The organism is Methanosarcina sp. 2.H.T.1A.6 (assembly GCF_000979455.1).
Taxonomy (GTDB): Archaea; Halobacteriota; Methanosarcinia; order Methanosarcinales; family Methanosarcinaceae; genus Methanosarcina.
This window is the reverse complement of the sequence record NZ_JJOY01000036.1, coordinates 1-56,883: the sequence shown is the minus strand read 5'-3', so window position 1 is coordinate 56,883 and position 56,883 is coordinate 1. Positions and strand designations below refer to the sequence as shown.

Genomic DNA, 56,883 nt, shown 5'->3' with positions numbered 1-56,883 from the left:
ATCGAATAATTATGGCAAAAATAAGAAATTGATGTACAAAATTTAGATATTAGTGGAGCGATTTTTCCAAAATGAGGAAAAATGTTAAGAGATTTGGGTGAAATTCCATTGTTTTTTTAAAATTGGAGAAGAACCAGAAAAAATTAAAAAGACTCATATTTTTAGACCACATTTGATCTTTTTATCGAATTTAATGTACAATTAAAGCGAAAACAACGATATATTTTCAAAATATCATTTATATTATATAGCAGTACAGTATAATTGTCATTCAGGAAGTATATACAATGAGTAATATATCATCTGATTTCATTGTGTGGCTAAGTCAACCATTTTACTTAATCTTTAAACTTTTATCAGTTCTTTTCTTCATTATAGTCTTAGCTGCAATTCCTCCCTGTTTAGATGGTGAGGGTGGTATGGGCTTTTTGATAGTATTTATGGGGCTTTTAAGCTTTATATGCTTTCGAATTTCAAAACTTTTTCATAGAAGTGCGTCAATACAGACCGATTAATAAAATGCTTATAAATATCTTGTAAAAAATTCAAAATGAACATAATTCCGGAAAAAAGTACACTAGATATTTGGGTTCCGTTGCAAAAAATCTTTTCTAATGATACAATAGAATAAAAAGAAAATCAAAGATAGTAATATGCTATCTAATTCCTTTTAATTCCCCTTTAGCAGGAGAGTTTTTTCTAACATAAGCTGTTAGAATTTCAATATGATGATGGCATAATTACTCAAGAAGAATTTGAAGCAAAGAAAAAAGAGTTATTAGATCTATAAATCTCTGCTTCGGTAGATCCTTCCTTTACTTCCAGAGTAATCAGTGGAGGTGGAGGTATAATTCTTCTGTCCTTTCCATGCAGGGGTTTCCAGTTCATAATATAATCTTTCTCGTAAATTACTGCATTTTTACAATTTTATTTTTATATCTATTTTGGGAAAAATAGAACTTAGAGGATTTCTACAGAGCCGGTTAAAGGACAAATTAAGAGGATTTTGTAAGAGTATGTTTCCTTTGTAGCCTGTGGAACTCTTGAAAACAGGTTTTGAATCTTTGATATTTTTACCTGAAGTATTCGTTTCTCTGGATTGAAGTCTATAATGTAAATACAGGCTTTGTATTAGGCTCATGGCTGCATATATCTAGGGCAGCAGGTAATTTTTCAGGTGCTCTAAAAATAGCTCTAAAAAGCCGAGAGTAAGAGCTCAATAATTTCGATATATGAGTCTTTTTAATTTTTTCTGGTCTTCATATTTTCTCCATAACTCATGCAAAACAGTAATATTTTAATTATATTGAGATAAATTTTCTATTTATGGGAAAAGGAAATGTCGCAATAGATAAGTCAATGATAAAAACGGTAGTTGACGGTAAAATAATGATTCCTTTGCCAAAAGTTTTGGTTGGAAATCGATACTATCCTATGTTTTCCGTATTATCTCCTACTCATTGTGCTGATTGTGGCAATAAGTTACATGTGAACTCTCACTACACTCGTTTTATTTTATCAAGTCACGGCACTATAGCTCGCAATGTTACATACTGGTTTTGTCCTGTTTGTAAGAAACCTTTTCATGATCAGATTATTGGTGTTCCTGGTTCTGCAAATTACAGTTCTGAATATTATGATAAACAAATGAATGTTAGATGTGATGGACGATGCAGTCTACACAATTCTCGGCAAATTGGGGAAACATATACATAAGGCTTGACAGCCTTCTGTGGAAGAGCTCCTTGTGCAACTTCATTATGGTTATATGAACAGAAACATGCAGAACTTTCAAAGCAAGAACTTTTAGATCAAAAGGTTGGCTTTGATGAAACATTGTATGTTGATGGGGATTGGATCAAAAAAGGATGGAAAAAGAGACTTGAAGAATTGATTGGAAGAAAGCTTACAGAAAAAGAATGGAAAAAAATGCGATATCAATCTGTTTACGTTATTGCTACTAAAGAAAAGGTAGTTTTGGATTTTGAGGTAACTGACAGATTACCAACAATTGAAGCTCTGATTCCTCTTTTCAGACGAATAAAAAACCGATTTCCTGAAGGCAAAATACAAAAGATTGTTTCTGATGAAGATAAAGCAATCATTGGAGCTGTAAAGAGTGTCTTCCCTGAAGTAGCTCACTCCTTTTGTGTGTTTCATCAATTAAAAAACGTTAGCAAGAGGTATTATGAAGAATTCAACTCTATTGAAGATATTCCAGATAATGATAAGGTTGTGTCCAATGAAATATGTCAGTTGATACGTTCTGATACGGTCATCAGTGCTGTTGTATGTATTCAAAAGATACGAGAATTCGACTCTAATCTGGAACTTTCAAAAGCGTCTCAGAAAGCGATTTCTTATGCAGAAGAGATTTTCAAGAAAAATGTAAGCTTCTTGAAAAAAGGGTTTACACCTGAGACAGATAATACAATGGAACAGATATTTTCTTTGATAGGTGATATCGTAGACAAAGCAAGATCATTTAAAACCAATAGTGGTCTAACTAATTTTTGTTACAATTTATTTACTTATTTCAACAAACGGTGTTTCAGTACTGGTAAATGGAAAGGATTCTCACCCTTAATGAGGGCAAGATTCCAGTATGGATAAAAGTAAAGAGTAAATGGAAACTTTCAGTTTTAATCTGCAGCTTTACAGCGGTAGCTATCGAATAATTATGGCAAAAATAAGAAATTGATGTACAAAATTTAGATATTAGTGGAGCGATTTTTCCAAAATGAGGAAAAATGTTAAGGGATTTGGGTGAAATTCCATTGTTTTTTTAAAATTGGAGAAGAACCAGAAAAAATTAAAAAGACTCTTACTTTAAGAGTATAATTTGATGATTTAAGTGAAAAATCACTGCAAACCATCTAACCCACTTTCCGCAGGTGCGACAAGAAGCTATACTATGAATCGCGCCATTACGCTACCTCTTCTATTTGAGGTAATCCTACTGTGACATGCATAAATGGTAACGTTTGTGTGTGGAGCTCACATGACAATATCAAGAAATCAAGGAGCCTGACTTTGATAATTGGTTAGGATAAGAATACTATGAAGAACGTAAAGTGAACCATCGTAAGAATCGTGAAGTGGAATAAGCGAAAGCAGGTTGACGCGCTTAACCAAAAGGTACAGAATCGGGCTATAATGGGTCTGCGGACATTATGGCAAATGGACAAATGATTCTCGGTTTATAGATGGCTTCTAAGGTATTCACATTATTTGTAGTATAGAACTTGGTAAGCCCTAAATGCTCCCATAATGGGTAGGACTCCCGCGAGGGATGACGAAGGCATTGAGGGTAGAGGATTCAGTAAAAAGCGAATGTCAATCTGTAATGGATTGGATAGAGGTTCAAACTTTGCCTTGATCCGAAAGGATGCAGACTTACTGATGGTGTTTTCTTGTGTGAATGGAAACAAACTCACGAATGTAAGATACTCAAAGACACCGATAGGTGAGAGGCTTACAGACAGTCATGTCAGTGAGCTGTTATCCAGAATCACAAAATCAGTTATGCAAAATAACTGATGCCTGATACAGAAAAGGTTTGAAAACACTCGAGCCGTATGAAGGGAAACTTTCAAGTACGGTTCCTAGGGGAGAAAGGAGGAGTAATCCTCCCTACTTACCCGACATGTCCGTTCATTTTTCATAATTTTTCCTGCTATCGTTTTTCTGAAAACCGCTCTAGTTACTCAAATACCTATTTTTGAAATTCTCCAAAATTTTCGACCTTTTGCCTTCATTCAAAGATTTCAGCAGCCATTTCCCGAAGTTTCAGTTGAGATAATAACTGCAGATTTTTGAATAATTCTCCAAAAACGATATCAAGAAAAATGTTATTTTTTTGAAAACATCTGCGGAAGGTCGGATCTAAATAGTGAAGTTAAAATAAACTGTGCTTTAATCACACACAAAAGGAAAATTCGATAACTTCTTCTTTGATAGCTTCTTACTTCAATATATTCTTTATATATAACCAATTAATCTTAAGTTTTGAAGTTTCAGGAGTATATTTTCACGTGATCGGTATGGCAAAAAGAAATAGAAATTTAAAAAAGATAGGAAGAAACGATTCCTGTCCTTGTGGAAGTGGTAGGAAATATAAACATTGTTGTTTGTCTAAAAATCTGAACCTTTCTTCAAAAAAACCATTACCTGAACTTGATCTATTAAAAGAAGAGTTCAGAAAGTATAGTCCATCTGAGCTAATACCAATGCTCTCTGGTCTTCAGATCCTTCCTGAAAACCAATCTCACACTATCCGTTTAGAAATGGCCATACAAATTGCGTGCTCTCTACAAAGTGAAGGTGAGTTATCCATAGATCCAATTCATTTAAGAGATATTCTTAATAAATATCTACCTACAGATGGAGATATTGGGATTTTAGAAGATCCTCCTGAAAGCCTTTTTACTGAAAATATCGTTGTCTATGGTGGAAACTATGTTATATATCCTGGTGTTACTGAGGAAACATACATCCTCTCTGCTCTTTTAGAATCCATCCACCTAAGTGAAAGTGACTTTCCTATTGATTTTATTCTGGCTGTTTGGCCGAGTGCATTATCCCTACTAATATTAAGTAATGAGATTGCAAAACGCGCAGGCCACTTCCGAAATATGACAAGTCCCGACACATGGAGAACTGATATTGTATCAACTGATGAAAGTCAAATCCAGAAACTTACTTCTTCTGTGGTGTTTACTAAAAAAGAAGTAGATGAATTACTTATTAAGCATGGCTTGACAAACGAATCTTTGACTCCTTTTAAAATTCCAGCTGGAGATTATGTCTTTGCCAATCCTTCAGTAACAAATAATCCTCTTATTTTACGCCCTTTAGTTGAGATCGAAGATAAGATAGTTGTAACTCATCCAGGTTCAATTGTTTCTTGTTTGCGCCATTTTATATGGGTCGCAGCTTATAGATACAACGCAGTTAAAGTTCTTGCAGAAAAATACAAAAATGTTTTGTGGAAAAATGCTCAAGAATATTTCAGATTAATGCATTTCAAACCTCTAAATATTGATTTACCTTCTCTGAAAGATAATTTACCAATCAAAGAGCAAGTCTTTAGGATAGATTCTGATAAGCTTGTTTACGTTCAATTAACTGTAGACAACGGCGATGGATATTCAGCAGAAGATCCTTATGAGGAATGGAAACCTGCAGTCCTCTCTCAAGATATCTTTTCTCGTGATAAATTAATCAATCAATATTTAAAAAAGATAAATAATTTTTTAAATAATGATATTTTTGTGATTAAGATTTTTGGAAGAATTGGAAGACCGGCCCAAATTGCTATTCACTCACAAGGGAATCAAACTTTACCTATCTCTATTGAAGATTTGGAAGTTGTTAGTAAACTTGGTGATCTTGATAGTTTGGCACTTTGGAAGTATGCAAGAGCAGAAAAAAAATATAACTTTTCACCCTTTTCAACTTTCCTGGATAAATTTTCTCTTTACTATGAACATAATCATTCATTTTACCTAGATGATAGGAAAAAACCTACTCATCTGTATTTACTCCCAGGTTATGGTCTGAATTTAAAAATAAAAGTTAAACATATGTGGGACAAACATGCCTCTTTGACAAGTAGCTCAGATAACTTTATTGTTGTAGTAAGAAGATATCTAGAATCAAATATTCCTATTTATGTTCCTGAGTATTCTTTTGGAAGGTTTTCTTATCAACTGATAGAAGGTTATCTGCAACCAATATGGGTTGGGCCTACATTGGAAATTACAAAATGTTTCCCTAAACTTAATAAAACTAATTTAGAGTTTACTGAAACATTTTCATATTGGTTATGGCAATTAACTCCAGGCCTTAAAGAGCATCTTTCACCTTTAGGACGCACTCCTATCACTATAATTTTCTCTTTTGGAGAGCCTGAAAAATGGGTAAATATAAAGAAATCTAAAATAAATACAGATTCATCTTCCTTATCTTTTAATTGGAAGGTTAGTGATTCTTCTATAAAATTTACAATTCCAATAGAGATCGAACCTTTTTTACAACGCCATGATAATCTTGGTGAGCGGTTAATGCTTGAATCATTAATGCAAACATTTGGGAAATTGTTGGAAAGTAAAAATTTACATAATACTTTAGATATAGCAGAAATTAAGCGTTTTCTTGATATTCATGCACCGTTTGGGAACAAGAAAAAAATATTCACGGTAGACACTTCTTATAGTGTGCGTTTAGACGATCGTTATGTTCCTATGGTTCGTAAGCTTCAAAAACATGACGTTCAAGAGCAGATGGATGAGTTGGTAAATGAACTAGATAAGCAAAAATATCCTGTGGGTAAAGTGATTGAATCTAAAATTGAAAAGGAAAAGCTATGCGAAAAAATCGTTGACATTTATTATGCAAGGTTAAAATCAATCATTCATATGTATTCTTGGGAATCTCTTATTAAGCGATTTATTACTTATAATGAAGCGCTTTCACATTATAAAGCTTTAAAAGATCTTACTACTGCTACAACTATTGAATGCTTTACAGGAGTTCCATTAAAAGTAGCTGAGGAACTAGAAGAAACACAAGTAATTACTTCTACTGCATTGTCTCTAAGGACTCTCATAGAAATTGTTTCTGCCGAACCTCCAAAAGGTAATAAGGAGCTAAGTGTAGCAGATTTTGATATGCTGCTTGCAATCACCGACCGTCTTATCAACTGGTCAATGATTAGCGATCACATTCATACCAAAATAATTGACCATGAGCTTTCAATTCTTGAATCAGGTCGGATAGGTGTTGATAAAGAAGCATTTGATAAGGTTTACAATCCTTTCATGAAAAACAAGATTTTAGAACACTTAGAGCACTCAATCTCTAGTTTCAAAAGTAATTTCATTTTAAACCAAGAGGAAAAAACTGATATTGATCCTATATATGAGGCGGCTTTTAAGGCAGAGTTTGGATTATCCCTATCTCAAATAATAGATTTCTACCATTTTCTTATGGATATTGGATTTGAACAGGAAGTTGCAGCTCCTTCTCTCCATCTATCTGATATGAAATTAAAACTGAAGGAGATCCTAATGTGGGATGATGAAACTATTGAGCAAGCAATAGAATTATTTTCTCAGTTCCCAAGAAAAAAATGGGAAAAACCACCAGCAGGATTTGAATATAATGATATATGGCCTTGGAAATATAACCGAAGACTTTCATATATACGACGTCCTCTTGTTATTGGACCAAAAGTCGAAGAGAATCCGTTAGTATTCTGGGGACCTTGTCATGTAGAAGAAGCATGTATTAATTTAATAGGACTTGTAAGGACAGGTCGATATCACATCAACGAGAATACTCCTGAGGGAATGAAATCATTAATTGGAACCATTATAAATGAGAAAGGTAAGAGATTCAGACAAAAGGTAGAACAATGGTTCATAGATAATACGAGTTGCAAAGTAGATCATGAGGTTCCGATCAAACCTGGGAAAAAGTTAAATGCGGAGATTGATCTGGGAGATATTGATGTGCTTGTAATTGACGAAAAGAGTAAGAGGATATTATTAGTTGAATGTAAAGACCTAAATTACGGGAGAAATCCACAAGAAATTGCAAATGAGATTGAAAGATTAATTGGGGATAATGAAGAAGATAACTCCTGGACTAAAAAACACATTAAGAGACATGAATGGGTTAAAGCTAATGTTGATGTTTTAATTAGAGCTTATGGATTAAAAAATGAATTATTTTTAGTTGATTCTTTGTTTATTGTATCGAATGAAATTCCGGCTCCTTATATTCGAGCCATGCCTCTACCTTTTATCGCATACAGCCAGTTGGTAAGAAATGGATTGAGTTCATTGGATGAAATTTTGTCTATGCAGGAGTCCTAAGCTATTCTGAAACCTCTGTTGGCAACAGCGTATAATGTGCAAAAGGGTGACTTTTGAATTAAAAGAGGTTAGCACTTTCCTATCTTTTTTCAAACTTTGATCGTGTTTTTGAATGCTAAAAAATCCAGTAGTTTTCATATAAAACTACTGCATTTTGCTCTTTATCTCAACGGATGATCCTTGAAGAGAATCATATTCAATCAATAATAAAGTACTTTTAGGAAAACAACTGTATAGTATGTTGTGAAAGAAAAGTATCCAGTTTCAGGATTTACCAGGGACAAGGAAGCCATTTATGTAAATGGAATTCGTGTCTTTGTCCCTTCAGAATATGATAGATTTAAGGCATCGATCCCAAAAAAGAAACACAAAGCCATTTTTGAATTATCCACAATAACCGGGATGAGGTATGCCGAAATTCAAAGACTACATGACCATCCTGAGTGGTATTCTGAGAATCGAAACCAGATCCGACTTAATGAAGAGGCACAGAAGAAGGCAAAGAGGAAAGCAAAGGAAAGGACAGTAGATTTGCTACCTTCTACTCTTCCCTATATCCTTGATCAGTTTTTCAATGGGCCTGCTCCTCCAGATATTGACACTTGGAACCAGAACCTTAAAAGATGGGCCGTTAAAACTGATTTTAATCCGTTTGGAATCTCAGCTAAAACCACAAGAAAAAGCATCGAATCGTGGATGCTGAGCTCAGGAGTGCCGCCTTTTAAAGTTTATCAGAGACAAGGTCATGATCCGGAGACATCTCTTTATCATTATCAAGGACTAAGTTTTACGGATCTGGAGATGGATCAAATCAAAAAAAGGTTAATGGAATGGGGGATTCTAAGAAATGACAAGACTTGAGGGAGGGCATCAGGATATACGAAGCAGAGGGCGCAGAGGTTGAACTGATCACATAGGGCTTAGTTAAAAATATCTGGCCTGGAAAACCTGCAATCTTCAGGACAGTGGAGTAGGACTTTAAGCAAAAGTCAACAAAGAATACCTCTATAAATTCCTTTAATTACTTCTTTTTCGAAAGTGGGATCTGTTGCACTATACTTTAGAACAGAGAAGAGGCTAATCTATGGAAACCCGTAAGAGACAAGAACCTTTAATTTACTCCATTGGGTTCGGGGAAGCAGTAAAACATGTCTTTCCAAACTCCGAAATAGTAAATCGATTACTTGAGGAAAACTCTTTCACTCTGGGGCACTACCTGAATGAAGGTGGATTCCCTTCTATTCCAGCTTTTCTTGTGGTCTCCATGCTTGAGGCAGGGAAGACAGAGGAATTATTGAAGCTTGCAAAGGAAGCGGAAGAGAAAAGACGATTATATGAGATGTGGAAAAAAGAAGTTTACGAGACTACAGAATGAGTTCAAGATCTTCAAGCAGGCCAAGTGTAACTGAGCCCTGGCCGAAACAGCGCGGAAGACTTACCGTGCATCTGAAAGGGCTTAGAATGCAGTTATCGAAGGAATCAATGAGAATAGTTAAACGGCTCTTGCATGTATCTTAACTACGAAAATAAAGGTATATTCGTTTCCTTATTCATTTATCACCATGGCTCAGAGAGTTTTTCTATGACGTCACGCCGCCCGAAAACTTTTGCACACGACTCCCAGCGGTTCTGATCAGGATCAATGGCTCCCTCATACCGGAGTTCAAAGACATTTCGCGTTTTTTGCCGGAGATGGATGTACAGGTTTATCATCTCCTCAAGTTTCTCCTCGCTATCAATCCAACTATCGTCGATAGTGTCAGGAAGTCCTCCAAAAATGTCATATTTATCCTTCATTCGGCGAGATATAACCTGGTAGACCCTTTCATCGCGTGTGTCGTGGTAGACGAGATTCAGCATATCAACACTGCGTCTTGATTGGCCAAAGCGTTTGATGCGTCCAAGCCGTTGTTCAAGGCGCGACGGATTCCATGGCAAGTCGATATTAATGAGAGTACCGAGGGTCTGTAAATTAAGACCCTCGCAAGCAGCATCTGTTGCGACTAAGAGTCGAATCTCGCGGTTTTTCACCGCCCTTTTGATTTCCTCTCGTTCTACAGATACGAACTCTCCACCTCTAAAGAGTCCGCTTTTACCCGCACCTGCGTACACTGCAACGACTTCCCCACTTAAGTCTCTTGCCAGCTCTTCGCCAACCCAGCGTGAGGTGTCATAGTATTGACTGAATATAATACATCCATGTTCGAGCCATGTCTTTTGTTCAATCTTATGAGTAGTAAGGAAGTACCTGATAGCTTTTAATTTTGGGTCGTGGGCTTCAGGTCGTGAAAGTTCCTCCACTATAGTCCTTAGACATTTAGCCTCTTCTGGGGTCAATCCATCCAGAGCTTTGTCGAGTTGAGTAACATCTTCTTCATCATCCAGAAGTTCTCGCTCAAGCATCCTTTTGGCAGTACTACGACCAGATGCAAAGCTTGAGCAGATGCGTTGTAGCAATAGTGATCTCATAAAACCAGCAGATTTAGTACGGCTACCCAAAAGCTCGGTGAATCGCTCAACTGCCTCATAAGCTAGGTTGAATGGATGATTAGTCAGCAAACCTAAACCAACAAAGCTCTGCCCTCTATAGAAGTCAGATGAGACGTTGGGATCAGGGTGTACATCGACACGTACCTTTTCAATCAAACCGCGTTCTTCGAGTGTTTGACGCTTGCGGAGGACTGTATGACGGACAATGGGATTGTAACTCTTGAAGAATTCACCGTCAAGAATGCTCTCGAGACGCAACTGGGGAGTATATCCGAGAGAGCCAAAACCCCTATCGCTAAAGAAACTTTTGTCTGCAATGTCAAGTAGCATTCGCAGGTCTGCAAAGATTTCATGTTCATACCCAGGAGGCAAAGGATTGCGAACAAGCTCCCAAACCTCCTTTACATCGACCGGGTTGGTTTCACCCTTTACGTAAGGAAGTGAGCGTTCGAAGTTACTCCAAATGCTAAGGTTTCCGCGCCCAAGAACAAAATCTGCTCCAGAGTTCAGAATATGCATTAAGTCCCATAACTCACGAACATCTATCTGGATAGGAGTGGCAGTGCCAAGTAGCAGGTGCTTCGTACGTGATCCAATCTTCAGCATGAAATCAAGCAGATTATTGGGTTCACCCTTCCTCTCGCCTAATCCACCACGACGGCGTGCCTTGTGAGCTTCATCGAGGATGACGGTTCCATAATTTCGACCGAGCAGAATTTCGCACTCTGGAGAAGCATGGAAGATGAGACCAGTTGAGACCAGCGCCACACGATATGGGCAGTGTCCGATATCCTCGGTACCGCGGGTACGAATCATGTGACCATCCGGATCAATCCATACTTTTTTGCCTGAATGCCAGACAGCGCTCGGGATGCCAAGGTGGTCTTTTAGCTCAGTTTGCCACTGAAAAGTAAGGGTTGAGGGGCATAGGATTAGCACCGCTCCATCATCTAGTACAACAGACACTAGAGCGCTGGCAGCAAGGGATAAAGTCTTGCCAAGACCTACCTCATCCGCAAGGAGAAGGCGTACCTTTCCATAGATCTCGCGATGTTCGAGAAACTTTGTCACGAAGGACCGCTGCCAGGGCTGAAGCTGCTCCCCTCCCCGGTAAATAGGCGATTCTACAAGCACCGCCGCAGGCACATCGGCTGCATCGACTTCACTAAAACTTACTTCGATCCTGTCAGCCCGTCGTTTGATCTCAGTGACAATAGCATCTGGCAAAAGGTACGCTTCCTTCCATAGAGCCTCAAATTCCTCGTCGACCCATTTCACGCCCTCGGGCGATGGGTCTTCCCAGAGAATCTCATAATTGGCTGTAAATGCGCTTTTTGTCTCGTTGATGGAACCGAGAAAAGCAGTCTTGCCCCATGGTCCTTCGATCACACCTGCCTTGCCGTGCAGGAATACTTTATCCTTGGGTACAACTCTTATCTGAACAGTTGGTTCACCGCGTTCGTTTCTCCGGGAGAGTAATTCGTAGAGCTTGCGGTAGCGATCGCGTTGCAGAAGTGCGTCTACTTCCACTGGTACATCGTTCCATCGTTCCTTAAGTGCAGCCTCCCTCGCTGCTTGGGATATACTAATATCAGCAGCATCCAGCTCGCTATTGCAGACTATGCGCACGTCGGGGATTGCGGCTATCTCCTCTCCCACGAGCTCAAAGATCGAGCTACGGAAGTAGCCAGCTATACGACGGTAAGAGGTAGCATCACGCAATTTTTCAGCCAAAAATACTTTGTCAAGACGGTGGAGTCTGGAGGAGAAACGGCGGATCTCACTCATGTGGGTAACCTCACATCTTCTGGTTCTTAATCAGCTCACGCAGTACACGGGCTGCACTTGCTTCTTCGGGGCGCATTTCTGTGAGTTTGCCAGCAATGTATTCGGCCAGATCGACTATCAACTCTCGAACAGTGGGATCATAGAAACCTTCGACGTTGAAGCCAAGATGTGCCAATACATCTGAGCCATCCATTCCTTTGGTAAGTTCCATTATAGCATAAAGTACTGCCCTAAGCGGTGTATTCCCCATTTGGGATGTATCATTCATTTCGGTACGTCCCAGCTCGACCGCGCTCTTGAGACATGATGAGTTGGCTTTCTGGCTGGCCATTAGCGGCTTAAAATCAACAACTTTGAATGCCTTGGCAAAGTTCTGGTAATTGTCAAGAGTCTTAACACCCTGGCTTTCTAGTTCCAAGAGTTTCAAGTAGAACCTCTCCGCAGGTTTGAGCTTTTCCCAGTGCGCTTTATTGATGCCTTGAGGTACAAGTGATTGGTTGGCAAGGTCGACTGCGAATCCGATGAGCTCATCAATGAATGTCTGTTGTCCTTTCACCCTTGGGCGGATGGCCTCAATTGCCATTTCCTTACCGTCTATGACCGAGTACTGAGTGAGTACACGCAAAGCAGCGGCGTAGCCTGCCATCTGAATGTCAGCGTCACCGAAAAGGTTCTCTTCACGGTAACGATGCTTGACCTGCTGGTTCAGGCCGGTCAGAGTTGCAACCTGACTCTCAACCTCGTCCTTGATATCCCATGCAAGGTCGTCACGAGTAGTACGCAGTGACCCCATTCGCTTACGTACCACGAGCAATACGGTGCCCTTGACGTATCTTCCGTCGCGCAAGGCACTTTCGGTTTCAGTCGCAACGTACCAAGCAGCTGTTACCTGTAGACCCGACGCCCAGACAATGTTCGCCATGTCAGCCCAGATAGAATTAGACTGGTGGGTGAACATGATAACTTGGATGCCGTTATCGGGCATGCACTCGGCCATTCGTTTGTACGCAGACACCATGCTACGGCGGAAGTCTTCATCTTCCCCTTTAATGGCGAGAGCACGGCGACTATCCCATACCCAGTTGGCAAACTCCGATGGCGGGTTTTTACGTAGCCAAGCGATGAAGAATTCGAGGATTTCCTCATACTTCACAGCGTCACCATATGGTGGGTCCGTGATGAACATATCAGCACGAAATTGGATATTTGCAGCAGACACAGCTTCGATGTTTGTCTCAATATCCTCATCCAGATGAAACAGCTTCAGATTCGGTTGAAGAACTGAATAACAATTTGATAGACCTCTGTTTCCATAGGTAAACAGGGTGTTTAGTGCTTGATTATCGAATGTATTTGAGGTGTTCCCTCCAGCACCTTTTGTTCCGCTTCCATTCCATCTACAAAGGCGGCTTGATAGATCTGCTAAAGAGGCGGCAAGAAACTTGTCTGCTGCTCTATTGCTCTTGTTTATCAATCCAATGACTAACAACTGTCGCGGATTAAACAAGTGGTGCCAGTAAGTCCAGCCACGCTCACGTATGGGCTGGTCAGTGTTGTATCCTGGCTCAATACGCATATCGGGCACCAATCCCTTCTCCTGCCATTCAGAGAAGTGCTTAGCCACATACTCTTGCACAGTGTGCTCGCGGTGAATATCGTCGGTGGTCACTGACCGAAATTCGTACTCTTCGCCACTACCCTTAGCCTTTGGTCGCATCCACTGAACTGCGTAGAGTCTTTCCTGATAGAGGTCTCCCTCATGAGGCATAAAATCGGTTTTCTCCCATAGCCGCAGACGGTTGCCATTGCTACCACCATCCTTGCAATAATCCCCTCGCAGAGTACTGATCTTGGTCCGATATTCAATGCCATTCACAGTATGTACCAAATATGGATCTTGGCCGCGCCCATCTGTACGGACAGTACCTTCACCTGCTGTGGTCAACTTAGCATCGCTCACATTGGAATGGATTTCAATATCATAGCGCCTCCGTTCCACATCAGGTATTAGCTCGACAATCACTTTGTAGCCCTTACTAACCACGAAACTAGGCAACAGAGGAACTGTCCAGCCAGTCTGAGGACACTTCACTTCTACACAATAGAGGAACGTTTTGGCGCGCCAGCCAGTGCCATCTGATTCTATCCCCAATTGGTCAATTTCACTTTTCACTCGTTCTATTAATTCCTTTTGTGTTTCTTTGAGTTTCTTCCTCTCAGCGGAAGAACCTCCAACAATGTGAAACGCACCCCAGGTAAGCATACATGCGATTGGATTCAAGTCAGATGCGTAAACATCACAGCCCAGCCGTGCCGCCTCGAAAGGAATCTGTCCTGAACCACAGAAGGTATCTGCAACCTTGGGACGATGACTAAAACGCATAATGCCTAGCTGCTCAACCAGTTCCGGAAACGAGTTCGCGCTGGTGCCTAGGTGAGCGTTAACTTTTGGCCAGATATGAGTATGGACCGCATCGTAGATCTCTTCTGGACGCTTGGCAGCACCTACTAACGAGCGGTAAGGTTGAGCTGGCACATGCTCGCCTTTCTTGAGCTTAAGACGTTTCTCAAAAGATTCTTCGTCCATCCCCATTAGCATCTCGAAAATTTCGAGGTCCTTTACAAGGTCGTCGGTAGCAGGCAATAGACAGCCAAGAACACACGCTTTACTAAGAATTAGTGGCTTTCGTCCTTTCCAGTAGCTTCCAAGGGCAGTAAGCGTTTTGCCGCTGCCTGCCATCTGCTCCTTATAAGACTCGGCTGATAAACGCTGCGCTGGCAGTACTTGCTCTATTAGCGCTGGGGCATCCTTGAGTGAAAACGGAACAATAGGTTTAGAGGGATTCATAGTTACTCCGAGAAAAATGAATGAATGTCTTGTTGTTCGGTCTTGGGACGGGCTCGACGGCGGCTTCGATCAGTTGTTCGGTCGCCATCGGAAAGTGCAAAGTAAAGAGCCTTACGCCATCCGCGATCGCTATCTTCAGGGAGACCTGCCTCTGCTACGGTCATGGAAAAAAGCCACCAGCGTTCCTCAGGCCGAAGTGCAGCCCATCGGGCACAGATTATTGGAAGCTGTTCTGGTGTCGCCTTTTCTGAAGCCCACGCAAGCACGCATAGTTCCTTACCAAGTAGTCGATCTACCAGTGTTTTGTCGACTTTCCAGCGTCCTGTTGCCTGCTTTTGCGCTTTGAGCCTCTCATTGAAGTCACTGCGCGCAGTGGCACTAATGACGGTCCAGGTGGCACGAGGCACGATGGCACGAGGCTCTTCGTAGGGCAAACCGTTCTCTCCTCCCTGATAGCCATAGTCCTCGATAATGCGAACAGGCTCGTTTTTCCCGGCAGCAATCTCTACGCGAAAAACATGAGCTCCAAAGGCATCAGGTGCGCCAAAATCGATAGTTGAGATCTTTCCGCTCATTGCTGAACAACCTCACCTGCCTGCAGCTCGATACCAAGAGCTTCGGTGAAGAGTTTGAGGTCATGGCCTGAAGTAAAGTATGCTTTCTTGAAGGTCATAGTCACTGCAGTGTCGGTGGTGAACTTAGTCAGTGCCATCTTGAGCAGCTTATCGATATACTCGCCGTCTACCCGCACCTCACCCACGGTCATAGTCATGCTCTTGGCCCCTTCGCCAATGGTGATCGTCACCCCTTCGAATTCAATAGATTTATCTTTTGCCTCTTTGATACCTTCGAAAGCCTTCGACCGTGAGTCAAGCTTCTTCTGACTTCTGGTCGTGATGAGATTGGCAGGTTTTGTCTCATTTATCTGCACACCCTTCTTGCCTTTTGCAGCGAAACTGAAGTTAGCCCGTGCTTCAATGCCATCCTCTTCAGCGAAAACCCATATGTGGACTTCACCATCGCCAATAACAATCGGTTCGGTATATTCCGTACCATTACGTGGCTCACTACCGTCGAGAGTATAACGTATTTTTCCTTTTGGTGCAACAAGTAAGCGCACTTTGCGCTTTGAACCCTCTTCAAAAAGTTCGTTGCGGATAACAAGCTTATTTTCCCACAACGTTGGCTCACCCGTTTCGAACTGACCAGAAGGATCGAAGACGAGGAACGAGACTCTCAACGCTGAAGTCTCAAGCTGATTGTCAGTGAGCAGTTTACTTTGAGTAGTCGCTATGGAATCCTCGGCATAGTAAATAAGTGGGGCTGGACCAGTGTTCTGTGTGTTCACGCGCAGACGTACCTTACCCATGTCGTCGGGATCAGTATCCAAAATAGGCTGAACTGAAGTTTTCTTCTTCTTAGGCGACTTTGTGACATATCCATTTCCAATGTCTTCCCATAATCCTTGGCTAAAAGCGAATTGCTTGAATCTGTCGATTTCCTTTGGTGATATCCATGGAAATCCAGCCTGTTCAGTCATACGATCAAGGATATCGCTCCAGCGTGCCTCAGTCTGGTTCTCAGGCCACAGTAAATTTTCAGCTTTACTGCGTAGAATATCGAAATCCTTCTCAACATCTAGAAAAAGCTTCTTCGGGTCACTAATGAGCGTCTTTTCGACTTGTTCTTCCCCGTTGAAAGGTTTGGAAACATCACGGGTCACGTCGAGAGGCTTAACCGCTAACTCAGGAATCCTACCTGGTCGGTGTATCGGAAACATTACTTTGTCAAAGACACTGAGCACGGTGGAATTGAAGTCTTGACTATACTGCTGCTGTTTCTTTTCCAATTCCTCTCGTTGAGGGTGTCCCTTAGAGATACGAATGTCAGCTTTCTCTACTGCAAAGACATGTCTTGCAGTCTTCTCAACGCTTGCCATTTGCGTTTTGTCACCCGTAAGTACGCAGAGATTGTTTTTCTGTGATAGTGTCTCGAAAAACTTCTGCACCTCTTCAGGCGGCAGTTTTGAGTCTGGGCTCACAACTAAGATCACTCTTGATCTTCGGACCTTGTCAATAACATCTTCAAGGTGTGGCAGTGGCAGAACCTCATCATAAGCGGCTTTACGGGATGGTTTGAACATCTCTGATATCCGATGGCGTATGAGCTCGTCCACCTTGTTTTCTGGTGCACCGGTGGCCAATGACTGCAGGAGTTTGGTTAGATTTTCCTGTCGATCAAAGTAGAAACGGCCTTCGGGTGTGTGATGAAGGTACCAAGCTTCAGCCTCAAGCTGATCGAAAGCCTCCAGAAATTCAGATGGCTTGCGGTTAGGCATTGAGAGTGACTCAACCATCTCTTCACGTGTCAGACCTTTCACGGCATTGACCGCCGTCGAGAGACTGGAAGTGAGAAGTAACGCACCTACTTGCTTGGTGGCGTCCGATTTGCATTTCAGGTCAATCACCTGGGCATGAGCAGATTGGTTGGCGTCCCACAGATCTTTAGCAATGACGTCGCGCATTTCCGAAATCTCTGCCAGCTTCTCTCGGACATCGGCAATGGAAAGGTCAAAATGTTGCGGACCAATTAAAAAGACATCGTTTGTCGGACGCTCCCATACCGACTTCAAGAGCCTTGAAACAAGTTCCATCAAGCCTCGTGTCTGCTTGAAACGCTCGTTCTCTTTGAAGAGTGCAACAAGGTTCTTGAGACATGGGTGGAAAGGATATGTTTCGGCGATCTCGTCGGCAATGGACTCCGCTCCACGGTTTACAATTTTGGCCTTGCCGGCTTCGGTAAGCTCTTGCCCAAAGTGTTCTGCTACGCTGTCAATTAAGTCGCCATCGGGCATTGAGACGAAAAGGCGCTTGCGTAATATTTCATATACCTCATTTCCTGCGAGATCAACTGGTGTGATGGTTAGCTCTTGTCTTCCAAGCTCCTGTCTTGCATCATTTAGAGCTCTGTTGATGAGATTAGTACCAGTCTCATACGAAGCCGCCAGGTCCGAGACGACGATGCAAACGTTTGATTTCTTGCCTGCTGCAGTCAGCATATTAGCGAAGGCACGTGTGGCTATGTCGGCTACTGTGCCATTCCCAACTTTCTGAGTGTCCAAGTAATGGAAATATGGTGGCAATTCATCGAGCAAGATCAGTATTGGCTCACTGCCTTCAAAGAGTCGCAACCAATCCTTTTCGTCAGGTGCTTTTGGACCTCCCACCCAGAAGTCTTGAAAAGAGTCTGCTCGACCTAACTGAGTTGCTATTTCCCCCCAAAAGAAATATGGGGGGTTGTTTCGACCATTGAAAGCGGCGACCTTTGCGATGTCAAAATCTCCCACATGTGGAACTGTATGTGGGAGCGTGCTACAGATTTCGCTACGTAACGATGGGTTCTTTGCGAGTAAACCAAACCCTACGAGTAGGTGTGTCTTACCACCACCCATTGCCTGTTTTAGGTGGAAGATGGCATTACTTGACTTGCCGGCAAGTCGTTTGATGCCTTCACGTATGAGCGTGTCCATACCATGGGTAATGTGCGTTTTGGCGAAAAACGCCATACCGTCGCCTTCAGTGTTGATCAGTTCGTCTAGTTGCTCGATCTGATCACTTATGCGGATATCCAGTGCATTGGGTTGGAGGATACAGGCATCGCGGACAGTTATCAGCATGTTTTATCTCCTTTAGGGTGATTCAATCTCTTGAATGATTTGTTTATTTCGTGAGTCCATCAATAAATAAGTAGTAAAATTTAAGTATTGAATTTTATTCATTATGTCAAGACCATCCAGTTTAATCAGTTCTATGACTGAGCTCAGGAACCACAAAGAAATATTGGCAAAAGATAATATCAAAGCCACAAAAGTAAAGGTCGTGAAAGTCTGATATTCATGCTAAATGAACAAATTGTAAATATTTCCTATCGAAGCTATTAATTGACTGTGACCTTATTCATTGACATAGACTGTATATAATATTTTTTGATATTTATATGGAAAAAGAGTAAATTTGACTCCTTCTTCAGCTCTCGTTGATATTCCATTATGAATTCTTTTTATTACAAAGAGAGATAATACTCCTTTATTTTCTTTGCCATTAAGACTCTTCTTTGTTCTAAAAATTCATCGTAATTTTTAATATTCTTTGAAAAAACGCTTTCAGGAATGCAGTTTTGCTTAAAGTTCTCTGTAAGTACCTCAAAGTCATTGATTCCACCGTACTTTAAAATTCTACAATCGCATTGCTCTTTCAATTCGTGGAAATAGATGCCAGGAGCCTTATTACCTACTTTAATGTTAATTTCGGACTGCGTGTAAGCATAATTGGCAACCTGGTTGTATTGTCCTCTAGACAAACCATAATTTTTTAAGTAATCCTTCGGGAAAACATGGTGGATATCACCTTTATGAGAGATTAAGTCCTTTACCGTTATATCTCTTGAAAGGGGACCCTTATCGTTTAATTTCACCTGAGCAGCCAGATATACATTGAAATATGGACTTGTTGATACTGAAGTATCCAGGTTTTGTACCAGTGCAATATCAAAGAAGGTATCAGAAAGTTCCGCACTTTCCACACTCTTGAGATATTCTCCAAAGTCCATTTTTGAAATATTCTTTATGTCATAATCAAACATGGATTCTGGAGAGCTTGAATACCTTCCCGTTAAAATAGATAAGGTAAACCACCTGCGTACATACGATTCAATCTCAGCGGGGTTATAGTTCTTTGCTTTCAATGCCAGATATATGTATGAAAAATTGAGTGTGTTCTGTGAGCGGACCAGACTGGAAGAAATAAAACCGGCAGATTTGATTATCATCAGAAAGCGTTTGAAATTGGTCTCGTTTATAAATTCATATATACCTTCTTCAAGCTTCTTGAAAGATTCGCGAGCAATTTCCTCTTCGTAAGTCCTCGTTTCAAAATTCCTTCCCGAAATCAGACTGACAAGATCCTATAGTTTCCCCCTATGGAATTCAGATGTAAAGACGACCCTCAGCAAATCCGTATAGTTCGGATCATAGAGATCATCATTCTCATTCTTTAACCAGGCCATTTTCCGAAAATACTCTGTGGAGACAAATCCGCTATCAACTTCAACAATCTGGCTGTAAAACTCTGGAGCCACCGCCAGACGACAGAAATAGTCAATCGCTTTCCTGATTGTAGATCCATTATAAGTTTCATTTGCAGCAATCTTAGACATTGCAAAATCCGCCTGGCTCAGCACAACTCCCTTGGAATTTATGCGCACGAATATCTCAGTCACAGTTTCAATGTCCAGATCAGAATCCAGCTCAATCAGACCAAGCTGTTTCTGAGTGATTTTCTTCAGATTCTCAATTTTTTCGTAGACGTGATCCTCTTCAGTTTCAGGATTATTCTCACAGAAATTTTTTACAGTTTTAAAGATGCTTTCCTCTCCTGAAATGATTGGAGATATGTCTGGTATCCAGGCATTATCTTTCTGTATAGCAGAGTTCAACACTTCAAACTTCTCTTCTTTTGGCTGAAATGCAATTTTGATCTTGTCTCGCCTGTAATCCTTGTTTATTACATACTCTCCAAGAATAGCTGCCCTTAAAGCAGTTACTCGTTGCTGCCCATCAATGAGAATCTTCTTTCCTTCAGAGAATGAGCCATCTTTTAGTTTGACATTAGGGTTCCGCCACGCGATCAGGTATCCTATGGGATATCCCTGATAAAGAGAATCCATGAGATCTCTGACTTTTGTTGAATCCCAGACAAAAGGTCTCTGGATTTCAGGAATTGCTACCTCTCCAGATTTTACCCAGGAAAGAATCGTTTCTATTAGGTGTTGATTAACAGCATACTTTTGCGTTTTCATAATTCAGTCTCCTTACGATTCTGAGGCGTACTTAAGAAACTCACGCCCAGGAAGACTTGTCAGCAGGCGGCGGTTTCGGCCTTTATAACCCTCGTACGTGTTCAAATTAATATCATAATGATTAGTTCGACTACCTTTGATTTTATTTTTTTGAGAATTTTCTATTCAGGTATATCAGATAATCTTTTTAACTTTTACTTTTTTATTTTAAGCCTAAGGACGTGTTCTAACTTTATAGACATTTTTTTAAAACATCTTATGAGCTTAAGAAAGAGAAAAATAAATAATTTTGAGGGGACGAACAGAGAAGCTGATCAGATTTATACACGTTGGAAGTTTTAGTAATATCCGTTTGTTCATCGGATACTTCAAATATCTGACGAGATTTGGCTTCCTAAAGAGAGCATAAATTTATATTTGTGATTTTATAAGTGCACAAAAAGTTTTTAGCCACGAATGCGCCTATATATGAAACGATGAATAAAAACATAGATAAGTTTATTAATTTTATCTCAAATCCATTCTACTTTTTTGTTTTAACATTGTTTTTTCTAATTATAACTATAACGTTTTCTTTTATTATACTGAATCAAATAACCTTTTTTACGAATCATTTGCCTCTTTTTAATTTTGAATTTCTAAAAAATAACGATTCTTTTTTAAAGGGACTCCCAGACAAAATTGGACTCATTCTGAGTTCTTCAAGCACAATTTTGGCAATAGTTTTCGCAATATCTCAGATAAGCATAACTAGTATTTCTGAAAAGTATACACCTTATGTTCTAAATAAATACATTGAAGATATCGACACAAAAATCAGCTTTTTCGGCCTTATTATTACTGTTATAGCTTCAACTTTATTTCTTTATATAAACGAATTACTTTCTTCTACAGGAAATTATATTTGGTCTATATTTTTAATTTCAATTTTTTTGATTTCTTTAGCACATCTTGTAAAATACTTTTATTTTGTTTTTAGCCTGATAAATCCTCTTAGTTTTTCTTCTATAATGTCCGACACTATATTGACAAATGTTGGATTTATCAAAAATAAAAACTTGGGGGAAAAAGCAGAAGTGGTTCTTTACTCAATGGATTACATCTCCGAAAGTAGTCTAATAGTTTATTCCGCCATTTATGGAATAAAATCCTACGAAAAAGAAGAAATTATCGAGGTATTGCCTTATTTTGAAGAAATAGAGAATTGGACAATCTCAATGGGTGATGTTTCAATAAAATCTATTCAATCATGTGAGTTGAACACTGCAAGAGATTACATTGATAAATTGCAAAATGTGTTTAGGCATGAACTCACCACCTATAATAGTATGTGGACTCTTCAATATATACTAAATTCATTCGGAAATATACTCAAATTTGCGTTTCGGTCTACTGATGATATCAGGTTCATGGTCATGAGCAAGTATCTCGAGATCCCTAGCATTTTCATCGCAAGTTCTCAAACATTTCCGAGCAAAAAAATTTTTTATTCGTATGATCTTTTTCTAAAAAAATTGTTTGATCTAAATAAATTCATTATCGATAAAAACGATTATGATTTATTTAAAGATGAAGTTAATGGAATAAGTCTCGCAATCTACCTACAAGAGATAGAAGGGCTCAAAGAGTCAATAGAATCTAATCTTGATGAATTATTCGTTGGTTTTGATAGTGACATTGAATCAAAAGTGAATGATGTAAAGTTATTAATCAAACATGATTTAATGACTAATTTTTCAAATATTATTACTTATGAATCAATTTTTCAAAAAATACACGATGTATTTTTGAGTAACCCGAGTAATCCAGAATGTAGTACCTATGAATCAAAATTTAAAGAGTTGGAAAAAGAAATATTTGACTTTTATATTTGTTCAAAAATTAATTTACTATTCCTTGTAATTGGTTCATATTGTATTTTTGTTGGGAGAGAAAACAATAAAGATTCTCTGAAATATTTGAAGTTATTATGGTTTTATACCGTGCCAGAAGATTCGGATACCAGTTGGGGAAACACTGTACCTGTCCCTTCGGATCTTGAATTTTTATTTAATATGCTTTTTTTTGGAGGGACAAGAAATAATAATTATTGGTATGAGTCATATCATTTTGAAGGATATCATGGATCTAAGCCGTATATAATTAAATATGTGCTTTTGAGAGTTACTTATCTGCTTCACCGTGGAAAAAACTTCACTATTAATATCTCAAGGAGCATATCTAAAAGTGAATTAGTATACAAACGCCTTTTCATAACGACATTTATTTCCCAAACAGAAGAATTATTAGGTTGTTGTGATAGACTGATATCTGAATCAAAAGAATGGGACTCATTTTTTCCAAAAATTGAGCAATCAACTCAACTTTTTCAGCACACTAAAGAATGGATTTCGGCCAAAGAAAAAGAATTCGAAAGTATATTAGAAGAAATTAAAAAAATATAGATTATAAACTCTATACTCGAGTCAAAAAAATATTTTCCATGTTGGCGTTTTTTAAATTACAAACTCTAAAGTGGACAATTTATCAATGATGCTATTGATAATATATTAAGGGACTTCTTGCCTAAAGGCTATAGGCTTTGTAGCAAATGTTTTGACCTTAAATTTTGCATTATTTGCCTAAAATCGATGCAATTTTCCATCTATATACATGTTATTCGAAGAACACTTTCATGAAAAATCGTTTATTTAGGGTCCTCCTAAATTAGTGTGTAAACTAAGAATCTAGAATGCTTATTTTAGGTGATAAGCGTATACGTAGAGCTTCCTCAACAGAATTACACTCAAATTTTCTCTCGATCTAACCCAAAATGAAAACGAAGATAAATAGGGCTTCTGAAAAAACAACTTTGCAGGAAATTCCCTTCAACCTTTTCAACCCTTTATTGATCTTAACCTGAGCCTCTCCAATAATCCTAATTATCTCATCAGGCTTTGGAACCTTTTTCTCCTCAATATTCGGGTTTACTTCATGGTTTGTTTAATCCTATGTGTTTTATCTTGCCGCGATTAGGCGCAATGACTCTCAAGGTAAAATAAATCAGAACCTCTATTGAATATAATTGTAAAAATAGTCAAATAGTTTTGAGACTTATACTGTTATGATGTACGGCGCTTCTGCAGGCGTCATGTCCCTTCATATAGGGTGGGTACTTTTCATCCCCGCCCCTACCCTCGTCACTCTTCTTAACCTCTCGACAGCGCTCATGCAGAAGTCACTAGGTGAGCGGCTGAGAGGCTTACTATAAGGATTTGGTATCTCCCTTGATGGAATCCCTCAGACGCTTCCTGAAAACTCAACCCATAGCTTTTCAAGAGGTCTGTTTTTCTAAATATTTCCTTATTTTTCTCTGAAGTTACAAAATTTTCTGAAAAATGTATTACCCATAAGGGAAAATATATTAAAATGAGTTATATCTTTTCCGCAATGACAAATGGACGTTTTCCTAAAGAAACAGTTTTCAAAAGTTTAATGTTCTGAAAAAGAGATATTGATTCGAAGCTTCAGGAATGGAGAATCCTGCACTACAGAGAGAAACATTAATGTAATTTCTTTTATTCAGTATATGGTAATCTTACCAAATACCAAAAGAATAAAGTGTATAATATTTTCAACTCTCAGCAAATTCTAAAAAACTAGGCACACTGCCAAATTCTATCTATCTTTGCTTTTCATATACTTTAATAGCCGTATTTATTTTTTGTTTGTACGAGTCGTTTTTAGTATATATCCGCTTAATGCTTAACTTTAATTCGCTAAGCACTCCTATGATTGAACTGGGGTCTTCAACTAAATATTTAACCTCTTTATTCCAATTTTCTATAATCTTGATACTTTCGTACTGCTTGTCTTCTGATATAATGTTGTCACTTAGAGACCTGTAAGGACCAATTGAAGTAATAGATACATCTTTATTATAAGTAATATACCAGTGACGATCAATATCGGCGATTTTAGTGATTTTGTCGATTACAGCAGACTCAAAAAGATATTTTTGGCTTGAATCCGTTCTCTTCATTATTTGCTGATACTCTACTACCAATTTTAAAGGTTCTCGGTTCAAAACTCTTTTAATTAGATTTAATAGTAGATCTTTCTTTATTTTATATTCTTCCTTATCGTCCAATTCAATTTCATGATTATTTACTTTTTTCAAAATGTCAAAAAAGTAGGAGTCATCATAATCCAGAAATTTTTTTGATGATTCATGATCTTCAAAAAAGTCGATCAGATCAAAATATGAATAGACAAATGACCTTTCCATCAAACCTTCATATATTTTTTGTATAATTATTTCGAATCCAACTGTTGTTTTGTGGTAAATAGATGTACTATAGAGAAAATATCTGCACATGAGGTAATGTTCCACTGCCTTTCTACTTTTAGCATCTACAACTATTCGATTATCTTCAGGAGCATACATTTCCAGAGATCTTATAATCTGATCAAGTTCAAATAAACCATATATTACTCCAGTCTGTTTTGAATCCCTTAGTAAATAGTCGAACCTGTCGGCATCTAATTCAGAATGAATTATTAACTTTTCAGGCCCAGGGTACGTTCCCGCTATGATTTGAACTATTTCTATAACATCTTCAGAAGAAAATTCTTTTCTTAACACATCATGAATTTCAGTATTTAGTATCACCAGAGAAGTTATCCTTTCATGGTGAGCAAAATCACCAGAGGGGTTTCTCATAGTATGGAGATTAAAATTTAGCTTATGAATACCATGAGCGCTTAAATCTCTCTTGTCGTCTACATCAGTTTCCAGCGAGATATTAGTAGTAGAGGAGTCCGTTGTTTTTATTTTTGACTTCGCATCTTCCTTGACTACTCCTTCAATAAGATGTGACAAAGGATAATGGCCAATATCATGTAATAATGCAGCCATTCTAATCACTTTGCGTTTTCCTTCTAAAGAACCCTTATCCTGAAGACTCACAATCATTTTATCGGCAATATGAAGTACTCCTAATGAATGATTGAATCGATTATGCAAAGCACCAGGAAATACGTAATCCATTAAACCTAATTGCTTAACATTTCTTAATCTTTGAAAAAAAAGTGAATTGACAACTTCACACTCCAATTTTGTCAATTTTATGAAGCCATGAACATTGTCGTAAATATTTGTGTAAAAATCAATTTTATCTGGGGCCAATTACACCACTTTCAATTATAATTTTTTAAATCATTGTAGGCTTCATCAATTAGTTGATCTATATTTTCAAATTCTTTTAGACTTGGTTTTGCATGTAACAACTTTATTTTTAAATTTTCTTTGCCCCCGCGCCCATTGAATGTAACCTTCCAAATATAATGCATTGAAGCTAGCACTTCTAAATATTTTACATTATCAACATTTGGCCCCAACTTCTCCCTAAATTTATTTAATTCATGGGCTATGGCTTCATGGTCTTTAAATACTATACCTTTACTATTTTCAAAAAGAGAGTCATTTATACTATATAGGGACTGAGTTAAGTCTGGAGAATATGGCCCCCTAACATACCAATTAAAAGCATAACCCAAAGATAAGCCTGAAGATTGCAATAAATAAACAATTTTTTGGAACTTGAGCCGAGTATTGAACTCAGACATATCGGGTTTCTCTAGATCCAAGATGTTTAATACCCGACTCAAGATTTCTTCTTTTGACACGTTAGTCCTCCTTTCCTGAAAACCTTATGATATATAGAACATAACTGTATATATTATTAATCGAAGTTACTGGGCCGTATTTTGAGTCATGTAAGCATTATTATATAAGCTTTTTTTGAATTTTTGCCCCATAATAATAATAAATTATTATGATAAAAATTGATCTATTGATTTATATAAGTAGAGCAAGTACGCTGAAAGTAAAGTGTATATACATACAGCATGAACATTTCACAACTCTAAATATAAACTTTATGAAATTTCACACATTTTTAAAGGTTGAAATAAATACTCACATAATTTCCGGAAGATTTAGAGGAAGAGCTTTTTTATCGGTGTTTTTGTATTTCTAAATGTACTGTTATTTTCTCACAGTACAAAAAGTATATATTACCCTTTAACCTAAAATATACTGTAATATCAAGCGCTATAGCCCTTAATTGCTAGAACTAAGGCTTTTATATGAGAATATAATCTAGCAATCTTTTCTTTGAATTGTTCTCTCAACAAGATTCAAACTATAGCTTTAATATACAAAAGTAACAAAGAGATTGAGTCAATTTTTAGCTTTTTGGAGATATTTATTCCTCCTATTGGACCATTATCTATTACAAAAAAATAGGATGTTTGAGGCACTCAATTTCCGTTTCTTATGAGTTCTGAGGCACTTTAAAAGTACTTTGCCCTCCCGATTTTTATTCTGATTGTTTGGCTACCGCTTTTGGCCTCTGATTTTTCAGCTGCGATTTTTGACCTCTGATCCATTTTCTATCCTGTTATGCGAAGAATCCAGGCTCTGATCCTGGAGAAAGATTTTTTTCTTTTGCCGCCTGAACAGGAAATTGCTTAAAGGAAGTGCTTTTAATCCTGCAGGATAAATTACTGTGGTAGGTGAACCGGATATGAGAATCGCAGTGTGCGGGAAAGGCGGAAGCGGAAAAAGCACAATTTCTGCTCTCCTTGCAAGGCAGATGGCAAAAACAAAGAATGTCCTGGTGCTCGATATCGATGAGTCCAACTATGGGCTGCACAGCCAGCTCGGCATGGAGGCTCCAAAAGACCTCATGGAATACTTCGGAGGAAAACAGGACTTTAAGAAAAGGCAGAAGGCTCCGAAGACCACTTCCTTTGGAGGGCTGACGCAGATGGGGGCTGGCACAGGCAAGCAGCAGTCTCGCTTCTTTGAGAAAAGGTGGAGTTTTTCCGACCTTCCTTCGGAGTTTGTGGAAAAGAAGGGGAATCTCAGGTTGATGGCTGTTGGCAAGATCCATGATTTCGGAGAGGGATGTGCCTGCCCTATGGGAGTCCTGACAAGGGAGTTTCTCGAAAACCTCGACCTCGGAAAAGACGATGTAGTAATTGTTGACACTGAAGCCGGCACGGAACATTTCGGGCGCGGAGTTGATAAGGACTTTGACCTGATCCTGGTAGTTATCGACCCTTCCTACGAATCCCTCAAACTTTCAAAGAAATTTGAAGATTTTGGAGGACAGTGCGGGTGTAAAGTATATTTTGTGCTTAACAGGGTTGAGCCGGATATCAGGGAAGAAATGCTGGCTTTCGTGAATTGCGTAAATGTCGTGGCTGAGATCCCTGCAAAAAGAGAACTTTTCAAAGCGTCCCTGAAAGGCGAAGAACTCGACCTTGAGCTGGAAGAGATTGCAAAGCTTGCAGAGTTTCTTGCAGAGTTTCGGGGGAAATCCGATTCATTGATTCATTGATCCATTCATTGATTAATTGACTCATTGATCCATTCATTGATTAATTGACTCATTGATCCATTCATTGATTCATAGGTTTTGGGCAACTGATGGATATTTTTGATCTCCCTGCGGCTTTTTCATTTTTTAACGCCTTCAATTAGCCGGGGCTGCGGTCCTGAATGAGAAAATTTTGGACAATTATCCGAAAGTATATTATTGATCGTGTTATTTGAATAATGCAAAAGTTTTACGTGGTTTACGGACAGCAGGTTTTGTTTGTCGGAGTTGTCCTTTTCCGGAATTTCTATTCATTGACTTATTGATAAAAACTATGTTTGAAATGTTTGAAATATTTGGATGTTGGAGTTATATTTTCATTATTAAAATGCTGGAGAACATAAAATGACTACACGCGAGTACATGCTTGGAAACGTGGCAATTGCCCGGGGCCTTTTGGAAGGCGGCGTACAGGTGGCTACAGGCTACCCCGGGACTCCTTCTTCGGAGATCATCGATACCCTTGCGGCCCGGAAGGACCGGGACTACTATATTGAATGGTCCGTGAATGAAAAGGTGGCAATGGAAGTGGCAGTCGGAGCCGCCTGGGCAGGAGTCAGGTCTGTCGTGACAATGAAACACGTCGGGTTAAACGTTGCAGCCGACCCCTTCATGACCCTTGCCTATGCAGGGACAAAAGGCGGGCTTATTGCCATCGTGGCTGATGACCCTTCCTGTCATTCCTCCCAGAACGAGCAGGATACACGGCGCTATGCCCAGTTTGCCCTTGTGCCCTGTTTTGACCCTTCAACTCCCCAGGAAGCCAAGGATATGCTTCCATATGCGTTTGAGTTTTCGGAAAAGTTCGAAATCCCTGTAATCTTCAGGCCCACAACCCGGATTTCTCACGGTAAATCAGATATCGAGCTCGGGGAAATTCCTGTGGAAAAACCGGTTCCCCATTTCGAAAAACTTCTCGACCGCTGGGTCATGCTGCCCAAGAATGCACGCACCCGCCATACTCATATCCTTTCTATCCAGCAGCCAATGGAAGATGAGCTTGCAGAATCTCCCTGGAACTCTCTGGAACTGATACCTGATGCAAAGTTCGGGGTAATAGGTGCAGGCATTGCTTCGGTATACGCAAAAGAGGCCATGCAGGAACTCGGGCTTGAAGCTTCTTTCCTGAAGATAGGGACCTATCCTGTCCCGAAAAAACTTATTCTGGAACTGCTGAACACAGTTGATACTATTCTCATCTTCGAAGAGCTTGAGCCGATTGTCGAAGAGCAGGTAAGGATGCTTGCACAGGAAGCCGGGCTTGAGGTCTCGATTCTCGGGAAAACGGGTGGTTTTGTCCCGCGAGAAGGAGAACTGGACATAAGCGCCTTCCTTGAAGCCTTGAAGAGAACTTTTGATCTGGATGCCGAACCAGAAACCGAAAAAATGCCCCTTGAACTTGCTCCCCGCCCGCCTGCCCTCTGTGCCGGCTGTTCTCACAGAGCAACCTTCTATTCCATGAGGAAGGTCTTTGGAAAGGATGCTATCTACCCAAGCGATATCGGCTGTTACACCCTCGGGATCCAGAGCGGGACTGTTGAGACCACACTCTGCATGGGGTCAAGCATCAGCATAGCTTCCGGGCTTTACCATGCAGGGGAAAAGCGCCCTATCTGCTGTTCTATCGGGGACTCAACCTTTTTCCATACAGGCATGAATTCTCTCCTGAACGCTGTCTTCAACAAAGCCAATATTACGGTCACCATTCTCGACAACCGCATCACTGCCATGACCGGGCACCAGCCAAATCCCGGAGTTGGCTTTACAGTTACCGGTGAGCCAACTGTAGAGGTCTCGCTTGCCGAACTCTGCAGGGCTATGGGAGCCGGATTTGTAACTGTTGTTGACCCCTACAACCTTGAAGAGATTCAGGAAGCTTTCAAAGCCGCAAAGGATTTCGAAGGCACATCTGTAGTCATAGCAAGGCAGCCCTGTGTGATCTCAGGAAAGAGAGCAGGAATCAGGCGGGCCCCGTACATCGTCGACCCTGAAAAGTGTGAAGGCTGTAAGCAGTGCGTCAAGTTCGGCTGCCCGGCAATCGAATTTGATGAGGAAAATAAGTGCGCTGTAATTACTTCCCTCTGCAGCGGGTGTGGGGTCTGCGCGCAGATCTGCAAGTTTGAAGCTATCGGGGAGGTGAAGAGATGAGTCAGGTAAAAGGAGAGAAGAAGCTCGATCTCCTTATCACGGGAGTCGGGGGACAGGGGGCAATCCTTGCTTCGGACATCATCGGAAAAGCCGCAGTCATTTCAGGGCTTCCCATCCGGGCAGCAGAGACCCACGGCATGGCGCAGCGCGGAGGCTCGGTTGTAAATCACATAAGGCTGGGTTCAGATCTCGGATCAATGATCCCTAAAAAAGGCGCAGACATCATGCTTGCCCTTGAGCCAATGGAGGCAGTTCGGTATCTTGATTTCCTGAAGGACGGCGGAGTAATTATAGTAAACACTCAGACAGTCATCCCTGTAACCGTGACCTCAGGCCTTGCAAAGTACCCTGAGGTCCAGGAAATCCTTGACGTCCTTTCTGAAAGATATATCGTCAAAGCCTTTAATGCGGACGAACTGGCTTATGAAGCCGGGAACAGGCTTGCAATGAACGTGGCAATGGTCGGGGCAGTCTCTGGCTACCTGCCCATTCCGAAAGAGATTCTGATTGAGAGTGTTAAAGCCCTCGTGCCGCAGAAAACGGTTGAGATTAATGTAAGGGCTTTTGAGATGGGGAGAAACAAAGTAGAGAAAAGCTAAACAGAGGAAAGCTAAAACTTTCCTTTTTATTTTTTCAGGTACTGTTTTAATGGATTTCAAGTTATCGAACTTTAACTCTCTTTTTTAGCTTCAGAGCTTTTAATTCTTAAACTTTTACTGAGAATTCAGTTCTTTTGTTCTTACTTTCAAAATTGCCTTTAGCGTAAGTGCAAACAAAATTACAAAAATCTGTGCAAGTACAAGCCCTATAAGGTTTGAAAAGGCATCTGCTACGCTCGCAACACGGTACGAGAGAAACATCTGGAATACTTCATTCAGGATCCCGTAAGCAGTTCCGATGAATATTGCGCAGATTGCTGAATATCTTACAAGTGCAGGGTTTTTTGAACTTAAAAACACAAAATACAGTAAAATCCCGAGCCCAAAGTAAATCCCTACATGCCCAGGGTCTATGGAGGCATCCTGAACCGCTTGTAGTGAAGCAAGCAAAAAATCCATCACTGGAGACAGGTCATTGGCAAGAAGAATATTTTGAATCGGGTAACCAAGACCCATTTTCAGGAGGTGTTTGAGATCTCCTACGCCGGCACTGACTGATAAGTAAAAGACCATAATTGCGTATAAGATGGTAATTGAAATAAAAAAACGGGGTTTTTCAAGTTTTAGCATTTTATCTAGAAGGTTTATGACATATACGGGATTTAAAGTATTTGTTTTAATGAACGATTTGCAGTAAAATTAGACTATGATTCGGATTTATTTTGCGAGTTTATACCTCCCACAAACTAAGACTCCAAATCAATTTTTTGTGGAGATTCTGGATCAGAGACATATTTATATACATGAATATTTGAGGCAAATGCTTTTTCCATTTTTTATGCCAAAATGGAAAAAATCAATAAAAATTATTATGTACATATAAAAATATTTATTAAATATAAGTATATTAACATTACTCAGGTTTACCTTAAGTTTCTCTAACCATTCCAGAATCAACTTCCCTCAAATCGCAGGATCATCTTTACTTTTAATCCTGAACACTTGTTTTCTGCTGTCTGCAGAAATTCTGGTATATAATATGTTGGCAGAAAAATACATGGTAGTTTCTTGTGAATCTTGAGCCTTTCCGGCAAACAGGCTAATAATTACGGATATGGAAAACGATATGTATTATGAGAAAAGTCTAAAGGTTGTTTAACCTGAAATCTTCCTCTAATAAGGGCATTTTCAGATTTTTCTATTAAAAAACCCTTTATCTGGACATTGTAACCTTAAAATGCATCTCAGGTTATTCCAGGCTTTTTAAGGGGCTAAAAAGTCTATATCGCAGTTCTTTACCCAGCGCCAGAAATAATTTTTGATAAATATTTTTCGATAAGTATTTCAATCATTATGCTTAAAAAGTTTCGGATTAAATGTAAGCTTTGTTTTCGCGTCAGAAAAAATATGAACAGTAACGGTGAGGGTCAGTAAAAAATGATAGTCAGTTCAGCTTCATTCATTCAAAATATTATGTTTACAAGCAATTTCCTTGTTCCGCTAATAATAACTGCAGCCTCCATGCCTTATTTTATCAGGAAGCTGATCGAGAATGGGATTGTCGCGAAGGACGTTTACAAGAAGAACCTGCCGACGGTAGCAGACCGTGGAGGAACTTTAATTCTGTTGATCGCAATGCTTTCCCTTTCCATGAACTCCCTCTTTTTCAAGTTCACATCCACAAACTATGTCGCAATGATTGTCATTGCACTTTTCGGGCTGTTTGGCGTCCTTGATGATATGATCAATATTGGCAGGTTGTCCAAGCTGTTGATCATGTATTACTGTTCTTATCCGCTTATTCAGTATGCAACTCACACTGCGGTTACCCTCCCAAGCATTGGAGATCTGGAACTCGGAATACTTTATTTACAGTTCATTGTCCCGACCTATGTGCTGGTTGCATCAAATCTCGTTAACATGCATTCCGGATATAACGGGCTTGCTTCAGGATTAGCTATAATTGTTCTGGTCTCGCTGATTATAAAATCGGTTCTGATTCACGATGTTGAGAATATAATATCCGTTATTGCCATTACAGGAGCCACGATCGGGTTTTACCTCTACGAGCAGTACCCTGCCAGAATCTTCTGGGGAAATGTCGGGTCGCTTACGGTCGGGGCTACAATCGGGACTATAATTGTCATTCAGGGCTTCATAATAAGCGGCTTCATTATGCTCATACCGCATACAGTCAATTTCTTAATGTACGTCTACTGGAAGGTTAAAAAGTACCCTGCTGTCAAGTTTGGAAAAGTCAGGGAAGACGGCACTCTCGAAGTCCCCAATGCTCTTACCCTTAAATGGGTTCTGCCTTACTACCACAGGTTAAATGAAAAGCAGGCAACCTATGCGATGTTTCTACTGACCTCAATTTTTTGCATTATAGGGATTTTACTTCCGGGAAGGCTGTAAATAATTAAAAAATAGAAAGGTGAGATTAAGCCCTCTCCCTCTCTTCTTCTTACTCTCGATTTCTTTTGAAAAACATCAGTGCAGACAGGAATAAGACCCCGGTTCCAAATATGCCAGGTGCCGGTGCCTGAGAATTCCGGTTTTCCTTAGCATCTTCATCCTGGCCGGTTTCGTATTCCATTTCAGAAGAAAGGGCTGCTTCAGCATTTTCTTCGACTGCTGGTTCTAATGCCAGGATTTCTTTTGAGTCAGGGACCTGATTTTCCGGGCCGGATGCAAATTGGGAACTCTGGCCTGTTATTGCAAAGGGGGAAAATCCCGGAGTTTCCGATTCAAAGAAGATATAATCAGAATCTTCTCCCGTTTTTACGGTGGGCAGCGGATTCCAGGCATTTAAGTGGTATCTGTTCAGTTTAATGGTTGATGCCTGAATCCGGTTTTCTTCCAGCCAGGTTTTGCTTACTCTAAAATTGATTACCGGACTTCCTATATTTTCTTCAGTTGAATAACCGTTCTTTCCGACCCATATATTCAGGTTTTTATACACTATTCCCTCAGGCTCATCTGAAACCAGGCAGGAGGTATTTTCCAGAACTTCAATGCTTGCTGTTACAAAACCCGCATTCCTGAGAGCGGTATAATTTACACACGTAACAGGATTTTCTGCATCTTTATATTGGTAAGAGACCACTGTATCTCTGCTCACAAATACCCTGGAGATTTCTTTTAGCTTAATGTTTTCATAATTTTCACCGTTATCGACACCTCCTCCCCCTCCGCCGGATGTGTCTTCTGCCGGGGGTTCAGAGCCGTTGTCTGACTGATCAGCACTTTCCGCATCTTCTAAATAGACACTGCCGTCTACAACTGTTACCGGCACTGCATTCCCGCTGGAATTGCTTACGATAACGTTTGAGAGCTGAAGTTTGCATAAGCCTGACCTGCCGGTTGAAACGAGATATATCGTTGCAAGAGTTCCGGGTTTGGTTGCCGTATCCTTTCCCAGGATCAGGCTGTAAACCCCGGTAAGAGTGCCCTGTGAGTTGTCAATGCTGCCCGCATTGAACATGGTAGTCGCACCTGTCTGGCTTAATGCATTTTTTTCCTGTACATCTTTGACATTTGCCAGAGTACTATTGAAAGTGAAGTCAAATTGAGCTCCGGATATGGGGGTATCCGGTTCAATGTAGATATTGACTGCAAAACTCTGGTTTTCTTCAAGATACTGTTTTTGCGGGGATATACTTACGATTGTATCTGCAGAAGCAGTACCTGTCAATACGATGCTCAAAAAGATAGAAATTACCAAAAATATTGCAAAGTTTAACTTATTATTCTGCAGGTTGATTATTCTCACCTTCCCTCAAGATTACGATTAGTAAAAGCAGCTAGTAATTCAGAGTTCTATATATTTTTAATATGTAATAATTCTATCTGCTGCCCAAAGGTCATAAGTTCAAGTCTGGTGAGATGTTCAAATCTGGTGAGATCAGCTTTTTTATTTCAGAAAAAGAGCTTAATAGTCCGTATTCAGGAACGAATAGAATTCCGAAGCAGCCGAATTTAAAAATATGAATATAAAACTAATACTTGTTATAATAACTCACAAATGGACATCTTTCCAGCTTAACCGTCCAGTCAGATAATCCGGTTAGATAATCCGGTTAGATAAACAGGTCCCGGAACAATTTTTTCAGGAAACTTTCCTGTTCTTTTGTTTTCAAGACCTTAATGCTGGCATTTACCACTTCGGCTTCTACGGCATTACCGTCAGGACCGCTTATAACAACGTTTTTCAGGCAGATTTCCGATGTATTTTTTACATCCGAGTTTGAAGATAGTGTGACAGTTGCAAAAGTGCCTGAAGTTGAAATCCCTCCTTTGCCGAGAACGCATCCATAGACGTTTTTGAGCGTTCCATTATCTGCTTGCCCGGAATTGAAAAAAGTCTCCCTGCCGCTTTGTTTAAACAGGTCGCCTTCAGTTACATTTGTTACCAGCAGCACCGAACCATCAAACCCCAGGTCAAACTGCATACCTGCAATCTCAGTGTCAGGAACCACGAATACATCCAGTGTTACCATATCACCTGCAGAAATCACCCTGGACGACGGCTGAAGAGTTACCTGTGAGGCGGCAGCGGTGAAGGTGAAGGTGAAAATTGTGAGGGCTGCAATTACTGCAACTAACCAGATACTTCCTTTTCGGCTATTTCCGCGCACTCTATATTGTCTGCCGGACGGGTTATAAAAAACCTTTCTTATGACCCGGTATTGATAATAAGTCGAGAAAAAGTAATTCTGCGCTGAAAAGAAGGAGTTAAGTGCGTTAAGTGCCAGAGAAATGGTTATTTGCCGGAAAAGTGGTTGTGTGCAGGAAAAAAGTAACTTTGACGCAGGTTTTCTCACCTGCGCCATATATTTAATCTTTTTTAAATTACTATTTCGCCAAAGTAGTATCCGGCAAGAGTAAGGTCCTGGATGTTGACTACCCCATCCTGGTTGACATCCCAGCGCGGATACGGCTTTTTGGTATCGGTGCCATAATTCTGAGCAATTATGGTTATGTCAAGGATGTTCACAATCCCATCTTCGTTGACGTCCCAGCGTGGGTGGTAGTTGTTGATGTATATGCTGTGCTGTTCCTTGACCTCGTCTATCCCGTCGCTTACAGCCAGAGATATCGTGTGGTTGCCGCTGCTGGAATAGTCCGTATCCCAGACGTAAGCCGGGTCAGTGCTGCACTCCACTCCGTCGATCATTAGAGAGTATTTCAGGGCCTGTCCGTCCGCATCGGATGCGTTTACTGAAATATTGATCTTTTCCCCTTCACTGAAGAATGCTCCGTTAAGGGGTTCGAAGTAATTAATGACCGGAAGGTTATTGAGCCTGTTTACAGTTACCGTGACGTTCTTGGAATCCGTGAGGTAACCGTCACTTACCTCAAAGGTAAACGTATAAACTCCAGCCTGTCCTACAGCCGGAGTCCAGGTAAACAGTCCGGATGTCGTATTGAAGCCTGCCCCCTCAGGAAGCCCTGAAGCTGAATAAGTAAGGCTGTTTCCGTCTGCATCTTTAGCGCCTACCTTGAAAGTCAGAGTGCTCTTTTCATCAACCGATTTGGGACAGCAAATCGGGTTCATTACCGGAGCAGTATCAATCAGTACGGTAGAGCTGGTAACGGTATACGGAGTTGATTTTGAATTTGCGTCACTGATAAGCACATTGGACAGGCTGAACTCTGCTATGCCTGTACTGTTTCCTGCAGTCAGGTTAACTGTTGCCATCGTACCGGGTGAAGATACGGTTGATGTGCCAATGATGAATCCGTAAATGTTTTTGACTTTACCTGCACTTTTATCAATAGTCCCACTGCTGAAAAGAGTTTGTGCCCCGTTCTGCTTGAAGAGGTCTCCTTCTTTTGCAACATTGGCTGAGACCATTGAACTGTTGAATACAAAGTTCAGCTGAGCACCTGTTATAGCTGTTTCCGGATCAACCTTTATATTGAGGTCAAACTGCTTGCCAGGTGTGACAACCTGATATTCAGGAGTTATCGAAGTTATCGATACATTCTGAGGTTCCGATGTATCTCCAATAACATCCACAGTCCAGGTGTGTAATACAGATTCTCCACTTCCGAACCCGCTGAAAGTAACATTATAAGTGCCTGCTTTATCCCAGCCCCGGCTCATGGAAGCCATATTATTCAGGACCCGCTCCCCATTGACATACCATTCTTTTGTTGTAAAGATGTCCGGACTTACACTGAAAACAACACTCTCGCTAACGTTCCGCGTAAGTACGGCATCTGCAGGCGAAAATTCGATATTCTGTGCTGGAAGTTCATCGTCCTGACCTGGCTGGTCACCGGAACTTTCTCCCAGCGGCCAGGTCCAGCTGACAGGGCCATTAGCATTGGACCCTGTGAATTTTATTGTGTGGTTTCCTTCTGTCACGGGCCATGCATAATTAAGGGACCCTTTAGACACAGGTGAATCCGATCCGTCAACATACCATTCCATCTCAGTCAGAGGCTCATCTGTCCAGACTCTGAAGTTCTTCTTCTCACCGGGGTTGAACGGGTTATCAGTGCTTGGTGCAAAGCCTGTTAGGTGTGGGCCTTTTGAATCTTCAGGAATTATTGCCGTGATGGTGTAGGTTGGGACGTTTGGGTCCTTACGGTACCAGGAAGAATCAGGAGTGATTCCTGAGAGAGAAACAGTGCGACCTTCCGGAGTGGTGATAGTGGCGGTATAGGATAAGTTATTGTATGTCACAGTTGAGCTTTTGTATTTCTCAGCTAGTACAGGGGAATTTTTACGATCTGTCTCTGGCAGATCTGTTTGACCATTTGAATTTGTCCTGAACGTTGATTTATCATCACCGTAGGCATCAACACTCTGAACATTGGCTTTTAATGGATTTGTAAAAGAAAGTGTTGAATTTGGAATAGAATACCCAGTGTTGCTTTTTATAAGGATATCTGAGTAATAATAAAAGGCTGCTTCCACATTTGAATTACCATATAGTGTTGTTGTGTAATTAACGTTTATAAACCTCGAATTGATTGCCTCGGAAATCCATAAATCCTTTCTTTGACTATTTATAAAATTAGAGTCTATTAGAGTTATGTTTCCTACAGGCCTTCCATTTAAAGATATAAGTTGTGCCCCATAGGAACAATTTTTCGAGGTCATATTTATAATCTTTATACCATCGGAATAACCGCCAGTGAAAGCCTCACCAGCATTTTCAGAGTAATAATTTATTAAAGTAAAATTATCATTATTCGTTGATACATATATCCCTCGATCAATTCCAGCGTTATATGAAGCTATATTTGTTAATGTAACATTAGTACTACCAACCGAAAGAATATTGTTGCTGACTGAATCGTGTACAGTCATATTGTTTACTTTGTAATTATAACCTCCATGCAAGTCAAGACCATTATGACCAGAATTATATACAGTAATATTGTAAAACTGAATGTCATGTGTCGTAGGATCTGTTGCTTCTATTGAACTCCATCCTGTGCCATTAACGAATATATCGTGTGCTGATGAGTATTCGCTACCTCCCCAATATACCATAGCATAACACCCAGTTCCAGGATTCAGATAGTCTCCAGCATTCTCTACATATACATCGTATACTTCAGTATTATCACAATTATAGCATGATACAGCAGTTTTTTTTGTATTAGTTACGGACACGTTGTATATTTTTATATCATTTGAATTTCGGAAATTTAAGCCGCTGGTCGCATTCACGATAGTTATATTATACACGTCTTCTTTAATTCCATCTAATCTAATCCCACCTGCATCATGTATATAAAGATCATGAAATTTTCCTGATGCTCCAATCTCAGACCCTCCAGTAATTTCAATATTGTTTATATAAAAAGACTGTCCAAAAGTTAATATACCGTAATTTGGTTTGTTACCGAGTACCAGCTTGGAAACATCAGTATTATTTATGTAAAACTTCGATTGATACAAATCAAGAGTTGAATTTAAATACCATACATCACCATCATTAAATAACAGGCTATCGTTATTTATTTGAGTATCTAACCAGGTAAAATTAACGCCATTAGGTTCAGAATATACCCTGATCATATTATCGGATGGATAGTATTTTGCATATCCGGCACTTGCTGAGTATGACATGGTTATTAACAATATGGTAGCAATGAAACAACAAGTTAGTAATTTTATTTTTTTCACAGTAAATTATCCCCCCAAAATGAATTTATGAGCACATATCCTGAGAGCGCCAAAGAGATAATTTTCAAACAACCCTTGCAAAGGCGTACCTTCCTCAAAAAGTCTCTATTTTTTGCAAGGCTTTTAAGTTCAAATAACTTTTTAAATGGATGTTAATTTCTAGTCAATTCCACTAAAAAATTAACTTCTGTATAAATTGTTTTTAGACATGATTCAAGTTTGTCAATGATATCAGATCTCAATTCATCAATTGCATCAGTGTTCATATCTCTAGCAGCTCAATATTAATTTTGTTAGATAAAGGCTCAAGAAAACATTAGATATATTTTGAGAATTAAACTAGATATAAGTGATTGAATCTATTTTTTGTTTTGGGCATAATTTTATAGAAGTAGTATAACAACTATTTTTTGAAGATGGGAAAGATATCAAAACATATGTAATATGAGAGTTATAATAACCTAGATTCGGCAGGTTGCCATTAAAAAAGGAGTGTTTTATAGAGAACGTTTATGGAAATATGCTCAATAATTCCACTTGTTCGTCTGGTTTACAATAGCAGAACCTTATTCTTCCATACTAAACATTATTGCAAAAACGTTCGTTGATTATATATGAAATGGGGATTGAACCACATGTTAACCAGCTTTAGATCGAAGGGATATTTATAAATATTCAAAAAAACAGTATCAGTAAAAATATTTAAATTCCTAATGTCGACCTGCCGAGAGCAGGATAATAATGAAGTTCATGCGTATGTGGTCAAGAATTTTTTTGCCTGAAGACTATCGATTTTGCACCAGAAGTCTACCTCAAATTTTGCTCTATTTACATGGAAATAGATACTCTGTCCCATCCCATAATAGGTTAAAACATTGAATAATTATTGCTTAAATGGATATAATTTCTCATTATTTCTCACATAACTGGAAACACACGAAATGAAGTTTGGATCTTGGCTGTTTCAAATAGGGAACTTAGATTCACGTCCAAAATATGGACTAGTACTTCGATTCCAAATTACTGACATAAAACTGGAATTTGAAATCAACGCTGTTCAATGAACTCCTCTTAAAAGAACCACAGAAGGACACAAATAAACACGTATTGGATCCATATGATGTAAGTTATATTTTTCCGTGGTTTATTGAGGATATATGGAATCAATCCACTAGTTGAATTTTTAAATCTTTAATCGAAGAAGAAACTATAGAACGTATTAATTTTTTTCTGTTAACTAATTTTGTATCTTTCCTAAACAAAATTTTTAGAGCAAGACCTTTATCCCCACACCGGATATTATGTCTAGCAGTAAACACTTCCTGATACTCAATGTACTCCTCTAAATCATCCAATATATCTGCTGGAAAATCCCCACTTATTAAAAACTTACGTGCCGAATCTACAAAAGGATGAGATTCAGCAGGCTCTTTTCTCTTACCTGCACTGTTGGCAATATCTTGATGATAAATCGCTCCAATTTCTCTATTATACGCTATAGGGTATTTCAATGCTATTCGCCCCCATAAATCAACATCTTCACCCCACCAAAAGCCTACTCTAAAACCTCCTAATTCCAAAAACACTTGCTTTGGCACTACTACACTAGACGAACAAAAAATATAATATCCTTTTTTAGCTATCTTAAAATAATTAGTCACCAAACCTTCCTTCGGAATTAAACGATTTAGTTCAGTATCTTGGTTCAATATATCGTTATTGCCATATTCGTTTACGTAACTCATAGCGTATAAACCTGCAGATGGAAATTTTTTTATCAGATTCAACATCATCTCCAAAAAATTAGGTGCCCATTCGTCATCAGCATCTAAAAAGGCTATGAACCCAGATCTTCCTTCCTTAGCTCCCCTATTTCTTGCTGCCGAAACCCCTGAATTTATTTGTTGAATTAAATGGATTCGAGAATCTTTAAATTCTTTGACTATTTCAACACTTTTATCTGTCGAGCCATCATCTACTACAACTATTTCAAAATCCTGGATAGTTTGACTGAGAACAGATTCTAACGCTCTTTTGATATATGCTTCCTTATTATACAAGGGAATAACTACTGATACCTTAGGAATCATTTTTGTTGCTCCAAAACTTCCTGAAGATGCTTTCCTGCCATTAATGCTTTCTTCTGTATTGTCGGGATATTAATATTCAGTACAAATTAGTGAACGCTGTCAAACTCAGGTAATAATTTTGGGAATACGAACCTTAGTTGTTCAATCTTTTTTTAAGACCATCAACTTCGGTCGTATTTAAGAAAGGACATACATCCAAAAGTTTTCCTAGGTCTATGTCTATCTTATAATCCTTATATTCGCTGTGAATATCCTGAATCATAGTATTTTCTGTAATTCTAAAAGGTCTTTCGTTTATTCTTCCGACTGATTCAAAGTAATCATAGAATTTAAATCCGCTTCCAACAACATTTTCTGAGAATTCAATCCATATTGAGGGAATTCCATATGCATCTGCAGCAATAATACCATGTAAAGAACTAGATGCGATTACCTCACATTTACAGATATCATCTACAACTTCATTTATCCCAGATAATATATTTATAACTAAAACATCAGGATTATTTTTAAAAATATTTACTAATTCACTACTTTGATCTACATGATGAGGTATGACACCCAGACGATATTCTTTTTTAACATTGGGTTTATAAAATAATGGATATAATAACGCAGGATCTCCATATATTTTTGGGCAATCTATTCCTTGATTAATGATCAGCTCTCTTGTTAATGGTCCTCTAACAGCACATATTTTAATAGGTTTTACTTTAAATAGAGAAGTAGAAGATATAAATCCAGAACCCCATACCACTAAATTTTTAGTTGAGGAATTTCCTAATATACTTCCAACGACACTGTATACATTTTGATTCTTAAAGTTAATTATTTCTTTTGATAATATAGGCTTTTTTCCAGATAAATGTTCTATAAGAAAGGGATTAAGTGAATCTCCCCAATTACGTCCTCCATCTCCAGTCCACCAATATGCTATCAGTGGTTTTTCTTTGAAGATTAAAAGTTTTAATGTATTTTTTATAGTTTTCTTACTTAGCATGTTTTTCATTTTGGATTTTATATTTATAAAGTAAATAATTAGTCCATGTTTAATCGTCACATCAGCAGGAAAGATTTTGTACATTTCTATTCCTCCACATATTTCAAAATATACCTTCAACATATCTTCTATGCTTTATTTTCCACTGTTGTTAAAAGGCATATTTAAAGTCATAAACCATTTTTTGTACAATTCTTTTTTAGCTGGCACATATTTTCACAATTATTAATTGAATTAATGGGGCTTAGTGGGACGCAATGCAACACATATCCAGCAACTACGCAAAGATCACTACATCTATCAATTACTTTTAACTTCAAGTTTAAACCTTCTTTTTATTATAACTGGTATAAAAGAGTAAACCATTTCCTTCTCTACTTGATTCAGACCTATGGACCATAATACCATAAGATATGCAAAACAAACAATTATGCAGTAGAATACTAAAGATATTAGAGTGGAAACATTTACGAAATGAGTAAATAGAACGATAAGCCCTGAAATAGTTAACATCGCTATGATTCCCGGGATCATTGAACTTACGAAAGTATATTTAGAGATATGTAATAATTTTGTTGCATACCAAGGAGTAAAAAATGAATTCTTCAATGTTAGCATAATAGCTCCTGCGAGCGCTACTCCATAGTACCCCCATCCTGTAACGTATGAAATTACTATTGCAAGCAAGAAGTTTCCCACCCCCATAAATAAAGTGACTATTCCAGGAATACGTACCTTGTTGAAGGATACATTAATCGGAAAGAGAGGAAGTACAGATAAATTGATAATAAGATGACCCATGAGTACCCAGAGAAGTGGAGATAGTCTTGCAAATTCCGGACCGATCCAAATAGAAAGAATTTGGGGAGCAAAACCACATATGCAACCAATTGGTAGAGCCATTGCAAGCCCCATGAATTTTACAGAACTTTTAGAGACAGAAATCATTTTATCAAACTGGCTCCTCGCGTAATAAGTTAGGATAACCGGTGTTAATATCCCAGCCAGAACCGCTCCCATTGATCTTAACAATCTACTCCAGGTTAGTAATGCAGCATACTCTCCCCCAGCAATAGATCCAAATAATTTGTTAACTATAATTAAATCCATTTGTAAAAACAACAGAGTTCCAACCTGATTTATAATCAACCAATTTCCCGTACTAGCTATTTCTTTTATTTCAGATATTTTAAAGTCTGATAGATTTACTTTAAAATGGGGGTTTACTTTTTTTGATAAGTATACAGTTGCTATAAAAACAATTATTGAAGCTATGAGGTTAGCAAATCCAATGTGGCTTAACATAGGAGTGTAGTTGGAAAATAATAGAACAATAACCCCAACTTTAATAAAGAGATTAGAAATACTCAAAATATTTTGTAAATCTAGACGATTGTATGCAAACAATGAGACTCCAAAAACTCCACCGAAAGTAGAAATCAAAAAAGAAAGTATAGTCCCCAAAAAAAGTAAATAAGCATCATATCTCTGGTTTATCGGGACTTCAAAGAAAACAGGTGTGTAATATGAAACAATTATAATAACTGGTAAAGACAGCAAAGAGATTCCAAGCATTCCGAATAAGGATGTATTGAATATAATATTTGCTTTATTGAAGTCTCCCCTTTGCAAATCAACAGTTAGATACCTCGATACCGAACTGTTAAGTGATTGAATTACAAGATTTACATAATTAGTTATAGAAGTTGCAAGAGGTACAAGTGCGTAACTTGCTACTCCAAGAGTATCTATATAATACGGCACTAAAAATACTCCAATAAGGAGACTTACCAAAAAAGATACTATGTTTGTAATAAGGTTTTTTGGCAATTGAGTTCTGAAATTCTGTTGTTTACTATTAACATTTAACAAGAATACGCCTCATTTTTAATTTATTTATACCTTAAAGTAAGTTTCCTTATTTACAAAATATCAAATACCATAATACATTAGACAGAAATTAAAACCTTAAGTTATCTTTTCGCCAATATTTTTTCCCAATATTTTAGAGCCCTTGCGTTATGTTTAGGTTTTACCAAAGAATTAGTCTCATTAAAGTCGTTTTTTATCATAACGATACTGACAACCAATGAAATTAGTTAAATTGATTATATATTTTTAGATACTCATCTGCAATGTTGTCCCAACTGTAATTGCGAGCAAATTTTTTTTGATCATTGTGGATATTTATATCATACTTTTTTTCAACCAATCTTTCAATGGCATTAAATATTCCATCTACAGTAGGTTCAAAAGTATAAAATGTATATCCATCTCTTTTAACAAAATCATTTATACCTGTATTGTATGAGTACATTACTGGGCCATTAACAGAACTTAAAGCTTCGAGAACTGCAAGAGAAAAGGGTTCGTATACAGATGGATAAATAGCAGCATTTACAGATTGCAAATAGGATCTTAAGGTGTTCAATGGTACCTTTCCTAAAAAAACCACATTTTTGTCAATTCCTAACTTTGTGCTCAGGATTTTAAGGTATTCTCTCTGTGGACCCTCTCCTGCGATATAAAGCATTATAGGATGTATCTTATTCATGGACTCATATTTTTTTAGGACATTGCAAAATCCCTTAAGTAAAACATCTACTCCTTTTTCAGGTGCAAGTCTTCCATGATAAAATATATTTGTGTTTTGTCCAAATTCTCCTTTTAAATCAATTTGAATATTTTCTTCCATTTTTGATTTGAGCCAGAAGTCATCGATTCCATTTGGAATCACTTGTACATTATTTAAACCATAATTTGACTCAAATAATTTTTTCATAACAAACGAATTTACAACTATTACATCAGCACTTCTCAATATTAGTGGGGTCAGTACATAAGTAGGAAGATTAAATAAACAACTCATATCACGATTTGCTAGCTTTATTTTGAACTCCGTTCGAGTCTCACCGTGATAGTTTATTATCAGTTTGGAGCGTTTCGATAAGCTCAAAAGATAAAGCAAAAATTTTTTGTTGGGATAAATAAGTGGACTCATTGAAAAATGAATGATCTCGTTTTCAAGATATACAAGTTCTTTTATTGAAATGATTCTTACATTTTTTTTTTCATTTTCTATTTCAACAGTATCTTTTTTATTTTGTAGAAAAACTAAAATATCGCTATTCACCTTTTTTTTTAATGAATTAAATAGACATCTTCCCACTGCTGAAGGTGCACCGGCTTTTGATGGATAATAATAGATTAATTGACTTGTCATTCAGACTCATTCCCTTAACGTTTTTTCGTATAATTTTACTGTCTCATCAGTTATAGAACTCCAGGAAAATCGTTCTGCCTTCTTCTTTGCCAATTTTCCCATTTCTTCGCTTAATTTTTTGTTTTCTAATAGTTCAATTATTTTTTTAGCCAGCTCGCAATAATCCCCGAACTCAAATAAGAATCCAGTATCACCATCATCTACAAGGTATGGAATCCCTCCTACATTCGATGCTACTACTGGTTTTCCTGATGCCATCGCTTCTAATGTAGTAAAAGAAAAAGATTCAAACGAAGATGGAATAACACAAATATCTATCGATTCATAATAAGAAATTTTCTCTTCTCCTTTTATATATCCTAAAAAAGTAACATTATTTTGCAGATTTAATTTCTCAATTAAAATGTTCAATTTTTTATATTGGGGACCAGAACCCGCTATATATAAGTGAATATTTTGAATGGATTCTTGAATTATAGGTAGTGATTTAATTAATATATCTACACCTTTCTGTTTAACCAGCCTCCCTATAAAAAATAAAGAAGGATGGTTTAAGTTTCTCAGCTTTTTTATATTCTCATGCTCACTAATGTTTATCCCGTTAGGTATCACTGAAATTTTAGAAGGATTTGCACCTTTTTTTTCAACAATATTTTTTATAGCAGGAGAAACTGCAATTAGTCTATCCGCTTTTCTAATAGCAGTTTTTTCTAAAAAACCATATAAGTAATTTTTAAGAAACAGTCTTCCTTTTATAGAGTTTTTTGAATCGATCGCAACTATACCATGGAGAGTTATAACAACTTTATAGTTTTTTTTAAGAATAAATGGTAGAAGCGAATATGGTGGATGGGTCCCATGTATATGAACTATGTCTGGTTTTATTTCATCAATTTTTTTTTTGATTTGCTGGGGGAGATAAAAATATTTTGAGAAAGGATAATCTAAATAGTTATCTTTTTTTCCGTCAATTTTGCACATCATAGGGGTAATAACATTAAGTTGCTCTATTTCATGCCTCTTAAGAAGTTCATTAGATAAGTGGTGAGTATGAGTATAAATTCCATGTTCCTCATTTGGAAAATGGTCGTGAATCATCAGAATTTTCATATTCGCCTCAATATTAAACCGACCATATTTTTATACGATCACCATCATAAATTAAGTCATTATTTTCTTCTACAGAACCTATTATTTTTCCTCTTCTTGATCTGACATCATACACAACATATTTTATATCATATTTTTCAATAAAATTTTGTATACGTCTATCTTTAATATCAAAGTTCATCACCCATTCATATTCCCCCAGCTTCGAAGTCCCACCTTGTTGATAATATGGACCTTCAAAATAATAATCTAAACTTGTATATGAATTCCCTAATGTGTTATTCAAAACTTCAGCTTCATTAACAAACCCGTACACAAGTTCAAGAGGTGGTAAGGAAGGAAATTCAATGTGCCCATTTGAAATAGCTAACATTCTCCAGATTGAGCCAATAGTCGTAAATACATGTGAATTTTGGGGAATATATGATCTTGCCCAAATCCCTGATTGATTTGTCTTTTCATCCATATACCAATTTTGTTGTGAATCCCCTGTACGATAGTGATTATAATAACTAGAAAAAAGGATTGAGCTCATTACAATGGATATAATAAATAATGTATTTAATTTCTTACTGCTGATAATAAATAAACTATTTTTAAATGCAATGGCTATAAAAAAGATAACAAATGGAATTATTATAAATTTTCCATAAGTACTTGAATAGGATATGGGTATAAAAAATAGTGTGGAAATTAAAATAAACCAGTTATCAGAGCCTTTTTCCTTTTTGTAGATACTATATATCAATCCTCCTAAAGCGAAAAAGATTGCTGGACCGACATAACGTGCAGTTGTTATAAAGATAACTATAAGGTACTGATAGCGAGACCCTACTACAAATAATTTCATAAAAAACGGAGCTAAAATAGTGAATAAAAGTAAAAAAATGTATATATGGATGAAGTTTACTTTTTTAAGTAGATCCAATTTTTCACTATTAATAGTTATTTTTATTTCCTTTTTTGTAATTGTTTTTATCTTCAACCCCAAATAAATTATAATCATAGTAAATATCAGAGGGAGAGCAAAATATGAGAAGTTATGAACCGAACGAAGATATACTAAAAAAATTATTATAAAAGTCGATTTTCTCCATAATCTGTCTTCTTTTAATAGGAAGTAAAAAATAAGGGGAAACATGACCATGAACATTCCTCTAGTACTTGCGTCAAAAGAAGTAAATTGCAAAATACCTTGAGACGTTGAGAAAAAAAAAGCAAATATGTATTTAAATAAAACATTATCGTATAAAGCTCCGGCCATTAAATAAGCAGTAAAAATGCTAAAAACTCCCAGAATCATGCAATATAAAAGGATAACTTTTTCCATATCTAGATTTGAAAGTTGAGATATTCCTGACAGAAAAAAAGGAACTGCGCTTGCATACGAATATGAGTATAATCCAAATGCTGATAAGGAATTAACCCACCAACGAGCGGTTCCGGACTCAGAAATTGAATTAGCTAACGCATGGATCTGATAAGAGTCGTTCCCGATTTCATGAGGTATTGAGGGGATTCTTAATATGATATTAAGAATTATCAATAACATAAAAAAAATTACTTTCTTACGCTGTGAAATCTCATTTTTGAGCATAGGATCTCCCTCAGTCTGTTGTTTTTATAATAACCTATTACTTCCGGGTCATCAATCCTTGGGGCATTCTTGATGTATTCTGAAAAGTATCCAGATATATATGCTAACCCTACTCCATTTCTAAAATATTTATTTCTACTATGCAATAGCTTTATACCTTTTAGTATGACATGAATTGGTGTGTAACCAATAAAATAATTATTTGCACCAAGTTTTGTATATCCTTTCCACTGCCCTTCTGCACTAGCGTAGGCTCTTGTGGATATAGCTTTGATATGTTCAAACTGTCTGGTATCCCATCCCTGAATTTTGGCTTTTACATTTGAGACACTATCAGGACTACAGGTTAGCAAGTAACCTCCTGTATTCTCAAAGCATTTTTTTCTCCATAGTCTGGCACCACCAGAAGGTAAATCATCTCTGAAATCACTCCAGATGATTTTGTCATTTACTATATTTCCTATGTGCCCACTACAAATTCCCAGGTTTTGGTTTTTTCCCATTTCGATAATTAGCGAATCAAAATAGTTATTTTCAAGAATTATATCAGCATCGATACTACCAATATAATTGTACTCAAGGAGATTTTCTTTGCAGTAATTGATCGCATAATCAAATCCGGTTCGATAAACATGTGACACGTGTATTCCCAGGTCTCTGGGCTTTTCATTCAGCCTTATGTTTTTAACCCACTTATGCTTTGAAGTCAGATCTTGCAGTATATCGGGGGTTTTGTCTGTACTTCCATCGTCAACAATAACCCATATTATTGGCTTTACTGTCTGGGTAAGTACAGATTCTGCAAGTTTTGGGAGGCTTTTTTCCTCATTCTTGCATGGAGTCACAAGTATGTAGCTATTTATCTCCATATGCTGTCATCCATTCGAATCACTTCAAAGCATTCAGCGTATTTGTATCCCATTGCCCATCCATAATGTACTGCCATTGATTTCACGTGTTCGATCAGTACTTCACTGCCGAATTTTTTGTATTGTGTCTCGTACGCACGTATGGCTTTTAATTTAGTTTCAAGAGTTTCTGTAATATCTACAAAAAATTGAGGCCTAAAAGCGAATACATTAGGTCTATATGGGAGTGTCGAACCGCTAAGTACGTTCTTTACCCTTCCCTGGCGAGAAACTGCAAACATTATATCTGCTGCAGCTTTGTGATCCTGATGTGAGTCAAAGGGATGGTGAGAAATAAATACATCAGGCTTTAATTCGTCAACAATGGAATCTACCTTAGTTATTGTGTCCCCATTTGCTTGAAGATCTTTTGTAGAATAATCAAGGAAAATAACATCTTTTATTCCCAATATTTTAGAAGCTTTTTTGGCCTCATCTCTCAATTGTTTATCATAATAGGTATTTCCATTTATATCCGTATATCCTCCTGCTGTTAAAATTAGCAGGTATACGTCACACCCTCTTTTTGCAAACTTAGCAAGAGACCCTCCAGCTTCAAGTTCCATATCGTCCGGATGAGCTCCCATCGCAAGAATTTTGGTTGTCATAGGTCCTTCCTATATATGTGATTGTCATTCATTAAGCATATATTTCGAAAGTTATTTTTTTCATAAAATCTTTTTGCGATTAGATTGTCTTTGTAGACCTTTAATGTAAGATATTTTATATATATATCTGCATCTTTGATCACTTCATTTATTAGTTTGCTACCAATACCCATTTTTTGATATTCTTGTTTGATAGCAAATCTATGTATATGCAAATTTTCTTTATTTTTTACAGAACATATAATATATCCAGCAATTTCACTACCAATAAAGAAAACATAACTATTATCCCACTTTCCATCAAGATCAATTATAAAATTATCATATTGCCATTTCTCATCCGTATTAATGACCTTATCAATCTCAATGAACTCTGAGATTCTCTCTGATATCATTCCTTTTGTTAGTTTCAAAATACTCATTATGGAATTCTTCCTGTATTGAACATAGCATCAATAGCCGACATGTTTGGTTCAAATCCATTGTACTGTTGCTGATAAGCTGGATGTTTGAATTCCTGAAAAATTACCTCTATGTCTTGTTTCTCGAACAGCTGCAGATCAAGGTAATCCTTACCCATAGGACCTGAAAGATAGGTATCTCCGCCAATTTCGCTTACAAGATCAACAAGTTTTTCTGTCGACTTGGAAGTGAATCCGAATTCACTGGAATAGACTATCCTAGTATCAATATCAAATGATTTCATCAGAAATTCGATTAGCTTTATGTTTATATCGATCAGCATATCGTATTCCTGCTCATATATCCTGCGAATATCTTTTTCAAAATTTGGATAATAAGGGGTTTTTTTGTAATTATCGTGTATTTCTTTTAAGTGAGCTTCATGCCAGGTTGTTCCTTCTGTTTCAACTTTATCTCTTATTTTTATCTGATTGATGGGAATATGTTTCTTTTCAACCGGAACAGTCAGCCATTTCCACCCATGATATATTTTTATCCTGTTACGGTGTTGGAAATCCCCTTTGGTGAATTGGGCATCATCGTAAATAACGAATACATCTGATTTCCTCAGTTTATCAAAAAAACCGAGATATGGCAAGTAATTTGGTTGATGTATCCCGACTATCATGTTTCCCCACGCGCTTATGTATGCTACTTTTAAAGTATTTATATTTTTATATTTGCAAGTAAAATATTGAAATTAGAAGAATTACATACTACTACTTAGTTACTTTATAGAAGTAATGTTCAGATTGATTTCCCTTTCTTTTCAATCACATTAACCATAAATTCAACAACATCAATCTTTTCTTTCAGCATTTTTTCCCTCATTAAAAACCATTCTTCCTTTAATTCATTTTTTTTCAGTAAAGATGTAGCTTTATCCAGTGCAACTTTACTATCTGAGATTGTATATGCCAATCCGTATTTTTCTTCAAGTTCGTCAAGATATCCACGTCTTGTGTTTGAAACGTATATTGAAGGAATTCCCAGAATAGCAGATTCAGATGCCATCGTGGCACCTTCTCCAATACAGAGTTTGGAATGAAAAAGTATGTCGTGTAATTCACGGGGCTCAAATTTCAACTGATAAACTTCTATTGTTTTCCAGGGTGCAACTTCTGAAGAGATTATTACTCTTCCGTGTTCTTCAAGTACTTTGATGTATTCTTTTAGCTCTTCTTCTGTTTTAAATGAAAAGCCGCTTGCTCCAATATCATGATGGGAAGATAGAGCCGACAGGCGCAATATTATGTAGTCATTATCTAACCCGTATTTCGTGAGAACTTCTTTTTTTGGTGTGAAATATTTTGGGTGTAAATAAGCTAACTCGTAATATCCGTTAAATCGTTCCTGTTTTGGTCCGAGGTCAAGATAGAACGATGTAGAAGTGTAAACTCTGTCTGTGAAAGGGAGCATTAATTTTATTGCAGGTCCTGCAATCTCCGTATCTATAAATGCCAAATGTGGTTTTCCAAGTAACTTACTTACCTGTGCGGAATAGGGGGATCCGGGACTTATGAAGATGTCTGGCTGGAACTTTTTTGCTATATTGTAAAGCCAGATATCGTTTCTAATTACTCCAAAAGCTTTCCCAACCATGCTTTTATAATAGGGGCCGAACTCACAACTTAATCCACATTCGTTTATTATTCGTCTTGTGTTCTCTTTAGCCCTTGCTACTATTTTGATATCATGTCCCCTGTTTTGAAGTTCTGATATTACGTTTTGAAAAACGTTTACGTCCTTTGGATGACCTATATCCAGTATAATTTTCACTTTACCCTTACCTCCCCCGTTTTTTTAGCAGGGACCCCTGCTACTATCGTGTAAGGTAGGACGTTTTTTGTTACCACTGCTCCCGCACCAATCACAGCTCCGGTTCCGACTTTTATATCGGGTAATATTATTACACCGGCGCCGATCCATGCATCATCTTCGATTACAATCCTACCATTTACGGTTTTTACATAGGGACTGATTCTTGAAAAATTGGGGTCAGAAGAAGTTACAAAAATTGATCCGGGTGCAATAGAAACTCTGTCCCCAATTACAAGGTTGTTCTTATCGGACAACTTATCAACTATTATCACTCTTTCCCCTACGTACACCTTTTTTCCAATGGTGTAGCTACAGGCTCTTAGTAGCATAATTCTAAGGCCATTTACTGGAGCTATCGATGCAAATACTTTGCATATCTTCTTAGTTAGTTTTCTGCCAAAAGACATGATATCATAGCATCTGACACTTTTTTAAGCTCATCTTCTTTCAACATATAATGATTGGGAATCGTCAATATCCTATCTGCAACCTTTTCGGTATTGGGACAATCTCCTTTATATCCGTAATTTATTCTTGCTATAGCCGGTGTTTTGCTGAATAGTTTAGTCGTATCGATCCCCTTTGTCCTCAAAGACTCACATACCTTATCCCTTTCGGATTCTTCATTCACCTGTACCGGGAAAAGGTAATAGTTGCAGTAAGTATCTTTAGTCTCGAAAGGTAATTTTAGATCCATGCCTTTCAGATATTCAATGAGATATTGAGAATTTTGTCTCTGCTGTTCCACTTTCTCCTGAAAATCCTGCAGCTTTTTAGCAACAACCTGTAGATCAGTATTTCGAATTTTTGCAGTTTTGAAAGAGTATTTGTTCATCAGGTCAACTTTATCTTCAATCCTGCTCCCAAGAGGCAGCGAAACCAGTCCAAACCATGGCCTATGATATAATGTAGAGCGTGCACAGGTTTTTATTGTGTGTTTGATTTCATCGGTTCCGGAAGGTTCTGGCAGCTTTTGTATCTCTTTTTTCACATTTTCTGCAAGCTCCGGATTTCTGGTAGTTACCATTCCTCCTTCTCCGGCTGAGATGTACTTTCCAGTTCGGAAACTGAAGAATCCTGCAGTTGCAATCGTTCCTGCCAGCTTTCCTTTATATTGGCTTAAAAGGGCGTGAGCACAGTCTTCAATAACTGGCTTTTCACCTGCAATTTTTTGAATTTTATCGAGATCTGCAGGCCTTCCGAAAGTGTGTATTGCAATAACGGCTTCGATGTCGTCAATTTTCTTTTCAAGATGTTCAGGACTTACTGTATAGTTGTCAGAATCTATGTCAAGGAAGAACGGTTTGTGGCCAGCCTGAATTATGGCATCAAACACACTGGGACAACAATAAAGTGGTACTCCAACGTTTGAGTTTGCCGGAAGGTTCAGGGCCATAAGGATCACGTAAAGGGAAGTCCTTCCACTGTTGGTAAACCCAATTGATGAATTGCAAAACAATTCTGTTAACTGAGAGGTATCTGCTTTAGTTTTAAGGTTCGTCAGAGAGTCTATGAAATCTTTCATACCATAATCTATGTTGAATCGTGGAATCAGCATTGGATCAGGTTTAATGGAACTCATGTTTATACTCCCTAGAATATTCAGTCTCTAACTTGGCATCTGTTTTTAAGAATCAGATTCCTATGTGAACATATTTCCCAACAGTTTTGTAAACTTTCAATCCCGATTTCATGATTTCTTCTCTAGCCCTGCTGTGGATCTTTTTATATCTCCCATAATTCACTTCCTCCCCGCCAAACCGCTTCTTAAACTCCCTTACTCCGTAGGGCTTGTCGGGATGGCCTGCTCCTCCGAAATCAAATACTTTTTCTTTGCCTGCGTATTCCGAGAGCATATGCCAGACAACGGCTTCGTTTACGTAGTTTATTTCCTGTTTTGAGCCTGCGTACCAGTCGTGTACCTGGCCCTTATACTTCAGGACTACCCTTGAGCCGACAACTTCGCCTTCCAGGGTTGCAAGGTAGAAATCTATAAGTCTCTTATCGGAAAGTTTATCGTAGGCGCTTTCAAGGAGAGAGATATCTGCAAGGGGGAGCCTTACGTTTTTATAGGTCTCCTCAATTACTTTATAGCAGTCTTTTATTTCGTCTCTCGTTTCGATTTTCCTAACCTGGATTCCTACTTTTTCAGCTCTGTTTATCCCTTTTCTGCGGGGTTTGTGGATATCTCCCCAGATCTTTTCAGCAGGGCGGTTGAGGTCGATCAGGTAATTTAAGTGGGGCTCGTACTGGTATCCCAGAGATTCCAGCATCCCTTTCGAGTTTTCAGTGTCCCAGAGGTTGCGGATCTGGGTGTAGATTGCTCTGTTGTGCAGAAATTTCTCGTAGTAATTGAGCAATTTCTCAAGAGCTTCAAGCCCTTTTTTGCCTTCAACAAAAAGAGGCCCGTTGTTGATGATTGACCTTGAGGAAATTGACCCGACAAAGCCGGGAGCGTCTCTTATGATGACCGCCTGCAGGACTGCGAGTATCTCTCCGCTTTCGGGCTCAACTGCAGCAAGCGAAATAGGTTCATAGTTTTTAGTTGACCTGTATACATCTGCCATTGCACAGGTCTGGAAAATATTTCCCTCCGGATGATTGAATACAAAATCGTCCCATTTATCCCGGTCAATCGACTCCGTAATTTCAATCACTTTAAAGCCCCGCAGTCATAGTATCCTTTTTTTGGGTCCTGCTTCTGTACCACACAATCCCCGCCTTCCCGACATTCTTCACGTTCTGGAACAGCAGTTCCTTTGTCCAGCCGCCAAAGTCTTCGCACCACCTGTTGGGGTGCACGAGCAGGCAGATCTGGGAAACTTTTTCGCTCTGGATCAGGCGGATCACATCATCAGTCGAAGAAATTGCCCTGGGGTTTGCTTTTGCATTTGTCCCGGATTTACTTTCGGATTTACTTCCGGACTTGCCCTCGGATTTGTCCCCAGAAATATCTCCGGGCCTGTCAATCGTGTCCTTGACCCGGATCTTCAAGTCCGCCCAGGTCCTTCCTGTGTCGGTAAGGTAAAAGACTTTATTATAATCAATTGAGAGGTATGGTTCACCTGCAAGCCCGAAATCCCTGAAATCATACTTCTGCCACAGGTCCCGGTTTGACCAGGGTTTGAGGGGGTTCCCGTGCATGCATACCGTATTTATTTCGGTGACGTTTTCGGTAACTTTCCTGAGGTCTTCGAGTTCGGTTTTGAAAATCTCAATTGCTTTATCCGTATCTCCATTTGCCTTATCCATAACTTCGTAATGGAAACCGATTTCATGCCCCATTTCTGCCATCTGGAGAATAATATCAGGCTTGAACGTCTCTTCAATATGCCGGAAATAGTATGTGGACTTTATTCCGTAGCTGTGTTCAAGTTTTGCCATCTCAAGGTTTCGGTTAACCGCACGGTCCACGTCATGTCTGAGGATAATGCATTTCACGGGTTTGTTTTTAAGAAAATCATATACCGTGCAGGTAGAATAATCTGTTTTTTTGATCGCCTGCAGCAAACTTTCATACTTTGTTAAAGTGAAGTCCCTCAACTTTGACGCCCCCGTTTTTGGCCTGAAGGGGATGATCTTTAATCTGTCTCCCGGTGCCTGAAATTTAATTTGTTTCGTAATTTGTTTCGTAATTTGTTTCGTAGTTTCAGTCCATATCGGATTAAAAATTCATATTTATATAATAGATTTTTTGAGTTTCAATTGATTTTTGTTTCAATTTTTTGTAATCCCAGAGGATCAGTTAGAAGGTTTCCCCTCTAATTTATTTTTTTAGCTTAAAATGTCACGCCTTTAATATATATCCCTTACTATTTTGAATTTTATTTAAAAGTTATCCTGAAGATTGCTTATAACTTTTAGGAAAGTTTTTAAGCAAATTGCTCAAATTATATATTCATGTGGATGAGTAGGTATGATGGACGAAGAAAATAAAAACCTGGTTCTAATTTTACTGGTCCTTGCATTATTTACAGGAATGGCAGTTGAGGTAAGTGAAGGCTCCACTACTGTTGGAGTTATCCTCTTTCTTGCTTCTGTACTTTTGTTGACAAGAATTAATTTCAAGCATGTGGGGAATTCCGGCTTGCTGAAAAAATCGAAAACGTATTTTGTCATAGGGGCTTTCATAGTTGCAGCCGACCTCTATTATAATTTCAAAAACGGTGGGGAACTTGGAACCCTGGATGTTATGACATTATTCTTCGGAGCCTCTTTAATCGGGACTCAGCTTCAAAACCCGCAGATTGAACGAGTCTCCAGGTTCGGAATGTCCATTTCATCTGTTTTTGTGATACTGTACCTTATCTTCTATACTATGTTTGCTTTCTTAAACATTGATTTCCTGCACAAGTTCGACCATTATTTCATACTTCTTCCGACTGTGAAGCTGGTCGGTATGACAGGAATTCCACTGGAAGTAATCGCTACTGAAACTGTCAGGGTCAGCGGCGTTGAAGAAATGATTGTAGTTATTGGGGGACCCTGTTCAGGCCTGTACTCCATGTTCCTCTTAATTGGAATCGTCTTTGGGTACAGTCGAATTGAAAACATGGAAGTAAACAAAACCCTGAAGATGCTTGGGTTCTGTGTGGCGGTTGCGTACATCTCAAATTTATTTAGAGTTGTTGTTCTTTATTTAACTGCTTATTATTATGGGCAGGAAACAATGATGCTGGTGCACACCCACATAGGCTGGATTATTTTTGCAACTGTCGCGGCAGGTATAATGTACTTTATAGAATTAAAAAGATGAAGTTACTTTATAAGAACTAAAAAGGTCAACTACCCCTGAGCTAAAGACTCAGGGGCTTGTCTAACAAGCCCTGGTTGACCAGATCACCGATTAGGAGCAACGGAAAATCGGTAAACGATAGGA

The 56,883-nt window shown here is 38.4% G+C and carries 38 protein-coding genes; 11 read left to right on the top strand and 27 right to left on the bottom strand.

What is annotated here, in order from left to right:
* The first annotated feature begins 709 nt into the window (after positions 1 to 709).
* The 5 genes from EO98_RS19590 (at position 710) to EO98_RS10400 (ending at position 9,255) form a co-directional block, all read left to right on the top strand.
* Positions 710 to 790 (top strand): SHOCT domain-containing protein, encoded by an 81-nt coding sequence (locus EO98_RS19590; protein ID WP_082098570.1) that lies wholly within the window; start codon positions 710 to 712, stop codon positions 788 to 790.
* A 929-nt stretch (positions 791 to 1,719) separates the two neighbouring features.
* The gene (locus EO98_RS10415) at positions 1,720 to 2,613 is read left to right on the top strand and encodes a transposase (protein WP_048144111.1); all 894 of its coding nucleotides are present in this window, start codon (positions 1,720 to 1,722) and stop codon (positions 2,611 to 2,613) included.
* A gap of 1,340 nt (positions 2,614 to 3,953) precedes the next feature.
* Positions 3,954 to 7,880 (top strand): YecA family protein, encoded by a 3,927-nt coding sequence (locus EO98_RS19195; protein ID WP_235283589.1) that lies wholly within the window; start codon positions 3,954 to 3,956, stop codon positions 7,878 to 7,880.
* A 243-nt stretch (positions 7,881 to 8,123) separates the two neighbouring features.
* Positions 8,124 to 8,741: an integrase gene (locus EO98_RS10405; RefSeq protein WP_048140214.1), complete on the top strand. Its 618-nt coding sequence runs from the start codon at positions 8,124 to 8,126 to the stop codon at positions 8,739 to 8,741.
* Between the two features lie 223 nt (positions 8,742 to 8,964).
* Complete coding sequence (locus EO98_RS10400; RefSeq protein ID WP_048140213.1) at positions 8,965 to 9,255, top strand: hypothetical protein; 291 nt, start codon at positions 8,965 to 8,967, stop codon at positions 9,253 to 9,255.
* Between the two features lie 182 nt (positions 9,256 to 9,437).
* On the opposite strand, the gene EO98_RS10395 is transcribed toward EO98_RS10400, so the two are convergent.
* From EO98_RS10395 to EO98_RS18880, 6 genes are all read right to left on the bottom strand, one after another.
* Entirely contained in the window at positions 9,438 to 12,158 is a 2,721-nt protein-coding gene (locus EO98_RS10395) for a phospholipase D-like domain-containing anti-phage protein (protein WP_048140212.1), read from the bottom strand.
* A gap of 10 nt (positions 12,159 to 12,168) precedes the next feature.
* A complete protein-coding gene (locus tag EO98_RS10390; protein WP_048140211.1) occupies positions 12,169 to 15,006 on the bottom strand; it encodes an anti-phage-associated DUF1156 domain-containing protein in 2,838 nt (945 codons plus the stop codon).
* Positions 15,007 to 15,008: 2 nt separating this feature from the next.
* Entirely contained in the window at positions 15,009 to 15,581 is a 573-nt protein-coding gene (locus EO98_RS10385; RefSeq protein WP_048140209.1) for an anti-phage-associated DUF3780 domain-containing protein, read from the bottom strand.
* Complete coding sequence (locus tag EO98_RS10380) at positions 15,578 to 18,682, bottom strand: anti-phage-associated DUF499 domain-containing protein (RefSeq protein WP_156161107.1); 3,105 nt, start codon at positions 18,680 to 18,682, stop codon at positions 15,578 to 15,580. The genes EO98_RS10385 and EO98_RS10380 overlap by 4 nt, the downstream gene beginning before the upstream one ends.
* 386 nt (positions 18,683 to 19,068) lie before the next feature.
* Positions 19,069 to 19,749, bottom strand: coding sequence for a hypothetical protein (locus EO98_RS18885; protein ID WP_200895276.1), 681 nt, complete (start codon positions 19,747 to 19,749; stop codon positions 19,069 to 19,071).
* A 219-nt stretch (positions 19,750 to 19,968) separates the two neighbouring features.
* On the bottom strand, positions 19,969 to 20,862 hold the full coding sequence (locus tag EO98_RS18880) for a DUF262 domain-containing protein (protein WP_200895275.1): 894 nt from the start codon (positions 20,860 to 20,862) through the stop codon (positions 19,969 to 19,971).
* 1,025 nt (positions 20,863 to 21,887) lie between these two features.
* On the opposite strand from EO98_RS18880, the gene EO98_RS10370 reads away from it, so the two are divergent.
* Complete coding sequence (locus EO98_RS10370) at positions 21,888 to 23,306, top strand: hypothetical protein (RefSeq protein ID WP_235284787.1); 1,419 nt, start codon at positions 21,888 to 21,890, stop codon at positions 23,304 to 23,306.
* A gap of 1,217 nt (positions 23,307 to 24,523) precedes the next feature.
* Here the strand turns inward: EO98_RS10370 and EO98_RS10365 are convergent.
* Both EO98_RS10365 and EO98_RS10360 read right to left on the bottom strand, forming a co-directional pair.
* A complete protein-coding gene (locus EO98_RS10365) occupies positions 24,524 to 26,029 on the bottom strand; it encodes an HD domain-containing protein (protein WP_048140205.1) in 1,506 nt (501 codons plus the stop codon).
* A gap of 11 nt (positions 26,030 to 26,040) precedes the next feature.
* Positions 26,041 to 26,529, bottom strand: coding sequence for a hypothetical protein (locus EO98_RS10360; RefSeq protein WP_048140203.1), 489 nt, complete (start codon positions 26,527 to 26,529; stop codon positions 26,041 to 26,043).
* Positions 26,530 to 27,431: 902 nt separating this feature from the next.
* Here EO98_RS10360 and EO98_RS10355 point away from each other — a divergent pair.
* The 3 genes from EO98_RS10355 to EO98_RS10345 all read left to right on the top strand — a co-directional run bounded on the left by EO98_RS10355 (position 27,432) and on the right by EO98_RS10345 (position 31,036).
* On the top strand, positions 27,432 to 28,250 hold the full coding sequence (locus EO98_RS10355; RefSeq protein ID WP_048140281.1) for an ATP-binding protein: 819 nt from the start codon (positions 27,432 to 27,434) through the stop codon (positions 28,248 to 28,250).
* Positions 28,251 to 28,634: 384 nt separating this feature from the next.
* Complete coding sequence (iorA, locus tag EO98_RS10350) at positions 28,635 to 30,437, top strand: indolepyruvate ferredoxin oxidoreductase subunit alpha (protein ID WP_048140201.1); 1,803 nt, start codon at positions 28,635 to 28,637, stop codon at positions 30,435 to 30,437.
* A complete protein-coding gene (locus EO98_RS10345) occupies positions 30,434 to 31,036 on the top strand; it encodes an indolepyruvate oxidoreductase subunit beta (protein WP_048140199.1) in 603 nt (200 codons plus the stop codon). The genes iorA and EO98_RS10345 overlap by 4 nt, the downstream gene beginning before the upstream one ends.
* A 114-nt stretch (positions 31,037 to 31,150) precedes the next feature.
* Here EO98_RS10345 and EO98_RS10340 read toward each other — a convergent pair whose 3' ends face one another.
* Positions 31,151 to 31,666 (bottom strand): VanZ family protein, encoded by a 516-nt coding sequence (locus EO98_RS10340; protein ID WP_048140197.1) that lies wholly within the window; start codon positions 31,664 to 31,666, stop codon positions 31,151 to 31,153.
* Positions 31,667 to 32,473: 807 nt separating this feature from the next.
* Here EO98_RS10340 and EO98_RS10335 point away from each other — a divergent pair.
* Positions 32,474 to 33,451: a glycosyltransferase 4 family protein gene (locus EO98_RS10335; RefSeq protein WP_048140195.1), complete on the top strand. Its 978-nt coding sequence runs from the start codon at positions 32,474 to 32,476 to the stop codon at positions 33,449 to 33,451.
* Between the two features lie 49 nt (positions 33,452 to 33,500).
* Here the strand turns inward: EO98_RS10335 and EO98_RS17520 are convergent, their stop codons facing one another.
* The 18 genes from EO98_RS17520 to EO98_RS10245 all read right to left on the bottom strand — a co-directional run bounded on the left by EO98_RS17520 (position 33,501) and on the right by EO98_RS10245 (position 55,547).
* The gene (locus EO98_RS17520; protein WP_156165879.1) at positions 33,501 to 34,760 is read right to left on the bottom strand and encodes a PGF-pre-PGF domain-containing protein; all 1,260 of its coding nucleotides are present in this window, start codon (positions 34,758 to 34,760) and stop codon (positions 33,501 to 33,503) included.
* 355 nt (positions 34,761 to 35,115) lie between these two features.
* Entirely contained in the window at positions 35,116 to 35,673 is a 558-nt protein-coding gene (locus tag EO98_RS10325) for a cohesin domain-containing protein (RefSeq protein ID WP_048140194.1), read from the bottom strand.
* Positions 35,674 to 35,882: 209 nt separating this feature from the next.
* Positions 35,883 to 38,150 carry a putative Ig domain-containing protein gene (locus EO98_RS19190; protein WP_235283588.1) on the bottom strand — a complete coding sequence of 756 codons (2,268 nt, stop codon included), beginning with the start codon at positions 38,148 to 38,150 and terminating at the stop codon, positions 35,883 to 35,885.
* Positions 38,151 to 40,348: 2,198 nt separating this feature from the next.
* Positions 40,349 to 41,275 (bottom strand): glycosyltransferase family A protein, encoded by a 927-nt coding sequence (locus tag EO98_RS10315; protein WP_048140192.1) that lies wholly within the window; start codon positions 41,273 to 41,275, stop codon positions 40,349 to 40,351.
* A 133-nt stretch (positions 41,276 to 41,408) separates the two neighbouring features.
* Entirely contained in the window at positions 41,409 to 42,359 is a 951-nt protein-coding gene (locus tag EO98_RS10310; protein WP_052734508.1) for a polysaccharide pyruvyl transferase family protein, read from the bottom strand.
* Positions 42,360 to 42,575: 216 nt separating this feature from the next.
* Positions 42,576 to 44,147 carry a polysaccharide biosynthesis protein gene (locus tag EO98_RS10305; protein WP_048140190.1) on the bottom strand — a complete coding sequence of 524 codons (1,572 nt, stop codon included), beginning with the start codon at positions 44,145 to 44,147 and terminating at the stop codon, positions 42,576 to 42,578.
* Between the two features lie 223 nt (positions 44,148 to 44,370).
* Entirely contained in the window at positions 44,371 to 45,498 is a 1,128-nt protein-coding gene (locus EO98_RS10300) for a glycosyltransferase family 4 protein (RefSeq protein WP_048140188.1), read from the bottom strand.
* Positions 45,499 to 45,504: 6 nt separating this feature from the next.
* Positions 45,505 to 46,608 (bottom strand): glycosyltransferase family 4 protein, encoded by a 1,104-nt coding sequence (locus EO98_RS10295; protein ID WP_052734507.1) that lies wholly within the window; start codon positions 46,606 to 46,608, stop codon positions 45,505 to 45,507.
* Between the two features lie 13 nt (positions 46,609 to 46,621).
* Entirely contained in the window at positions 46,622 to 48,205 is a 1,584-nt protein-coding gene (locus tag EO98_RS10290) for a hypothetical protein (protein ID WP_048140186.1), read from the bottom strand.
* Positions 48,169 to 49,074: a glycosyltransferase gene (locus EO98_RS10285; protein WP_048140184.1), complete on the bottom strand. Its 906-nt coding sequence runs from the start codon at positions 49,072 to 49,074 to the stop codon at positions 48,169 to 48,171. Before EO98_RS10285 ends, EO98_RS10290 begins: the two co-directional genes overlap by 37 nt.
* A complete protein-coding gene (locus EO98_RS10280) occupies positions 49,065 to 49,721 on the bottom strand; it encodes a PIG-L deacetylase family protein (protein ID WP_048140181.1) in 657 nt (218 codons plus the stop codon). Before EO98_RS10280 ends, EO98_RS10285 begins: the two co-directional genes overlap by 10 nt.
* A complete protein-coding gene (locus EO98_RS10275; protein ID WP_048140179.1) occupies positions 49,718 to 50,143 on the bottom strand; it encodes a GNAT family N-acetyltransferase in 426 nt (141 codons plus the stop codon). Before EO98_RS10275 ends, EO98_RS10280 begins: the two co-directional genes overlap by 4 nt.
* Positions 50,143 to 50,811 (bottom strand): WbqC family protein, encoded by a 669-nt coding sequence (locus tag EO98_RS10270; protein WP_048140177.1) that lies wholly within the window; start codon positions 50,809 to 50,811, stop codon positions 50,143 to 50,145. Before EO98_RS10270 ends, EO98_RS10275 begins: the two co-directional genes overlap by 1 nt.
* 119 nt (positions 50,812 to 50,930) lie before the next feature.
* On the bottom strand, positions 50,931 to 51,962 hold the full coding sequence (locus EO98_RS10265) for a DUF354 domain-containing protein (RefSeq protein WP_048140175.1): 1,032 nt from the start codon (positions 51,960 to 51,962) through the stop codon (positions 50,931 to 50,933).
* Entirely contained in the window at positions 51,959 to 52,411 is a 453-nt protein-coding gene (locus tag EO98_RS19410; RefSeq protein WP_082098567.1) for a DapH/DapD/GlmU-related protein, read from the bottom strand. The genes EO98_RS10265 and EO98_RS19410 overlap by 4 nt, the downstream gene beginning before the upstream one ends.
* Complete coding sequence (locus EO98_RS17515) at positions 52,390 to 53,586, bottom strand: DegT/DnrJ/EryC1/StrS aminotransferase family protein (RefSeq protein ID WP_052734505.1); 1,197 nt, start codon at positions 53,584 to 53,586, stop codon at positions 52,390 to 52,392. The genes EO98_RS19410 and EO98_RS17515 overlap by 22 nt, the downstream gene beginning before the upstream one ends.
* A gap of 52 nt (positions 53,587 to 53,638) precedes the next feature.
* Entirely contained in the window at positions 53,639 to 54,661 is a 1,023-nt protein-coding gene (locus tag EO98_RS10250) for a peptidoglycan bridge formation glycyltransferase FemA/FemB family protein (protein WP_048140173.1), read from the bottom strand.
* A gap of 1 nt (position 54,662) precedes the next feature.
* Positions 54,663 to 55,547, bottom strand: coding sequence for a hypothetical protein (locus tag EO98_RS10245; RefSeq protein ID WP_048140171.1), 885 nt, complete (start codon positions 55,545 to 55,547; stop codon positions 54,663 to 54,665).
* A gap of 373 nt (positions 55,548 to 55,920) precedes the next feature.
* Between EO98_RS10245 and artC the strand changes: the two genes are divergently transcribed.
* A complete protein-coding gene (gene artC, locus EO98_RS10240) occupies positions 55,921 to 56,760 on the top strand; it encodes an archaeosortase C (RefSeq protein WP_235283586.1) in 840 nt (279 codons plus the stop codon).
* Positions 56,761 to 56,883: the final 123 nt, after the last annotated feature.

What these genes read in the sequence shown, in the direction of transcription:
- EO98_RS10400 (WP_048140213.1), top strand. Translation starts at nt 8,965, where the DNA reads ATGGAAACCCGTAAGAGACAAGAACCTTTAATTTACTCCATTGGGTTC.
- EO98_RS10395 (WP_048140212.1), bottom strand. Translation starts at nt 12,158, where the DNA reads ATGAGTGAGATCCGCCGTTTCTCCTCCAGACTCCACCGTCTTGACAAA.
- EO98_RS10390 (WP_048140211.1), bottom strand. Translation starts at nt 15,006, where the DNA reads ATGAATCCCTCTAAACCTATTGTTCCGTTTTCACTCAAGGATGCCCCA.
- EO98_RS10385 (WP_048140209.1), bottom strand. Translation starts at nt 15,581, where the DNA reads ATGAGCGGAAAGATCTCAACTATCGATTTTGGCGCACCTGATGCCTTT.
- EO98_RS10380 (WP_156161107.1), bottom strand. Translation starts at nt 18,682, where the DNA reads ATGCTGATAACTGTCCGCGATGCCTGTATCCTCCAACCCAATGCACTG.
- EO98_RS18880 (WP_200895275.1), bottom strand. Translation starts at nt 20,862, where the DNA reads ATGAAAACGCAAAAGTATGCTGTTAATCAACACCTAATAGAAACGATT.
- EO98_RS10355 (WP_048140281.1), top strand. Translation starts at nt 27,432, where the DNA reads ATGAGAATCGCAGTGTGCGGGAAAGGCGGAAGCGGAAAAAGCACAATT.
- iorA (WP_048140201.1), top strand. Translation starts at nt 28,635, where the DNA reads ATGACTACACGCGAGTACATGCTTGGAAACGTGGCAATTGCCCGGGGC.
- EO98_RS10345 (WP_048140199.1), top strand. Translation starts at nt 30,434, where the DNA reads ATGAGTCAGGTAAAAGGAGAGAAGAAGCTCGATCTCCTTATCACGGGA.
- EO98_RS10340 (WP_048140197.1), bottom strand. Translation starts at nt 31,666, where the DNA reads ATGCTAAAACTTGAAAAACCCCGTTTTTTTATTTCAATTACCATCTTA.
- EO98_RS10335 (WP_048140195.1), top strand. Translation starts at nt 32,474, where the DNA reads ATGATAGTCAGTTCAGCTTCATTCATTCAAAATATTATGTTTACAAGC.
- EO98_RS19190 (WP_235283588.1), bottom strand. Translation starts at nt 38,150, where the DNA reads ATGACCTCGAAAAATTGTTCCTATGGGGCACAACTTATATCTTTAAAT.
- EO98_RS10315 (WP_048140192.1), bottom strand. Translation starts at nt 41,275, where the DNA reads ATGATTCCTAAGGTATCAGTAGTTATTCCCTTGTATAATAAGGAAGCA.
- EO98_RS10310 (WP_052734508.1), bottom strand. Translation starts at nt 42,359, where the DNA reads ATGTACAAAATCTTTCCTGCTGATGTGACGATTAAACATGGACTAATT.
- EO98_RS10300 (WP_048140188.1), bottom strand. Translation starts at nt 45,498, where the DNA reads ATGACAAGTCAATTAATCTATTATTATCCATCAAAAGCCGGTGCACCT.
- EO98_RS10295 (WP_052734507.1), bottom strand. Translation starts at nt 46,608, where the DNA reads ATGAAAATTCTGATGATTCACGACCATTTTCCAAATGAGGAACATGGA.
- EO98_RS10290 (WP_048140186.1), bottom strand. Translation starts at nt 48,205, where the DNA reads ATGCTCAAAAATGAGATTTCACAGCGTAAGAAAGTAATTTTTTTTATG.
- EO98_RS10285 (WP_048140184.1), bottom strand. Translation starts at nt 49,074, where the DNA reads ATGGAGATAAATAGCTACATACTTGTGACTCCATGCAAGAATGAGGAA.
- EO98_RS10280 (WP_048140181.1), bottom strand. Translation starts at nt 49,721, where the DNA reads ATGACAACCAAAATTCTTGCGATGGGAGCTCATCCGGACGATATGGAA.
- EO98_RS10275 (WP_048140179.1), bottom strand. Translation starts at nt 50,143, where the DNA reads ATGAGTATTTTGAAACTAACAAAAGGAATGATATCAGAGAGAATCTCA.
- EO98_RS10270 (WP_048140177.1), bottom strand. Translation starts at nt 50,811, where the DNA reads ATGATAGTCGGGATACATCAACCAAATTACTTGCCATATCTCGGTTTT.
- EO98_RS19410 (WP_082098567.1), bottom strand. Translation starts at nt 52,411, where the DNA reads ATGTCTTTTGGCAGAAAACTAACTAAGAAGATATGCAAAGTATTTGCA.
- EO98_RS17515 (WP_052734505.1), bottom strand. Translation starts at nt 53,586, where the DNA reads ATGAGTTCCATTAAACCTGATCCAATGCTGATTCCACGATTCAACATA.
- artC (WP_235283586.1), top strand. Translation starts at nt 55,921, where the DNA reads ATGATGGACGAAGAAAATAAAAACCTGGTTCTAATTTTACTGGTCCTT.